Here is a 57,306-nt window from a genome sequence, read left to right on the forward strand (position 1 = left end):
AAAGAACCGTATTAGCCACATTCGCAGGCCGCCATAGATGCGGTCATGAGGGAACTTGAAAAATGGACATCACCGCAACCTTGAGCCTTGGCGACCCACTGGAACCAGCACGCAAGGCCACTGCCGAGATGCTGCAGAATCGCGAACGCACCTATTCGCTGCCGCAGCCTTTCTACAGTGATGACCGACTGTTTGAAATCGACATGCAGGAAATCTTTCACAAAGAATGGCTGATTGCGGGGATGACGTGCGAAATCCCGGCCAAGGGCAACTACCTGACGTTGCAGATCGGCAAGAACCCGATCCTCGTCGTGCGCGCCCCGGACGGCAGCGTAAATGCATTCCACAATGTCTGCCGTCACCGCGGCTCACGCCTGTGTACCGGCGAGAAAGGCAAGGTCGCCAAGCTGGTCTGCCCTTACCACCAGTGGACGTACGAGCTGGACGGACGCCTGCTGTACGCGGGTACCGAGATGGGCGACGACTTCGACATGAAGAACTTCAGCCTCAAGCCCGTGAACGTCAAGACCGCAGGCGGCTATATCTTCATCAGCCTGGCGGAGAATCCACCCGCCATCGATGAGTTCCTCGCCACGCTCAAGCACTACATGGAACCCTACGACATGGAAAACACCAAGGTGGCGGTACAGACCACCTTGATGGAAAAGGCCAACTGGAAGCTGGTGATCGAAAACAACCGCGAGTGCTATCACTGCAACGGCTCACACCCGGAGCTGTTGAAAACCCTGCTGGAATGGGACGACGTCACCGACCCGCGTGCCGATCAGACCTTCAAGGACCATGTGGCCGCCTCCGCCGCAGCCTGGGACGCCGAGAAGATTCCCTACGCACACGCCAGCTTTGGCCTGCGCAACCGCATAGTGCGCATGCCGCTGCTCAAGGGCACCGTGTCCATGACCATGGATGGCAAGGTCGGCTGCAAGAAGCTCATGGGCCGTATCCAGAACCCGGATCTGGGCTCGATGCGCATCCTGCACTTGCCGCACTCCTGGAACCACTGCATGGGCGATCACATCATCGTCTTCACGGTATGGCCGATCAGCGCTCAGGAAACCATGGTCACGACCAAGTGGATCGTCCACAAGGATGCCGTGGAAGGTGTCGATTACGACGTGGAGCGCATGCGCCAGGTCTGGGATGCCACCAACGATCAGGACCGTCGCCTGGCCGAAGAGAACCAGCGCGGTATCAACTCCAGCGCCTACCAGCCAGGCCCGTACTCCAAGACCTATGAGTTCGGCGTGGTCAACTTCATCGACTGGTACAGCTCCCGCGTTCTGGAGAACCTCGGTGCAGAACCGGCTCCATACCTCAAAGGCGTAGCGGTCAACCACGAGTAACCCTGGCGGAGTTGGGTGTTGATCAAAAAACATCCAACTCCCTCGCAGGCCAGCTCTGCCGCCCTCTTCCGGGGTCAGCGAACAACTTATCCACAGAGCAACCCACAGCAATTGTGGGAAAGTCATCTTCCCGGCTCTCGAAAATCCAGAAAAAACCGAGACTTAGTGATTGTTGCAATTGCGGAACAATCTGATCATTTTTTGACCAAACCTTTGAAAGCCTTGTATTCAATGGGCTGTAAAGGAACACGAACACCTTATCCACAGAAGCGCCAACAGACTTTGGGGGCAACTTCGGATCTGGAGGCTATGGACTGTGGAAAACTGCTCAAGACGTGATGCAGCAAGGCTTCAAAGCGAGCTTTATGCCGATTGACGATCAATTGATCATTTTTTATACGAAAGCTTGTAAGCCACGTTTTATATGGCTCTCAGGAGATCACGAACAACTTGTCCACAGAGAGGCCAACAGAGATTGTGGGCAATTGATTGAGTGCGTGATGATCGGTGGATTGTTTATCCACATGGAAAAGTCAGTAAAAACCGCAAGTTAGGTTGATAATTTTTCAACCAGAGGCCTGTAAGGCACGGTTTACATGGGGTTCAGCAACCCGCGAACACGTTATCCACAGGTGGGCGCACAGGGAATGTGTGTAACTGCGGTGGATAACCGCGTAGGAGTGAATTCATTCGCGAATGTGCTATTTCGCGAATGAATTCGCTCCTACGGTTTTTATCGGATGACGCCTTCTTCGACCAACAGCTTGAGGATCGCTGCGGCACCCTCTTGCGGGCTGACGCCCTTGAGGACTTGCCCGGTGCCGCCGCTGGCCTTGGCGGTTGCGGCTTTCATCCGATCGGCGCCGCTCTTGGCCTTGATCACTTTCAGGCGTTTTGGGCGAGGTTTAGCCGGTTGCAGAGCATGAGCTGTGAGTAACTCATCCACAACCACTTCCACCTCCTCCACACCCAGGGCTCCACGCTGCGCCGGGCCATACGCGCTCTGACGTGGCTTGGGCGCTGCGTTATCCACAGTGGCCAGAAACGGCAGGCGAACCTTCAGGCGTCGCCGCTGGCCTCGCGGCAAGGCTTGCAGAACAAGGGCCACGCCGTTGTCCAGCGACTCAACCTGAGCCAGCCCCACCACCAGCGGCCAGCCAAGCCTTTCCGCCAGCAGAAACGGCAGCATGCCCGAACCTTCACCGGTTTCCGCCTGGCTGCCGGTGAGGACAATCTGTACCGCCGAATCGCGGATGTAATCGGTCAGCGCAGGCAATGCATCCGCGCCTTCTGGCTGCTCCAGCACCTGCAACTCATCCAGCCCCATGCCCATATAGGCCCGCAATACCGGTTCCAGAGCATTGCCCGCATGCAACACCTGCAAGTTATCCCCAGCCAGTTGCAGACCCAGTTCCACGGCGCGGGCATCCTGCTCGGCGCGGCGGGCGCGTCCCGAAGCCGGATGGGAGCCGATGGACACCAGGCTCATGACCTGCAATGCGCTCTTGTTCAATGAAGAATTATCCACAGACGAACTCGCTTGCTCAGGCCGCATCACGTTTTGCCTCATTGCGATAAGCCTCGACCGCGTCGATCAAGGCATTGAGGAGTTCTGCGCTCTCACCGATCACCGACAGATCGGCACGTTTGATCATGTCGCAGCCGGCATCCAGATTGATCGCAATCACCTTGTCGCAGGCGCCGATGCCTTGCAGGTGCTGGATCGCGCCCGAGATACCCACAGCCACATAGACCCGTGCCGTGACCCAGGTGCCGCTGGCACCGACCTGACGATCCCGGCTCATGAAGCCGTCGTCCACAGCTACCCTGGATGCGCCCTCGGTCGCGCCCAAGGCAGCCGCTGTGCGATGGAACAGGTCCCAATCCTTGACGCCATTGCCGCCCGAGAAGATGAACTCCGCCTCGGCCATGGGGATAACTGCCGGATCGACCGCGACAGCACCGAGATCTTCAATGCGGGCCAGACTGCGGGCCACAGGTGTGGATAACTCCACTGGCAGCGCTTCATGTCGGGTTTCACTGACAGGTTCGGCGCACTCGGCAGCCGCCAGAATCAGACGGGCCAGCGGGCGGGCCAGATCTTCACGCCCCGCTCCGGCACGCCCGATACATTGCTCATCCTTGACCTGCCAGACACGAGTCGCCGGGCGCTCGCCCAGGCTGGCAGCAAAACGCCGCCCCAACTCCCCGCCGCCGCTGCGGCTGTCAGGCAGCAGCCAGTGCCGAGGGTTGAACTGGTTATCCACAGCCCGCAGCCCTTGCACGCGCTGCTCGGGTGAATAACCGCTGAATTCATCGCCATCAAGCACCAACAGGCGATCGACACCCGCTGTATCGAAAGTGCTTTCCTTGTGCTCACCAAACACCACCGCCAATACAGCGCCATCGACGCCAGCCAGTTGGTGAGCCATTCCCAATAGATCACGGTCGTGACTGCTCAGGCGGCCACCGACCATATCGGGTACAACCGTGATGTAAAAAGCCGGCTCCGGTACTTGATGCAGCGGCAGGCTGACTTCGACGACTGCCGAACGCTTGGCCGTACCGCCCTGCTGTGCGCCACTGCGGTCGATGCGCTTGATGCCGTTGGGGCCGATAAAACCCAGCCCATGCACGTTCTTGCGCACCAGACCGTTGGGCCCCATCCAGCTCGTTTGTACGGGCTGCATCGCCGCATGCAAGGGATGCAGACGGTTACGGGCAATCCATTCTGCACGCGGGTCGCGGCGGATAATGTCGCTCATCAATGCACCTCCGCAGGTTCACGCCTGGCAGGCGCTGGCTTGCTGGCCACCGGCTCTTCAATCAAGGCATCGGCCACAAGCTCGGCAATGTCCTTGATCAACGGACGCGGCTCGACCACACCTTCAAGCATCGCAGTGCATTGTGGGCAACCTACTGCCACCAGTTCGGCATCGGTTTCGCGGATATCTTCCATACGCATGTCGGGAATCCGCTGCTTGCCGGGAATGTCGGTAATGGGCGCGCCGCCACCGCCACCGCAGCAACGGGAGCGGAAGCCGGAGCGCTGCATTTCCTTGACCTCGATGCCCAGGGCGCGCAACACCTCACGCGGCGCTTCGTACTCGCCGTTGTAACGGCCCAGATAGCATGGATCGTGATAGGTCACGCTGGAGCCTTTGTGTTGACCGAGCTTGAGGGCGCCGCCCTGAAGCAGCTCAGCCATGTAAGTGCTGTGATGCTGCACGAGGTAGTCGCCACCAAAAGCGCCGTACTCGTTTTTCAGCACATGGAAGCTGTGCGGGTCGCAGGTAACGATGCGTTTGAAGCTGTACCGGGCCAGTGTCTGGATATTGCGCTTGGCCAGCATCTGGAAAGTCGCTTCATCGCCCAGACGACGGGCCACATCGCCACTGTCGCGTTCTTCAAGGCCCAGCACGGCGAAGTCGACCTTCGCGGCTTTCAGGACTTTGACGAAGGCGCGCAGCGTGCGCTGGTTGCGCATATCGAACGCGCCATCGCCGACCCAGAACAGCACGTCGGTGGTTTTCTTCTCGCTGAGCAGGTCAAGGTTCAGGTCCGCCGCCCAGTTCATCCGCCCGCCCGGAGCGAACCCACCGGGGTTATCGGTGGCGATCAGGTTATCCAGCACTTCGGCGCCCTTGTTGGGGGTCGCGCCTTTTTCCAGGGTCAGGTGACGGCGCATGTCGACGATGGCATCCACGTGCTCGATCATCATCGGGCACTCTTCCACGCACGCTCGACAAGTGGTGCAGGACCATAGCGTCTCGGCATCCACCAGCCCGTTGACGATAGGCTGATGCGGATTGCCGCCATGTTCGCCGATGGGCTTGCCCTTGCCGTCGAGGGATGGATACGGGCTGCCTGCAAATCTGGCATCGGTGCCGCCCGCCAAGCCAACCACCATGTCCTGAATCAGCTTCTTGGGGTTCAAGGGCTGCCCGGCAGCAAACGCCGGACAAGCCGCTTCGCATTTACCGCACTGCACACAGGCGTCAAAACCCAGCAACTGGTTCCAGGTGAAGTCCTTGGGTTTTTCCACACCCAGAGGCGCGCTCGGGTCAGCAAGGTCCAGCGGCTTCAGGCCGGTGGAGCGACCACCACCAAAGCGCTCGGCACGCCGGTGCCAGGCCAGGTGCAAGGCTCCGGCGAAGGCGTGCTTCATCGGCCCGCCCCAGGTCATGCCGAAAAACAGCTCGCTGACGCCCCACAGCACGCCCACACCCAGAATCACGGCCAGCAACCAACCACCGAAGTTCTCGGGCAGAATGCCCGCAACCGGCAAGGTCACCAGAAAGAAGCTGGCAGAAAACGCCATCAGGCTTTTCGGCAGACGCATCCACGGCCCTTTGGACAGACGCGCTGGCGGATTCAGCCGGCGACGATAGACAAACACCGCCCCCACGAACATCACTGCCGACATCAGCAGCAAGGCATAACCCAGGAAGCGGTTATGCAAGCCGAAACCATGCACCAGAATCGCCAGCACGATAGACGCCACCGCCCCACCGGCCGTAGCGACGTGGGTGTTGGCAATGTATTTGTCCCGAGCGACGACATGGTGCAGATCGACCATATAACGCTTGGGCATGGCCAGCAGCCCGCCCAGCAGATCGACCTTGGAAGCCCGACCATTGCGCCACATTTTGACCCGCCGCAAAGCCCCCAGCACCGCAAGGGCCAGGGCAGCGAAGAGCAGGAGGGGGAGAATGGTGCTCAACATCAGAATAACCTCTGGCGAGGTGCAAGCCACAAGCCGTAAGCGACAAGTAAAAGCACAGCAGATCCGCTGCCCTCTCTTGCTGCTTACAGCTTATGGCTTGCAGCTTTCCTCAAAAATCCTTACACAACCGCAATCCGTCATAGATCGCTGCATGGGTATTACGCTGGGCCACGCAGTCGCCGATGCGGAACAGCAGGTAGCCGTCACCTGGTTGGCTCAGCGAAGGTTGTGGCTGGATGGCGAACAGGGCCTCGATGTCGATCTGGCCTTTGTTGCGCGAACCTTCCTTGAGCCCGTAATAGAGCTCTTCGTCCGGACGCACACCGTTTTCGACGACGATCTGGTCGACCACCCGTTCCTCTTTGGCGCCGGTGTATTCGTTCTCCAGCACGGCAACCAGCTTGTCGCCTTCGCGGTAGACCTTTTCCAGCATCATGTCGCCGGTCATGATCACTTCCTTGGGATACATGCTGCGGTAGTAGGTCGGGAACGAGGTGCCGCCAATCGCGACTCCGGGTTTGATGTCATCGGTGACGATCTCGACCTGCGAGCCCTTGTCGGCCAGGAAGTCGGCCACGGACATGCCGGTGAACTCACAGATGGTGTCGTAGACCAGCACGTTCTTGCCCGGCGCGATCTTGCCATCCAGCACGTCCCAACTGCTGACCACCAGCCCTTCGGCCGCGCCCCAGTGCTCGTTCTGCTCCAGAAACGGATGACCGCCCACCGCCAGCACCACGATGTCCGGGCGCAGGTCGAGAATGGTCGCCGCATCGGCAGCGGTGCCCAGACGCAGATCGACTTTCAGGCGCGCCAGCTCCAGCTGGAACCAGCGGGTGATCCCGGCAATCTGGTCACGTTGCGGTGCCTTGGACGCCGTGGTGATCTGCCCGCCGATGAATTCCTTCTTCTCGAACAGCGTGACGTCATGGCCACGTTCGGCAGACACGCGAGCGGCTTCCATGCCAGCAGGACCGGCACCGACAATCACCACCTTGCGCTTCGGCCCGGCGGATTTCTCGATGATGTGCGGCACGCCCATGTACTCACGGGACGTGGCGGCGTTCTGGATGCACAGCACATCCAGCCCTTGGTACTGGCGGTCGATGCAGTAGTTGGCACCGACGCACTGCTTGATCTGATCGACCTGCCCCATCTTGATCTTGGTAATCAGGTGCGGGTCGGCGATATGGGCGCGGGTCATGCCGACCATATCCACATAGCCACCTTCCAGAATCCGGGTGGCCTGATTCGGGTCCTTGATGTTCTGCGCGTGCAGTACAGGCGCCTTGACCACTTCCTTGATACCGGCCGCCAGATGCAGGAACGGCTCCGGTGGATAACTCATGTTGGGGATAACGTTGGCCAGGGTGTTATGGGTGTCGCAGCCCGAACCTACGACGCCGATGAAGTCGATCATGCCGGTGGCGTCGTAGTATTTGGCGATTTCCTTCATGTCCTCATGGCTCAGGCCATCAGGATGAAATTCGTCGCCACAGATACGAATGCCCACACAGAAATCAGGCCCCACTTCCTTGCGTACAGCCTTGATCACTTCCAGGCCAAAACGCATGCGGTTCTCGAAACTGCCGCCCCACTCATCGGTACGCTTGTTGACGCGCGGGCTCCAGAACTGGTCGATCATATGCTGGTGTACGGCGGACAGCTCGACGCCATCCAGGCCACCGGCCTTGGCGCGTGCCGCAGCACTGGCGTAGTTGCCGATTACTCGCCAGATTTCTTCCGGCTCGATGGTCTTGCAGGTCGCACGGTGTACCGGCTCACGAATACCGGACGGCGACATGAGGGTCGGCCAGTGATCGCCGTCCCAGCGCGAACGACGCCCCATGTGGGTAATCTGGATCATGATCTTGGCGCCGTGCTTGTGCATGGCGTCGGCAAGGTTCTGGAAATGCGGGATGATCTTGTCAGTGGCCAGGTTGACCGACTTCCACCAGCCTTGCGGACTGTCGATGGCCACACTGGAAGAACCGCCGCAGATCGCCAGGCCGATGCCGCCCTTGGCTTTCTCTTCGTAGTACTTCACGTAACGGTCGGTGGTCATCCCGCCATCGGTGGCATAGACCTCGGCGTGAGCGGTACTCAGGACGCGGTTGCGGATCGTCAGTTTGCCAATCTGGATCGGCTGGAACATCGCTTCGAAAGCCATAACACGATCCTCGACTTACAACGGTTTGACGACAAACAGACCGTCGTCATGACCTTCTTCCGAACCGCCGTAAACCTGCTCGGCAACGGTACGGATCGAGCTGCCGCTGGCGGCCAGGATCTGATCGATTGCTCCGGCGAACCAGCCAGTGAACATGTAATCGACCTTGCGCCCGACCTTGCCGTACACATACACAAACGCCGAGTGCTCAAGCTTGACGCTGGCGGTGCCTTTTTCCAGATCGATATCCTGAATCTTGAACAGCCCCCAGCCACGCTGCGACAGGCGATTCATGTAGTGCTCGAACACCGCAACGCCTTCAATGCCGTGGCATTCGGCCTCTTTTTCGCACCAGTGCCAGGCAGATTTATAACCGGCCTTGTAGAGAATCTCGGCGTAGGCCTCGGCACCCAGCACCTCTTCAATACCCATATGGTTATTGACGAAGAAATGGCGCGGCACATAGAGCATCGGCAATGCATCGGAGGTCCAGACGCCGGTTTCGCTGTCGACTTCGATAGGCAGTTGCGGGGCGATTTTAGCCATGGGGTCAAACTCCAGAAATTCGGGTTACGCCCACTGCGCACAGGGCAGCGGGGTTATCAATTCAATAAGGTGTGGGTGGCGGTTATTCGCCCCAGACGTCTCGGAGGACGTTGACCCAGTTCTCACCCATGATCTTGCGCACGACACGCTCGCTATGGCCGCGCTTGAGCAGGGTTTCGGTCAGGTTCGGGAATTCGCCTACGGTGCGGATGCCCAGCGGGTTGATGATCTTTCCGAAGCTGGTCAGCCGACGGGCGTAGCCCTTGTCATGAGTCAGGTACTCGAAGAAGTCCTGTCCATGGCCCTGGGTGAAGTCGGTGCCGATGCCGATGGCGTCCTCACCGACGATGTTCATGGTGTATTCGATGGCTTCGGCGTAATCGTCGATGGTCGACTCGATGCCCTTGGCCAGGAACGGCGCAAACATGGTCACGCCGACAAAGCCGCCGTGATCGGCGATGAACTTCAGTTCGGCGTCGGATTTGTTGCGCGGGTGTTCCTTGAGGCCGGACGGCAGGCAGTGGGAGTAGCACACCGGTTTCTTCGACTCGAGGATGACCTCTTCGGAGGTCTTGGAGCCCACATGGGACAGGTCGCACATGACACCCACGCGGTTCATCTCGGCCACGATTTCGCGCCCGAAGCCCGACAGGCCGCCGTCGCGCTCGTAGCAGCCGGTGCCCACCAGATTCTGGGTGTTGTAGCACATCTGCACGATGCCAACGCCCAGTTGCTTGAAGATCTCGACATAGCCGATCTGGTCTTCGTAGGCATGAGCATTCTGGAAGCCGAACAGAATCCCGGTCTTGCCCAGTTCCTTGGCCTTGCGGATGTCGGCGGTGGTATGGACCGGCATCACCAGGTCGCTGTTTTCGCGCATCAGTTTCTGGCTGGTGCAGATGCTGTTGATCGTGGCCTGGAAACCTTCCCACACCGATACCGTGCAGTTGGCCATGGTCAGGCCACCCTTGCGCATGTCTTCAAACAGCTCGCGATTCCATTTGGCGATAATCAGCCCGTCAATGACGATGCTATCGGCGTGCAGTTCGGCTGGGCTCATCAGGCTGTCCCCTTTTTAGGTACTTGCGCGCCGAATCGGCTGTCGGCGCTATTGGGGTCAGCATATGCCGGAGGGTCCGGCGAGCCGGGTGCAAAAACGACAGGGGGTTTGCCGAAAGCGTCAAGATGCGACAAAGGGCAATCGGACGCTGCCAGCCTGCGTCGTAAACCTGTTCTTTGCCTCGCGCTTAGGCCAGAATTCACTGCATCAATGGATCGGAGCCACTCGATGAAAACGATTTTCCTGACCTTGGCCCTTATGGCGACAGCCGTGACGGGCGCACAAGCCGCTCAAGACCCGGACAGCACGCCGTGTGATGGCGTCGACAACGATAACCAGACGCTGGAATGCTCGGTCTACAGCCGGCACACCGCAGAAGAGCTGCTCAAGGAAAACTTTCAGAACCTGCTCAATCGCGTCCAGTCGCAATTTGTCGCCAACAAGTCGCAATACAACGACTTCACCAGCAAACTCAAGACTGCCCAGCAAGCCTGGGAAAAGCTGCGCGACGCCGATTGCGCGGTCGAAGTCTTCCCGTCAGCCGCTGGCAGCAAGGCTTACAACATCAACGAAAACGACTGCATTGCCCGCATGAGCGACGAGCGCTCGGAATATCTGGAATCAATTGCGCAGGAATAACGCCAGCGATGAGATAACCTGTTCCTTTATATGAACCGAAGGCACCAGGCATTCCCATGATTATTTGTGGTGTAGAAATCAAAGGCAGTGAAGCCATCTTCGCCCTGGCCACCCGTCAGAACGGCGGCATCTCGCATTTGCCGCTGGCAACCCGAAAGATCGCGCTGGAGGATGACGACGAGGCCGCCAACGTCAAAGCCTTCGCCGCGCAGATCGCCAGTTTCGTGCGGACCAACGGCATCAGCCATGTCGCGATCAAGAAGCGCAGCAAGAAAGGCGAATTCGCCGGTGGCCCGACCACCTTCAAGATCGAAACCGTCTTCCAGCTTCTGGCCGATTGCGACGTAATCCTCGTATCCCCCCAGACCATCAACGCCCAGAACAAGAAACACGACTTCGCCCTGCACGATACGTTGAACAAGTATCAGCATGAGGCTTACAAGACGGCGTGTGCAATGCTCATGAAATAGGCGCCAACCGGGCGGTGATGCGCTCGCGAGGGGCCTGAAATCTGCGGCCACTCGCCCGAGCGCCAACTCCCTCAGACAAAATGCCCCGCTCGTCTCTATGGCTCATTTCATATTTTTCTGATCACTGAAAACCCACCGAAATGGCGATATGCCACTGCATGAGCTATACATCGCCGACAGCACACGATTAGAAGGAACTATCCATGCGATCCGACCGGCCCTTGCGCTCTAGCCGTTCCGCACTTTCATACGCATGCATACCGTTGGCATTGAGCCTGTTCACAGCAACGCAACCAGCCACAGCCTACGACATGAACCCTATAGATGTGGAATGCTGGGGGCAGTCCGCTTTCTGCTCGGTAACCAAACTGACCGAGGGCTTGAAGTATCCGGTGCATGAAACCATCACCCTCCTGGCCTATGACTACTATCTGGATCCCGAGAACACCGAGGGAGGAAGGGCCAAGACCTCCGCGGAGACACTCAAACAAAGAGGCGTACTCAGAGATCTTGTCCTAGGTAGCCAATGGAACGACGACCCTGATTCATTGCTGCGTCAGAACGTGACCCGGGCTTATCAATGGTACGCACTATTCAAGGACGCCCAACAACAGGCGCAATGCAAGGAAAACAGCGCACTCCCTTCATGTCGTGCAATCACCGTCACTGCCAACCCGATGATGCTGTACAGAAGCCATTTCGGCGATTTCCAGTTCATTCATTCGATGGCCTCATCACAACAGGAAACGGCACTCGATACCCAGGCAAAAATGCTGGCCTGGGCCAAGTTCACCTACACCCTCTCGATATCTTCCAACAACTTGACCAAAGAGCCCATCGACGGCCCGGCCATCACTGCCTTCTCGGATATCGCTAGCTATCTCGGGAAACCAGGCTGGACAGTAGGGGCACTGTTCGACCCCATTCCCGGAGGTGAATGGAAACGTTCATTCAGGCCAGGAAAGTTTGGTACTTACGTCGCATCCGGGAATCCCAGAGTGCAGCATAGCTACAAGAGCCCGTCTGAGGCCGTCAGCGTCAAGCACATGGCTCTCGGCTCGCTGCTGCATATGATCCAGGACTCGTACTCGGACGCACACACGGAACGGAAAGGGAGTTGTAACCCACTGGCCCGGGAGAAAGGCGCAATCATCTCGTTCCGCAACTACGTCTACCAATCCAGCGACGACCATGCCCACGCCGATATCAATCCCAAGTGGCTGGAAAACGGAAAGCTGAAAAAAAACAACCCACTATGGGCTTCTGCCAAGTTGATCCAGTACTCCTTTTCGAAAACGCCTTGGGAAGGAGAGGTTGAGGCATTCCTGAAAAATGAGGTGTTGGCTTTGAGCAACCCAGGTAACGCACCGACCATCGGCGACCTACCCTGCTATTTGGGTACGCAGTGATCACTTCCAAGCATCAGGATTAAAAAGCGAGTCCTGCTCAAAAACGATGCCGAGCTATGGCAGTCGAGATATATGCGTCGGGCAGGTAAAAATTTTTGTGAGATAGCCTCCGCGGATGGGTCCCTCCTTTTGGGGCGCACTTCAGACTGCCGTCGCGGCCAAGGCCCCTCCCACGAAACCTGTGGGAGGGGCCTTGGCCGCGACTTCACAGTTGAAACGCCGCTAACAAAAAACCCGCATCTCTGCGGGTTTTTCATTACCGGATCAACACTCAGTTGATCTTGGCATCCAGCTCGCCTTTGGCGTAACGCTCGAACATGCGATCCAGGGAGATCGGCTTGATCTTCGAGGCGTTGCCAGCGGTGCCGAAGGCTTCGTAACGGGCGATACAGACGTCACGCATCGCGACGACGGTCTTGGCCAGGTATTTGCGCGGGTCGAACTCGCTGCGGTTCTTGGCCATGAATTCACGGATGGCACCAGTGGAGGCCAGACGCAGGTCGGTGTCGATGTTGACCTTGCGCACGCCGTACTTGATGCCTTCAACGATTTCTTCGACCGGCACGCCGTAGGTTTCTTTGATGTCGCCGCCGTACTCGTTGATGATCTTCAGCCATTCCTGAGGAACGGACGAGGAACCGTGCATGACCAGGTGGGTATTGGGAATACGCTTGTGGATTTCCTTGATGCGCTCGATCGCCAGGATGTCGCCGGTAGGCGGCTTGGTGAACTTGTAAGCGCCGTGGCTGGTGCCGATGGCGATTGCCAGGGCATCGACCTGGGTCTTCTTGACGAAGTCAGCGGCTTCTTCAGGGTCGGTCAGCATCTGGCTGTGATCCAGGATGCCTTCTGCGCCAACGCCGTCTTCTTCACCGGCCATACCGGTTTCCAGAGAACCCAGAACGCCCAGCTCGCCTTCCACGGAAACGCCACAGGCGTGAGCAAAAGCCACTACGCGACGGGTTACGTCAACGTTGTATTCGTAGCTGGCAGGCGTTTTGCCGTCTTCAGCCAGGGAGCCGTCCATCATGACCGAGCTGAAGCCCAACTGGATCGATCGCTGGCAGATGTCCGGGCTGGTGCCGTGATCCTGGTGCATGACCACCGGGATGTGCGGGAACTCTTCGACTGCCGCGAGGATCAGGTGACGCAGGAACGGGGCACCGGCGTATTTGCGGGCGCCGGCCGAAGCCTGAACGATCACCGGGGAGTCGGTCTTGTCGGCCGCTTCCATAATGGCGCGCATTTGTTCCAGGTTGTTTACGTTGAAAGCTGGAACGCCGTAACCGAATTCGGCTGCGTGGTCCAACATCTGGCGCATGCTGATAAGTGCCATTGTCTGTATCTCTCCCGGTCGGGTCGTTAATCGTGCAAGCCTGCCGTAGTGGCGACTGCTATTCAAGTTATACGCATTGGCCACAGGGCCATGCGGTGGTGGAACATCGGCTACGACTTATCTGGCCTTGCAGCCGCGTCCGATCAAATCGTTGGTGGCGTCCCAATAAATCAGGCCTTCGCTACCTTTGTTGGCAAACGCCAACACATTGTTACTGTAGAGCGTCCCGCTGGCAGCACCAGGTTCGGCCTTGAGCCTGAAAACCTGATCGCTCTGGTTCAGGCGTACATCCACTTCCTTTTTGGCCGAATCGGCAAAGCGCCAATGAACTTCGGCCTTGCTGTCACACACCCAATGGTTCCAGGAATCACTGGATTGCGGCGCCTTGGTGGTCGCACAACCGCCAAGCACTGCAAATGCCGCAAGGGCAATCAAGCCTTTCATCACGTCTCCTGGCCTGCCCCGGAAAGCCCGGCATGTGCCGCTCGCTTCTGTACTTCAGGGGCAGTTCTGTTCCTGATTACGGTCACTGGCCGGTTCACCCGTTACATGTGCCTCGACCCGCTGACTGTTTTCGGTCGTCGGAACACTCACGGAGGCCGGGCTGAATATTTCACAGGTACGGGCTTTAGAGCCCGGACTGCTGCAACCTGCCAATACAATGCAACTCACAAGAGCCAGGGTGGCGATTTTCATGGCGAAACTCCTTCTCGAAAAAGATCCCACCTTTTAATGACCGCCAAAGCTCGCAGATGTTGCCAGCGAGCTTTCAACCTGACTCAGAGACAGCCCACATCTCCCGTGCGCGGCATGAACTCGTAACGGTCCCATACTTCCTGACCGCCACGCTTGTAGATCACTGGCACGGTTTCAGCCTGCCAACCGGCCTGATAGCAACTCAATTGAAGCAACTGCGCCTGAGGCTCAGGTTCCGAATCGTTTATCTCAGGCTTGCTCGCACAACCGGCCAGCACACCTGCGATAAGCAACAGCGGTAACGTCCTGACCATGAACTACTCCCTTTCCTGAACCGGAAAATCAGGCCTTTGCACGCTGCTCAAGCACTTCAACGGCTGGCAGGACCTTGCCCTCGACGAATTCGAGGAATGCGCCACCACCGGTAGAAATGTAGGAAATCTGCTGTGCAACGCCGTACTTGTCGATGGCCGCCAGCGTATCGCCGCCACCAGCGATGGAGAACGCTGCGCTTTCGGCAATGGCCTTGGCCAGTGTCTTGGTCCCTTCGCCGAACTGATCGAACTCGAATACGCCGACCGGACCGTTCCACAGGATAGTCCCGGAAGATTTCAGCAATTGGGCAAACTGGGCAGCAGTCTGCGGACCGATGTCGAGAATCATGTCGTCATCGGCAACGTCAGCGATGAGCTTGACGGTTGCGGCAGCGCTTTCAGCGAACTCCTTGGCAACAACGACGTCCACCGGCAGTGGCACGCTGACCTTGGCGGCGATGGCACGGGCGGTGTCCAGCAGGTCCGGCTCATACAGCGACTTGCCGACCTTGTGACCGGCTGCTGCCAGGAAGGTGTTGGCGATACCGCCGCCGACGATCAACTGGTCGCAGATTGCGCTCAGGCTGTTGAGTACATCCAGCTTGGTGGAAACCTTGGAGCCGGCAACGATGGCAGCCATTGGCTTGGCCGGAGCGCCCAGCGCCTTGCCCAATGCTTCCAGCTCGGCCGCCAGCAGAGGACCTGCCGCAGCGACCTTGGCAAATTTGGCAACGCCGTGGGTCGAACCTTCGGCGCGGTGTGCAGTGCCGAAAGCGTCCATCACGAATACGTCGCACAGAGCGGCATACTTCTGCGCCAGCTCGTCAGCGTTCTTTTTCTCGCCCTTGTTGAAGCGCACGTTCTCGAACAACACGACATCGCCAGCCTTGACGTCGACGCCATCCAGATAATCGGCAACCAGCGGGACTTCACGGCCCAGCGCCTTGCTCAGGTAGTCGGCAACCGGCTTGAGGCTGTTCTCGGCCGAGAACTCGCCTTCGGTCGGACGGCCCAGGTGCGAGCAGACCAGTACGGCAGCACCCTTTTCCAGCGCCAGCTTGATGGTCGGCAGCGAAGCAAGGATTCGGGCATCGCTACTGACAACGCCGTCCTTGATCGGGACGTTGAGGTCTTCGCGAATCAGCACACGCTTACCTTGCAGATCGAGGTCGGTCATCTTCAACACGGTCATGAGGCGTTCCTGTTTTTTACTGTTGTTGATCAGCGACGCGCAAGAAATGGTCCGCAACGTCGAGCATCCGGTTGGCAAAACCCCACTCGTTATCGAACCAGGCCAGCAGGTTTACCAGCCGGGGGCCGGAAACTCGGGTCTGACTCGCATCGACAATGGCCGAATGAGGGTCATGGTTGAAATCACAACTGGCATGCGGCAACTCGGTGTATGCCAGCAGGCCTTTGAGCGGGCCGCTGGTGGCGGCCTCACGCAAGATACGGTTGATTTCCACAGCATCGGTATCACGTGCCGTTTGCAGCGTGATATCCAGGCACGAGACGTTGACCGTCGGTACGCGAACTGCTTTGGCCTGAATTCGGCCCGCAAGTTCCGGCAGGAGCCGCTCAATTCCGCGTGCCAGACCAGTGGACACCGGAATTATCGACTGAAAAGCCGAGCGCGTACGGCGCAAATCCTCGTGGTGATAAGCATCGATCACCGGCTGATCGTTCATTGCCGAGTGGATGGTGGTGATCGAAATGTATTCAAGGCCCAGCGCATCATCCAGCAGACGCAACAACGGCACGCTGCAGTTGGTGGTGCAGGATGCGTTGGAAACCAGTCGCTCGGTGCCGGTCAGTTTCTGCTGATTGATACCGAACACGATGGTGGCATCCACATCGGACTCGCTGGCCATCGGTTGCGAGAACAGCACCCGCGACGCACCCGCATCGAGAAAGCGCTGGCCATCTTCGCGGGTGTTGTAGACGCCCGAACATTCAAGCACCAGATCCGCACCCAACGCCGCCCAGTCGATACCTTCCGGCGTTGCGCTGCGCAGAACCCTGATCCGGTGGTCGTTGATGTGCAGGTATTCCCCGTCGACCCGCACATCGCCGGGGAAACGGCCATGAGTGGAGTCGAAACGGGTGAGATATTCGAGGCTGGCCATATCGGCCAGATCATTGATCGCGACCACTTCAAAACCTGCCCGGGCACCTCGCTCACAGAGCGCGCGCAAGACACAACGACCGATTCGGCCATAGCCGTTCAGAGCAACTTTGTAAGGGCGGTTTTGGGGCATGGTGGTGCTCGCAAGACAAATCGTACTGCGCATAAACCTGTAGGAGCGGACTTGTCCGCGAAAACACTCAGCCAGACGATACAAAAGTATTGGCTGGGCTGGCCTCTTCGCGGATGAATCCGCTCCTACAAGATTATTGCGACCTTTCTCAGTCTTCCAACAACTCTTCAGCCGTGCTCAGGATGTTCTCCAGAGTGAAGCCGAACTCCTCGAACAACGCTGGTGCAGGTGCGGACTCACCGAAAGTGGTCATGCCGATCACGCGGCCTTCCAGACCGACGTACTTGTACCAGTAGTCAGCGTGGGCAGCTTCGATAGCGATACGAGCGCTGACCTGCAATGGCAGAACGGCTTGCTTGTAGCCTGGGTCCTGAGCTTCGAAGACGCTGGTGCAAGGCATGGAAACCACGCGCACCTTGCGGCCTTGAGCGCTCAGGGCGTCGAACGCCTGCACGGCCAGACCGATTTCCGAACCGGTAGCGATCAGGATCAGCTCAGGCTCGCCCGCGCAGTCGCGCAGTACGTAGCCACCACGGGCGATGTCCGCCAGTTGGGCTTCGTCACGCGCCTGGTGAGGCAGGTTCTGGCGCGAGAAGATCAGCGCCGACGGGCCGTCATTGCGCTCGATGGCGTATTTCCAGGCCACAGCCGATTCCACGGCATCCGCCGGACGCCAGGTGTCCAGGTTCGGCGTGGTACGCAGGCTGGTCAATTGCTCGACCGGCTGGTGAGTCGGGCCGTCTTCGCCCAGACCGATGGAGTCGTGGGTAAACACATGGATCACGCGCTTCTTCATCAGAGCGGCCATGCGCACAGCGTTACGGGCGTATTCCATGAAGATCAGGAAGGTCGCGCCGTAAGGAACGAAACCGCCGTGCAGGGCGATACCGTTCATCATTGCCGCCTGACCGAACTCACGCACACCGTAATGCAGGTAGTTGCCGTTGGCGTCTTCGCCGGTGATGCTCTTGCAACCTTTCCAGATGGTCAGGTTGGAACCGGCCAGGTCAGCCGAACCACCGAGGATCTCAGGCAGCAAAGGACCGAAAGCACCCAGAGCGTTCTGGCTGGCTTTACGGCTGGCAATGGTTTCGCCCTTGGCGTTGACTTCAGCAACATAAGCAGCCGATTTTGCAGCGAAGTCGGCAGGCAGCTCACCGCTCATGCGACGGATGAACTCGTTGGCCAGCTCAGGGAAAGCAGCGGAGTAGGCAGCAAAACGCTGATCCCAGTCAGCTTCGGCAGCCAGGCCTTTTTCCTTGGCATCCCATTGGGCATAGATATCAGCCGGGATCTCGAAAGGACCATGGTTCCATTTCAGCGCAGCGCGGGTCAGAGCGATTTCATCAGCGCCCAGTGGAGCGCCGTGGGACTCTTCCTTGCCTTGCTTGTTAGGTGAACCGAAACCGATGGTGGTCTTGCAGCAGATCAGGGTCGGCTGCTCGCTCTTGCGGGCGGTGTCGATGGCGGTCTTGATTTCGTCGGCATCATGACCGTCGACATTGCGGATGACCTGCCAGCCGTAGGACTCGAAGCGCTTCGGCGTATCGTCGGTGAACCAGCCTTCGACTTCGCCGTCGATGGAGATGCCGTTGTCATCGTAGAAGGCAATCAGCTTGCCCAGGCCCAGAGTACCGGCCAGGGAAGCAACTTCGTGGGAAATACCTTCCATCATGCAGCCATCGCCCATGAACACGTAGGTGTTGTGGTCGACGATGGTGTGGCCTGGACGGTTGAACTGTGCTGCCAGAGTCTTTTCGGCAACGGCAAAGCCGACGGCGTTGGCAAAACCCTGCCCCAGCGGGCCAGTGGTGGTTTCGACGCCCGGGGTGTAGCCGTATTCCGGGTGACCCGGCGTGCGGCTGTGCAGTTGACGGAAGTTCTTCAGGTCGTCGATGGACAGATCGTAGCCGGTCAGATGCAGCAACGAGTAAATCAACATCGAACCGTGGCCGTTGGACAGAATGAAGCGGTCACGGTCGGCGAACGCTGGGTTGGCCGGGTTGTGCTTCAGATAATCGCGCCACAGAACTTCGGCGATATCCGCCATGCCCATGGGGGCACCGGGGTGGCCGCTGTTGGCTTTTTGCACGGCATCCATGCTGAGGGCACGAATGGCGTTGGCACGCTCACGACGGCTTGGCATCGCTGATCTCCTGGAGAATGAAGGAATGGGATCGGAAAAAAGGCGACCATTTTCTCTCAGGCACTGCCTGGGAGCAATGAAAGATAGTCGTTGGCAGGTGTTTTTCCTGCCTTGTCGCCTTATTTACCCTCATTGATGCAGTCTGGCTGCGCCAATAACGTGATGGACATCACGGACAGTTGCCCCATCAACCAATATCAAAACTTTTTGATATTGCTATTGCAGCCTGACCGGTCGCTAACTAGACTGCGACCCCATGAACCTATGCGTACCTGCAATTAGCCATGACGACTGCGACGACCTCTCTGCCTTGTGCAAGGCCGGCGGCGACCCTCTACGGCTGAATGTATTGCGCGCCCTGGCCAACGATTCGTTCGGCGTACTGGAGCTGGCGCAGATATTTGCCATCGGTCAGTCAGGCATGAGTCACCACTTGAAAGTGCTGGCACAGGCCGCTCTGGTAGCGACGCGCCGGGAAGGCAACGCAATTTTTTACCGCCGCGCCCTGCCCCATACCGAACTGACCGGCGGCAGGCTGCACGCTGCCCTGCTCGACGAGGTGGATGCCCTGACCCTGCCGCAGGAAGTCAGCCTGCGCATCGACCTTGTGCATCGTCAGCGCGCCCAGGCCAGTCAGGATTTCTTTGCCCGTACTGCAGAAAAGTTTCGCGCCCAGCAGGATTTGATCGCCGGCCTTGGCCAATACCGTGACAGCCTGCTGAGCCTGCTGGACAAACTGAGCTTCACCGCCCAGGCAACAGCACTGGAAGTCGGCCCCGGCGACGGCGGCTTTCTACCGGAACTGGCCAGGCGCTTCGCCCATGTCACCGCCATGGACAACAGCCCGGCGATGCTGGAGCTGGCCCGCGATGTCTGCGAGCGCGAGAAGCTGGACAATGTCGAGCTGGTACTCGCCGACGCCCTCACGGGCACTAAAGTGAGCGCCGACTGTGTCGTTCTGAACATGGTGCTTCACCATTTGGCAGCACCGGCCGAAGCCTTGAGGCAACTGGCCGATCGATTGCAACCAGGCGGTAGCCTGCTGGTAACAGAGTTGTGTAGTCATGACCAAAGCTGGGCCAGGGAGGCCTGTGGCGATCTTTGGTTAGGTTTCGAACAGGATGATCTGGCCCGTTGGGCCATCGCTGCGGGGCTAGTTCCCGGGGAAAGCCTGTATGTAGGCTTACGTAATGGTTTCCAGATTCAGGTTCGCCATTTTCAGCGACCGGCTGGCAACACTCACCATCGGTAAAATTCAGGAAACCCGTAGAGATGAGCGAATACTCACTTTTCACCTCCGAGTCCGTGTCCGAAGGACATCCAGACAAGATCGCCGACCAGATTTCCGACGCAGTACTGGACGCTATCATTGCCCAGGACAAACACGCTCGCGTAGCAGTGGAAACACTGGTCAAGACTGGCGTTGCAATCGTGGCCGGCGAAGTTACCACCACTGCCTGGGTTGACCTGGAGCAGATCGTTCGTGACGTGATCAGCGACATTGGCTACACCAGCTCCGACGTCGGTTTCGACGGCGCCACCTGCGGCGTGATGAACATCATCGGCAAGCAGTCTCCTGACATCAACCAGGGTGTGGACCGTGCCAAGCCTGAAGATCAGGGCGCCGGCGACCAGGGCCTGATGTTCGGCTACGCCAGCAACGAAACAACTGAACTGATGCCTGCGCCAATCGCGTTCTCTCACCAACTGGTGAAGCGTCAGGCTGAAGCCCGCAAGTCCGGCTTGCTGCCTTGGCTGCGTCCGGATGCCAAGTCCCAGGTGACTTGCAGCTATGAAAACGGCAAGGTCGTGGGCATCGACGCAGTCGTTCTGTCGACCCAGCACAACCCGGAAGTCTCCTACAACGATCTGCGCGAAGGCGTGATGGAACTGATCGTCAAGCACGTGCTGCCAGCCGAACTGCTGCACAAGGACACTCAGTTCCACATCAACCCGACTGGCCAGTTCATCATTGGCGGCCCGGTGGGTGACTGCGGCCTGACCGGTCGCAAGATCATCGTCGACAGCTACGGCGGCATGGCTCGCCACGGCGGCGGCGCGTTCTCCGGTAAAGATCCATCCAAGGTTGACCGTTCCGCTGCCTACGCTGGCCGCTACGTTGCCAAGAACATCGTTGCTGCCGGCCTGGCCGAGCGCTGCGAGATTCAGGTTTCCTACGCTATCGGCGTCGCTCAACCGACCTCGATCTCGCTGAACACCTTCGGCACCGGCAAGATCAGCGATGACAAGATCATCAAGCTGGTTCGTGACATCTTCGACCTGCGTCCCTACGCAATCACCACGATGCTCGACCTGCTGCACCCGATGTACCAGGAAACCGCTGCCTACGGCCACTTCGGTCGCACGCCGCAAACCAAGACCGTGGGTGACGACACCTTCACCACGTTCACCTGGGAAAAAACCGACCGCGCCGACGCCCTGCGCGCTGCTGCCGGCCTGTAATACGCTTTAACGCTTCAACACAAAGCCCCGGACGACCTGATCGTTCGGGGCTTTGTTGTTTCTGACAATTGCGAAAGCCTTGAATCCGCCGATGACCGCAGTTGAGCCTGACGGTATTTTTTCTTACTGCCGAAACTTAGTTTGAAATGTCCAGTCTGTATAGATAATAGCTGAATGCCACATTCGCAATAGTTCAAAAGTAAGAGTCCGCCCTGATGACCCGGCCTTAACGAGGTGTCCCGCACACTAAGCCATTAATGGTTTTCCCGCACCCACCCAATCAATCACTCTCACAGAGTCGAGTGAGGCTGATTACTTTGCCAGTTATTCCTGCACTTATTGTAAGGAACATCATGAAACTCAAGGCTATCCTGCTGGGCTCCATTCTGATTGCGTCGCCGTTCTATCAGGCTTTTGCGGACAATTGCAGAGCCAATATCTTTGGCGGTTATGACTGCCGTTATGACAATGGAACAACCTCAACCAGCAGGTCAAATATCTTCGGTGGGCAAGATACACAATACAGCGACGGCAGAAGTTCAAATAGCCGTTCAAACATATTCGGCGGGCAAGACACCCAAAACAGTGATGGCACCCGTTCAAACAGCCGTGCAAACATCTTTGGCGGACAAGACACACAATACAGCGATGGCAGAAGTTCAAACAGCCGCTCAAACATATTCGGCGGGCAAGACACCCAAAACAGTGATGGCAGCAGCTCAAAAAGCCGTGCAAACATCTTCGGCGGGCAAGATACAACCAATGAGAAATAACCGGGCCTCAAGCCCGCCGCGACACCAATAACACCGAAGCTGCTCCCGCAAGCAACCCGGCGCAAGCGCGATTGAACAAGCGCTTGCCGCTGGGTCGTGCAAACAGACGACGGGCATGCACGCCCATGTAGCCGTAAAGACAGATAGCGACACACTCCAACACAATGAACAGCCCGCCCAGTACCGCGAACTGGCTGGTAACGTGGTTGGTGTCATCGATGAACTGCGGCAGGAAGGCCGTGAACAGGAGAATCGCCTTCGGGTTGCCGATGGCTACCAGAAACTCCTGACGCGCCAGGCTCCACATGCTTGCAGAAGCACCGCTCATATCGCCCTGATCCTGAGGATTGGCTCGCCACAACTGCACTGCCAGGTAAAACAGATAGGCTGCGCCGAAAATCTTGATCACATGAAACAGCCATTCGGACGTATGCAGTACCGCCGCCAGGCCCACTGCGGCCAGCGAGATCATGATCACGAAAGCCAGCAATCGACCCGCGCCACCGACACATGACCTGACAAAGCCATAGCGCGTTGCGTTACTGATCGACAGCAGATTGTTCGGGCCGGGCGCCATGTTGAGAGCAAAACAGGCAGGAATGAAAACGGCGAGAGTTGATATATCCATTGAGCACCCGATCAAGAGCTGGACTGAATGCCTATTCTGCACGCCTGCAATAAAGACTAAAGACACAGCCATCCACGTAAATCACAGACATCTGTACCTGCCGAAAAAACCTGTAACCACCTTGTCCGCCGCAACAACGAACAGTGACTAGCCTCAAGGCCACTCCCTCAAGGCAAGGACGCTTCGATGTTGAACGCTGTACGTTTATTGAGCTGCGCAACCCTGTTTTTCAGTGTGTCGGCAGCCTTTGCCAACCCATGCCCTGACTGGTCACCGGCAAAGGCCAGCAACGAGATTCTGGCCCTGCAACATCAGGTTAGCCAATGGGACGATAGCTATCACCGCCAGGGCGTCTCGCTGATAGAGGACGAACTTTATGACCAGTCACGCCAGCGCCTGAGCTTTCTACAGTCCTGTTTCTCCTCGACCAGACCCTCCACTGACAACCCGCTGAAAACCGCCCGAGGCCCGCTTACTCACCCTATCCCGCATACCGGCGTGAACAAACTGGCAGACGAGCGAGCGGTGCAGGAGTGGTTGAAAGACCGAAAAGGCTTGTGGATACAGCCCAAGGTCGATGGGGTAGCGGTATCGCTGGTGTATGAAAACGGCAGGCTCAGCAAGGCAATCAGTCGCGGTGACGGCCTCAAGGGCCAGGACTGGACACGCCATGCACAAGGGATCTCTGCCATTCCCAAGCAACTTCCCCAGCCGGAAACGCTGGTTCTGCAGGGCGAGCTGTACTGGCGTCTGTCAGGCCATGTTCAGGCCACTTCGGGCAGCATCAATGCTCGCAGCAAGGTCGCGGGGCTGATGGCTCGACAAGACATGAGCGACAAAGAAGCGGCCAGTATCGGGTTATTCGTCTGGGACTGGCCAGCCGGCCCGGCAGACATGAAGGAGCGGATCGCCGGCCTGAAAGCCATGGGCTTCAGCGACAGCGCCATCTATACCCAGCCGCTGGAAAACTTCACCCAGGCCAGTGACTGGCGCAACCACTGGTATCGCACGGCCCTGCCCTTCGCCACTGACGGCGTCATCATGCGTCACGGCGAACGGCCACCTGCGCAGCGCTGGCAAGCCAGGGCACCGTACTGGATCGCTGCCTGGAAATACCCTTACGCTCAGGTGCTGGCCGAAGTGCGCAAGGTCAACTTCAATATCGGACGCAGCGGCAGAATCACGCCCGTGCTGGATCTCAACCCCGTGCGTCTGGATGACCGGACAATCAGCAAGCTCAGCGTCGGTTCCCTACAACGCTGGCAAGCACTGGATATCCGCCCTGGCGATCAGGTTTCCCTGAGCCTGGCGGGCCTTACCATCCCGCGCCTGGACAAGGTAGTTTCACGAAATATCGAACGAATTGAACTGACGGTTCCGCAACAAAGCGATTTTCATGGTCTGAGTTGCTGGCAGCCAACGCCGGGATGTGAAAGTCAGTTCCGGGCCAGGCTGGTCTGGCTCAGCAGCAAGAAGGGGCTGGCACTGCCTGGAGTGGGCCCGGGAAGCTGGGACAAGCTGATCGAGGCCGGAGAAATCAACGGCTTGCTCGATTGGATGACCCTGAATCGTGGGCAGCTTGCTAAAATTCCGGGTTTTGCAGAACGCAGCGGCACTAAACTGTTCGACAGCTTGCAAATAGCGCGTGAAAGATCGTTCCAGACCTGGCTTGTCGCTATCGGCCTGCCCCCGGCAGGCGGGATAAATCCGGGCATGGAATGGCACGAACTGGCTGCACGAAGTATCGAGCAATGGCAAAACGAACCGGGTATAGGCCCAGGAAGGGCCAAAAGACTCTGGGAGTTTTTTCAGGACCCGCAGGTGCAGGCATTGCGCGAGCAGCTACGGGAGCAAGGTATCGCAGGCTTTTAATATCGTTTTTTTCATCGCCCGCGTGCCCGGACGTTATGGTTTTTCAAGGAGTTCACATGAAGTTTCTTTCCACCCTGATTCTGATCGGCAGCTTTACGCTGTCAGCGTCGCCCTTAATGGCTGCCGAACAAGCCCCGCCCGTGTCGGAGTGCCTGGTTAAGAGTCAGGAGATCAATAACAGGATTCAAGAAGCCAAGGCCGAAGGCAACAAACGTGAGCAGGCGGGCCTGGAAAAAGCCCTGAGCGAAGTCAACGCCAACTGCACCGAGACTTCACTGCTCAAGCAACGGGAACAGAAAGTGCTGGATGCCAAGCGCGAAGTGAGCCGCCGCCAGACCGACCTGAACAAGGCCATGGCCAAAGGCGATCCGGAGAAAATCGACAAGCGTAAGGAAAAGCTCGCGGACTCACGCAAGGAATTGCAGGACGCCCAGACCGAGCTTGAAAAAGTCCAGTAGGTGCCTGGTTTCAATGATTCCTGAACTCCCGATGACACGCCTGGCACGCACCCTCGACCTTATCGACCGCTGGTGTCAGGTTACTGGCTGAAAACGGCCTGACGCCAGACACAGCCACCAGTTCGCCTGTCGCCGCTTCGAGCGAGCGGGCCATTTCCTGAAAGCGGGCCTGTTTCTGCCAGACCGCATCCGTCGCACTTGTCTGGTCAGGCTCCTTGATCTGCGGGAAATGTTTCCAGGGCTCATGGGCCAGGCTGTCCAGCCGGATGGCACCCTCGCTGAAACGCTGGCCATCGAAAGCTATGCGTCCGCGCAACATGCCGCCCAGATCCTCGCTGGTCTTGAGCATTTCCTTGAAGATCGCCTTGCGTTGCCCCAAGGGTGAATCGGGGTCGACACCGCCACAGGCGCTCAATAGCAGACAGGACAGCAGGGCAACACACAGTCTTTTCAAATCAATACTCGATACATCAAATGGACAGTGGTGGCCAAGGTCCCTGGCCACCACTGGAAAACACTCAGGCAGCCGGGAAAGCGGAAGCGCCAAACAACCCGACCACAAGACCCAACCCGATCAACCAGACGATGGAACGCATGGTAGCCAGATCGGCAAGGTAGAAGATGATGTAGAGCAAGCGGCTGGTAATGAATAGAACAGCCAGCACGTCGATAGTGACCAACTGCGCATTGCCCGCGATATGGGCAATGATCACGGCCGCCGCGAACGCCGGGGTGATTTCATAGCTGTTCAACTGCGCCGCATGGGCGCGCTTGGGAAAGCCCTCAAGATGATCGAGAAAGTTTCGCGGGTCGTGATTATGTCGAGACGTGAATTTGCCATTCCCGTACTTGGCGATGGCTGAACAAACGATCGGCAGAAAAATCGCGACCAACACACACCAGAATGCAACTGTCATACCTATTTCCTATAGCTGGAACTTCATTAGAAACATGCCGAACAACACCAGCCCGCAAGCCAATAGCCGAGGGCGACCAAAAGGTTCTTTCAGATAACGCATACCAAACAACACCACCAGCACCACGCTGACTTCGCGCAATGCCGCGGCCTCGGCAACCGAGCCCAGTTGCATGGCCCACAGCACCAACGCATAACTGAACAGGACACACAGCCCGACACACAGCCCCAACTGCCATTGCTCACGCCAGAACGACATGAAGGCCGGGCGCTTGTGGCAGACCGCAAGTAACGGAAACGGCCAGGCGCTGATCAACGTCAGCCAGACCAGATAGTCCAGCGGATGCGCACCCAGCCGGATGGCTTGCCCGTCGATCCAGGTGTAGCTACCGATACATACGCCAATCAGGGCCACTACGGGCAACATCGACCAGGGCAGGCGAGCACCGCCACCTCCATGCCAAAGCAGGCAGACCATGCCACAGGGGATCATCACAATCCCGAAGATCTGCTGGGCGTTCAATTGCTCGCCCGCGAACATCAAGGTCAGCCCCAGCACGACCAACGGCGAAAGCCCGCGCATCAGCGGGTAAACCAACCCCAGATCACCTACCCGATAAGCCTTGATCAGCAGATAGCGATAAAGCAGCTCAAGCACTGCCGAAACCACCAGCCATGGCCAGATATGCCGTTCAGGCACCGTGACAAAGCCCAGCGCCAGTACTGCACAAACCAAGGCCACTGCATCCATGCTGGCAATCACAAGCAGTCGTTCGACACTGAACTTGACGAGGGTGTTCCATGTTGCATGCAGTACCGCTGCCATCAACACCAGAGCAGTTGCCAGCACTCTTTCTCTCCTTGAAACAATTTCCGCAACGGCGGGAATGACGCCGAGCATAGTGGATTCAGGGAGCACCCACAGCCTTGCCATGGAGAGAGCTGCTGCGATTGTCGGAGCGATTGGCTAAGATGCCACGACCGCCGCTTGCCGCTGGCGGGTCATGGATGCACAGGAGTAACAATGTCCACCGAAGAGGATATCGCCATCGTTGGCGGTACACCGATGATCCCCGATCAGCGCCGCGAGCTGATGCTTCGTCAATTGCGCAAGCACCAGGTACTCAGCGTGCATCAGTTGATGGAGATGTTCGACTGCTCGCACATGACCATACGCCGCGATATCGCCGTGCTGGAGCAGGAAGGACGTGCCTATTCGGTGACCGGCGGCGCACGTATCGCCAGCCAGGTTCACAGTGAACCCAGCCATCAATCCAAGGCCGTCGTGGAGTTGCCCCACAAGCAAGGCATGGCCAGGCTCGCGGCCGGGCTGCTGCACCCGGACATGACCATTTATCTGGATGCCGGCACCAGCACCCTGGAGATCGTGCCGCATATCGTGGCGCTGTCCGGCATGACGGTAGTCACCAATGATTTCGGCATCGTCAACGCCCTGGCCGATGCCGCCCATGTGGATGTCATCCATACCGGTGGCCTGCTCGACCATCCCAACCGCTCCAGCGTAGGCGGCCTGGCTGCCGCGACGCTACGCCAACTGGCGACCGATGTTGCGTTCCTGTCCACCAGCTCATGGGACCTGCAACGGGGCACCACCACGCCGTCGGCGCTTAAAGTCGAAGTCAAACAGGCAGCCATGCAGTCGGCATCACAAACCGTGTTGATCGCCACCAGCTCCAAATACGGCACGTTCGGCATGTACAAGGTCTCGGCACTTGAGCAGTTCGACACCATCATCACCGATGCCGCGCTGGCAGAGGCCGCTGCCGATGGCATTCGCAAGCATCGTATCGAGCTGTTGCTGGCACCGGTCGGTAACAAGCGCTGACTGATTTCGCGAATGAATTCGCTACCGGGTAATGCCGATCAGTTAAGGCACAAGCAAAGCTTGTGGGAGGCAGCTTGCTGGCGAAAAGGCCTTGAAACCGGCAGATATTCTGCGCCTGCACACTGAAGTCGCCAGCAAGCTGCCTTCCACAAAGTTATTTATGACCTTAACTAACTGGCATTACTCCTACCGGAGTGGTGTGAATTCATTCGCGAACCGCTCATTCCGATAAGCGTCAATTGCCAGCATCCACGCGCTCTGACAGAATCGCGAATAGTTCTCGTTATTTAACACATTCCCATTCGAGGCCATTCGTGTCGTCAGCCCCAAGCACTCATAACGAGATCGTTGGCGTGTTGTATCGCGACCATCGCAGCTGGCTGCTGGCCTGGCTTCGACGCAATGTGGCCTGCCCACAGCGGGCTGAAGACCTGAGCCAGGACACTTTCGTTCGCCTGCTCGGGCGTGATGAACTCAAGGCCCCGAATGAACCCCGTGCTTTTCTGGCAGCCGTCGCCAAAGGCCTGCTGTTCGATTATTTCCGTCGCGCAGCACTGGAACAGGCTTATCTCAACGAGCTGATGCTGATCCCGGAAGCGGAGCACCCTTCCCCGCAGGATCAATTACTGATCCTTGAAGACCTCAAGACCATCGACCGCATGCTGGGCAAACTGTCGAGCAAGGCACGGGCGGCGTTTCTGTATAACCGTCTGGACGGCCTGAGCCATGGTGAAATAGCCGAACGGCTGGGCGTTTCGGTTTCACGGGTCCGGCAATATCTGGCCCAGGCCATGCGCCAGTGCTATGTCGCCCTCTACGGCGAGCCGACATGAAACTCGCAGGCTCCAGACCCGTTTCGGCGCAAGTTCTTGATGCCGCCATTGCCTGGCAACTCTGCCTGGACTCCGGCGACGGGATCGAGCAGGACGAATTCAGCAAATGGCTGGCCGCCAACGAAGAACATGCCAGGGCCTGGAGCCAGTTGGGCATGCTTAACCAGCGCTTCGCCATACCCTCAGGCCCGGCACGCAAGGCACTGCAACAAGCGCCCGGCACCCTTCGCCGTCGCGTGCGCAAGCTGGGCGGCGGGCTGGCCGGGTTGATGTTGAGCTGCGGGCTGGCGCTGTTCATGAGCGAGCGCTATCTGCCGCTGGATTACTGGCTCGCCGATCAGCGCACCGCTACCGGCGAACAACGTGACATTCGTCTGGCAGACAACACGCTGATCCGCCTCAACACCCACAGCGCAATCGATGTGCGTTTCGACGCGAAACAGCGCCGGGTCGTGCTCCAGGACGGCGAAATACTGGTCGAGACCGGCAGCCATGACGACCCGCGCTCCTTTATCGTCGAAACCAGCGACGGCAGGATGCGCGCTCTGGGCACGCGCTTTCTGGTCAGGCGCGAAGCCGATGGTACGCGCCTGAGCGTGCTGCAATCGGCAGTCGCGGCCAATCCGCGTGACAACGGGAACGAACAGGTCTTGCGCGAGGGTCAACAGATCCTGCTGACCCCAGACGGGCTCGGCCCGCTGCTGAGCCTGCCTTCAGGCGCCGATGCCTGGACCCGCGGCATGCTGGTGATGGACAACGCACGCCTGGGCGACATGCTCGACGAACTGAGCCGCTACCGGGTCGGCTACCTGGGAGTATCGCCTCAGGTGGCGGACTTGCGGATTACCGGGAGCTTCCCGTTGGGCAATACCGACCTGGCCCTCAAGGCCTTGTTGCCGACCTTGCCGGTGCAGATCGAACAGCACACGCCATGGTGGGTGAAAGTCCAGGCACGGAGCGAGAAAAACGACAGCGTTGCGCCCGAAAAACCCTGAGTCCGAATTTATTTTCAAACAGCCCTGTCACTTTCTCAGACTCATGCGGCAGAGAGGCAATAGATACCGTTTGCCCTGGAGCCTTGTATGTCTCGCCCGCTTGAAACCCTGATGCGTCCCAGCCTGTTGGCATTGGCAATCGCCCTTGGCGTACCGCTGGTGAGCACTTCACCCATTGCCGCCGAACAGGCTTCAAGCGTTCGCGCCTACAACTTGCCGGCCGCTGCTCTGTCCACCACGTTGAATCAGATTGCCAGTCAGGCTGGATTGGCTCTGGCGATAGACCCGTCACTGGTCAGCGGCCGCACATCGGCACCGGTGCAAGGCCAGTTCGAGGCCACCGCAGCCATGCGTCAGGCATTGCGCGGAACGGGCCTGCAATTGGTACGGAGCACGTCGGGCACTTACAGCCTGGAAGCCGCACCGGAAGGAACCATGGCCTTGCCGGAAACCAACATTCAGGGGTTTCAGGGCGAAACTGAAACGGCATGGGGCCCGGTCGAAGGTTATACAGCGACCCGCACAGCGGCGGGCAGCAAGACGGATACACCCATCGTGGAAGCGCCGCGTTCGATCTCGGTCGTGACCCGCCAGCAGATGGATGACCGCTCGGTGCTCAACCTCAACGACGCCCTGCGCTATACCGCTGGTGTCGTCAGCAGCGGTTATGGCTCCGACTCGCGCAACGACTGGCTGCGCATTCGCGGCTTCGTCCCGACCCAGTTCCTCGATGGCCTGCCGATGCCGGTCGGTTCCTATGCCAACCCCAAACCCGAGCCCTGGAACCTTGAGCGCATCGCAGTCCTGCGCGGCCCATCGTCTTCGGTCTACGGCCAGACACCGCCAGGCGGCATGCTCGACATGGTCAGCCGCCGCCCGCAAGCCGAAAGCAGCAACGAAGTCGGCCTGCAGGTCGGCAACAACGAACACAAGCAGATCAATTTCGACAGCACCGGCAAGATCGACGATGAAGGCCAGTTCCTGTATCGCGTCAGCGGTGTCGTGCGTGACAGCGGCTCGGCCATCGACCACATCCCGGACAAGCGCTACAACATTGCGCCCAGCGTGACCTGGAATATCGATGACGACACGCACCTGACGTTCATCTCGCAGTACACCCGCGACGATACCGGGATCACCGGCCAGTTCCTGCCCTTGCAGGGCACCAAACTGGATTCGGCTGCTGGCAGGATTTCCCATCACAAGAACCTGGGTGATCCGGACTGGGAATTCTATGACCGCACCTATTACGCACTGGGCTATGCCTTCGACCATCGCCTGAACGATGTCTGGCAGTTCCGCCAGAACCTGCGCTATACCAAGAGCGATCTGTCGTTCCAGGCCCTGAGCGTCGCCAATGGCGCGACTGCGGTCGACGCAGACGGCAATATTGGTCGCAGCACCGGTATCGTCAACGAAGACATCAGCCAGTTTGCCGTGGACAACAACTTCCAGGCCGACTTCCAGACCGGTGCGCTGAGCCACACCGTATTGCTGGGCCTGGACCATCAGCGCTCCAATACCAATTACCAGTGGAAGTATGGCTGGGGTAACGTGCCGGGCACCAACGTCAACCGCCCGGTGTACGGCGCGGATTTCTCCAACGTGCTCTACTCGACGCTGTACGACTACAACCAGAAAACCCAGCAGACCGGCCTCTATGCACAGGACCAGATCTCTCTGGACAAGTGGCGCCTGACCCTGGGTGGACGTGAAGACTGGATTCACACCGGCACGAAGTTCTATAACAACAACGACGTGACCAGCACCCAGCGCGACAGCAATTTCAGCACCAACGCTGGCTTGAGCTATGTGTTCGATAACGGCTTCACGCCTTACATTTCCTATACCGAGTCATTCCAGCCAGCCTCCGGCGCAGGCGTCAGTGCGACCGAATCGTTCAAGCCGACCGAGGGCCGTCAGTACGAAGCCGGCCTGAAGTACCAGCCGGTCGGCTCCAAAACCCTGCTGACTGCGGCAGTGTTCGATCTGCGCCAGAAGAACGTGTCGATCACCGAAAACAGCATCACCAGCCAGATTGGCGAGATCAAGGTCCGTGGCCTGGAACTTGAAGCCACTTCGGACGTGACTGATAACCTGAAACTGATCAGTTCCTACACCTACACCGACAGCGAAATCCTCAAGGGCGACGACAAGGGCAGCCGCGTCCCGCAAGTACCGCGTAATCAGGCCACCGCCTGGGCTGACTACACCTGGCACAACGGCACACTCGACGGCTTCGGCGTCGGTGCAGGCGTACGTTATGTCGGTGACACTTACGGCAACCAGAGCAATACCGACCTTGGGCATGTGGGTTCCTACACCGTATATGACGCCTCGGTGCATTACGATCTGGGCCGCCTGGCCAGCAGCCTTAAAGGTGCTTCGATAGCCGTGGATGCCAAGAACATCTTCAACAAGGATTACCTGGCTACCTGCGATGGTTTCTGGTGTTACTACGGCGATCAACGCAACGTCGTCGCCAGCGTCAATTACAAGTGGTGATTCAGCCACGGCATCTCTATTAAAGTGAGAACCAAAGGCCCCTGATTGTCAGCGGGCCTTTTGCTTTTGGAACATGCAATGAAAAGTCAAACCGTGCGCCGCTGGTCCATCGTTCATACCTGGAGCAGCCTGATCTGTACGCTGTTCCTGCTGATGCTGGCGATCACCGGCCTGCCGCTGATCTTTCATCACGAGATCGACCACCTGCTGGGCGACGCGCCGCACTATCGGGAAATGCCCGCCGACACGCCACGCCTGAACCTTGAACAACTGGTCCAGGCCGCAGAAACCCATCGCTCCGGTGAAGTACTGCAATACTTCGGCTGGGACGAAGACGATCCCGACGGGGTCATGGCGATTACGGCGGCGACGGCTGGCACCGAGCCCAATTCGTCCCACACCTTCGCCCTGGATGCACGCACCGGCGAAGCCCAGGAAATGCCTTCGGCCAACGGCGGCTTCATGATGGTCATGCTGCGCCTGCATGTGGATATGTATGCCGAACTGCCGGGCAAACTGTTGCTGGCGTTCATGGGCCTGCTGTTTGTGGTCGCTATTGTCTCCGGGACCGTGTTGTATGCGCCCTTCATGCGCAAGCTTGAATTCGGCACCGTGCGCGCAGGCAAATCCACCCGCACCCGCTGGCTGGACCTGCATAACCTGATTGGCGTCGTAACCCTGACCTGGGCGCTGGTGGTCGGCGTAACCGGGGTTATCAGTGCCTGTGCCGACCTGTTGATTGCCTCATGGCGCAACGACGCGCTGGCCACGATGATCGAGCCATATCGCGATGCGCCGCCGCTGCTCCAGCGAGCGCCTGCCACAAACCTGCTGGAAATCGCCGAAGCCGCCGCGCCGGGAATGAAACCGGACTTCATCGCCTTCCCCGGCACACGCTTTTCCAGCGAGCACCATTACGCCGTGTTTCTCAAGGGCAATACGCACCTGACGGCTCACTTGGCGACACCGGTCTTGATCGATGCGCAAACCCTGAAAGTCACGGCCATCGTCGAACGGCCCTGGTACATGGATGCCCTGGGCATGTCCCAGCCCCTGCATTTCGGGGATTACGGCGGCATGCCGATGAAAATCCTGTGGGCGGTGCTGGATGTGCTGACCATCATCGTGCTGGGCAGCGGTCTTTACCTGTGGTGGGTACGCCGTCGAACGCAGGTGAAAGCATGAAAAAGGGTTCGACCTTTGCCGTGCCCGGTCTGGTTGGCGTACTGACAGGCGCGGGCTTGTTCATGGCTCTGCTGGGAGATGGCTGGTGGGATACCCTGGCCTGGCTCGGGATGGGGATTGCCGCGGGGCTGAGTATTCGGGGGTTGATGAAACGTCGGGGATGACTCTGTGGGAGAGGCCTTGGCCGCGACTTCATTCACAGGCGCTGAAAACTGGAAGCTGATAAAAGAGCATTGGCCTCACCGGCCCCGTCGCGGGCAAGCCCCCTCCCACAAGGAATTCATTCGCGAAAACCGGATTGCAGACCCACAGCCCGCTGACTAGTCTATGAATCTGTACCCGCCGAGGAACATTCATGTCAGCACCTACCATGACGTTGTATTCCAACCCAGCCTCTCCCTTCGCCCGCAAGGTGATTGTCCTGCTGCATGAAACCGGACAGTTCGACAGAGTGAAGTTGCAGACGATATTGCTCACCCCCGTCACGCCCTCTGCCGAACTCAATGATGACAACCCTGCCGGCAAGATCCCGGCATTGCGCCTGGCTGACGGCAATATCATTCATGACAGCCGAGTGATCTTCGACTATCTGGATCACCAGCATGTCGGCAACCCGCTCATTCCCCGCGAAGGCTCGGCGCGCTGGAGGCGCCTGACCCTGGCTTCACTGGCCGATGCGCTCATGGACGCCGCCCTGTTGATTCGCTATGAAACCGCGCTGCGACCCGAGGAAAAGCATTGGGACCAGTGGCTCGATAACCAGCAGGAAAAGATCGAGCGCGCCCTGAGTTATTTCGAGCAGGATGCAATCACCGAACTCAGTTCAGCCTTCGATGTAGCCTCCATCAGCGTGGCCGCCGCCCTGGGTTATCTGGACTTCCGTCAACCGGACCTGCGCTGGCGCAGCAGCTATCCGCGACTGGCTACCTGGTACGCCGATGTCAGCCAGCGGCCATCGATGCTGGCGACCCGACCGTTCGTTTGAGTGATCGACAGCCTGTTCGCCTGACGCACAGCGTCGGGCCGAACCGGCGTTGGCGAACAGGCTCCTGATCCCTTCGATCAAATACCTTGCCTGCACCTGCTCTTCGCGCAGCCCGAGCCAGTTACTCATGGCCGGCCTCCAGAACGGGCTCAGTGGTTTTTACCGACTTGCCCGGCGTGATGCTGTACCAGTCGAGCCTGCGGGTCAGGACCATGAACACACCCAGCAGGCCGAACAAGAGCAGCGCGCCCATCAGCAAGGCGTAGTCTTCAGCACTGAGCAGCCCGTAGAGCAAGCCATACAACGCCGTCAGACCAGCGGCGAACCCCAGGCCATGCAGCACGCCACCCAGCACGTAACAGACATAGAAGCCGATCAGCAACACGCAGGCCACGGCCGATACCAGATAGGCACTGGCAAACCCGATGTGCTCGGACAGTGACAGCAACAGCAGGAAAAACAACGCCAGCGCCGCGCCCACCAGAGCATACTGAACAGGGTGTACCGCCATGCTCTTGAGGACTTCGAAGAGGAAGAAACCGGCGAAGGTCAACGCGATAAACAACAGCGCATATTTGATCGCCCGGTCGCTCTTCAGGTATTGATCGACCGGCTCGATGAAGCTGACACCGAAACTACGGTTCTTGAACTCCTGGCACTTGTTTGCCTGCTGGCAACGGCTCAGCGCGTCTTCCAGGTTGGTGGAGAAGAACGACGTCTGCCAGTTGGCACTGAAGCCTTCGGCGGAAATATCCCGGCGTGCAGGCAGATAGTTGCCGATGAAGCTTGGATGCGGCCAGTCGGCAGCCAGTTTCACCGTGCTGGATTTGCCCACGGGGATGACCTTGAATTGCCCGGTGCCTTGCAGACGCAGATCGAAAGCGAACTCCAGACTGGTCTGCTGTTTGCCATCCTGCATCGGCAGATTGACGCTCACGCCCTCGCCCAGCCAGCCCAACCGTGTACCGGGGACGAAATCCAGAGCCTGGCCTTCCAGTTGTAGTTTCATGGCACTTTCTATACCGCGGACATCGCTGATGCCCACTGCCAGAAAAGGACGATCGAACTCGTAATCGGCCAGGTTCTCGGTGATCCCGAAGTTCTCGGGCAGCACAAAATGGCCACTGACGCGATTGTCTGCATGGTAGAGACGAGCTTCGTAGATGCCCCGCGAACGCAACTCTGTCTGGACCTTGCCATCGAGTTTGAAGCGCTCCGGCAAAAAATACAGGTAACCCTTTTCCTGCGCAGGCTCCAGATAAGACTCGTTGGTCTGCACATTGGTCTTCCAGACCCGCACCGCCTTGCGATAAGGCACCGCCATGACCGGCCCGCTCAGCTGTTGGCTGAGGCTTGAGCTGCTGGCGATATTCTGCAGTACCGAATCGCGTTGCTTCTGCCGCTCCGCGATCAGGTTCCCGATCATCATCAACGGAATCAACAGCAGGATGACCAGCGCCGCGATCATTCCCAGTTTTACAGCCAGACTTCGGTTCATGGGGCTCTCCCTGTTTTCGATAGGGAAAGTCTGGAGGCGCTATGTGGAGCGATGATGGGGAGCGTGTGGAGATTGTGTGTTTGTATCGCGAACGAACCGACTACAGCGACAAGGTCACCAGAACCCCGCCTTCAACATTTCCGACATGCAGTTCGCCGCCATGCAATTGCACGACCTCTTCGACGAAGTTGAGCCCCAGCCCGGTGCTCTTGCGGCCACTGTGCGGTCGGGGCAGTGAATAGAAACGTTCGCAGAGACGCGGCAAGGCGTAATCGGGAATGGGTGCTGCGGTATTGAAGAGAGTGACGCGAATACGCTCACCGATTCGCTCGGCCGCCAGACGCAAGGTCCCGCCCGCCGGCGTGAAATCCAGAGCGTTGTCCAGCAGGTTGGCCAGCGCCTGACGCAACAGGAATCGCTCGCCCAACAGATACAGGTCGGTGCCGATCAGTTGCTCGATCTGTAAACCCTGGCGTTCGGTGCGAACACCGCGCTCGCCCAACAGTTCATCGACCAGCTCTGCCAGCGGCACGGCCACTTTCTCTTCCAGGCCCTGACGCTGCTCGACCATGGCCAGGTTGAGCAAGCGTTCGATCAATTGCTGCATGCGCTCGCTTTCACCCTCGATATTGCTGACGAAGCGCTGGCGCTGCTCGGCGGGCATTTCATCCTGCAATAACTCGGCAGCACCGCGAATCGCTGCCAGCGGGCTTTTCAGCTCGTGGGTCAGCGTATGCACATAACGCTCGACATAGGCCTTGCCTTCCAGTTGGGTGCGCATGTGTTCGACCGCTGTAGATAACTGCTCCAGCTCGCCACCGCGATAATGCGGCAGCTCGGCACGACGCCCTTCACTGACCGCCTGGGCATAGTCGGTCAGGCGGCGTAATGCCGAGCTGAGCCACCAGGAAAACAGCGCGCCCAACAACAGGCCCAGGATGATCAGGCCGATGCCGTACCACAGCAGACGACGCTCGGCCCGGTCCACATAGGGTTGTAGCGAACTGTTGGGCTTGGCCACGGTAACGACGCCGATGATCGTGTCGTTGTCGCGAATCGGCGCTCCGACATACATCACCGACGAGTTGGTGTCCTCGGGATCGCTGCGGGTCGAACGGGCACCGTATTCGCCACGCAAGGTCAGGTAGACATCGTTCCAGCGCGAATAATCCTGCCCCGTCGCTTCGCCGATGGAATCGAACAGCACGATGCCTCTGGCGTCGGTAACGTAGATGCGGTTATTGACCTGAGTCTTGGGCAAACCCCAGATTTTCGCGGCCGGCTGGCGCAGGCCGTAAGCCTTGAGCGCATCGGGAAAACGGCTCTGGTTCAGGGTGCCGTGGCTGACATCGTTCTGGAGTATTTCAGCCAGCAGGTTGGCAGTGTCCACCAGCGTTTCTTCGGTGGACTGACGCACGCCGGGGCGCACTTCTTTCATGACCGTACTGAGCACGAAATAGCCGGTCAAGGCGATGAACACCGCATAGACCAGGAAAATCCGGATACTCAGGGACATCAGCTGTGGCCTGGGCTGTAGCTGTAACCGAGGCCACGATGGGTCTGGATCGGCTCTGCATCGGCGGCAACAAGACGCAGCTTTGCACGCAGGCTTTTGATATGGCTGTCGATGCTGCGCTCATAACCGGCATCGCACGCCACGCCCAGCGCGTCGAGCAATTGCTCGCGGCTGAATACCCGTTCGGGTTGCTCCAGCAGGCACTGCAACAAGCGGAACTCATGCCGGGTCAGGCTCAAGGCCTGGCCACGATAAGTGATCTGTACGCGCTCGCGGTCGACTTGAAACACTTCGTTGTCGCTGCCTGCCGCCGTGGCCGTGCGAGGCAGCATGCGCTTGAGGATAGCCCTGACCCGCGCCGCCACTTCACGAGGGCTGAACGGCTTGACCACATAATCGTCAGCGCCGATTTCCAGGCCTACGACCCGATCGATTTCGCCATCCCGGGCACTGAGGAACATGACCGGGACGTCGCTGAAACGGCGCAATTGCTTGCAGGCCTCAAAGCCGGTGATATCCGGCAAGCCAATGTCGAGAATGATCAGGTCGGCCGGTGTGCCGCGTTGATGCTCGACCGCCGCCTGACCGAGGCCCAGCCAGGTCGTGGTAAAACCCTCGCCTTGCAGCGCATAGACCAGCGTGTCGGCTATCGCGGCCTCGTCTTCGACAATCAAAATATGCGGCATGGCATCCGGGCGCTTGAGATAAGGCCGCAAGGATTCGCGATTTCAGCCCTCGACGTCAATCAGCAATCGGGTTTGTCAGCGGTATAGCGACGCGCCGGGTTTACCGCTGCATCGAACTCGCGCAAGGCCTTGGCGCCGATCAGCAAGGGGTAGTTGAAGTGGCTGCGATCCACCAGATTCACTTCGACAGTGCGCTTCTTGTTGCCCAGGCACAGTTCAAGGTCAACAACAGGACGTTTGGTGGGGTCGATGACTTCATCGTCGTCATCGCCTTCCGAGCGGCCCTTGATCTTGCTGATACGCGAAACCTTGTGCTCATGGACCTTATTGTCCGCGTCCTTGGTGGCCAGACGGAAACGTACCCAGTCCTCGCCATCATGCTGGAACAACTCGATGTCCTTGGCCGACAACGACGCAGTCAGCGCACCGGTGTCCATCTTGGCCTTGAAGGTCTCGCCGATCTCGGGAACCTTGATGTTTTCATAGCGACCATACAGCGTCGGTTCGGCGGCCATGACAGGCAACGCCAGCAGGGACAATAGCGCCAGAATCGGTTTCACGTGGCAGGTTCCTCGCAATGTGCAGCGTCTTATTGACGCCCGGTTTTAGACAGCGAACTTGAAGTTTGTTCGGAGATGATCAGCATAATCGTCAGCGCGTGAAACATTTGTAAGCACCTGTGTAATTGGCGTCACAGATCAGTGTCTCTATCATTGCCAACCTTGAAGAGACTCAAGAGATCCTTATGCGTCGTGTGCTTGCTGGCTGTTTCGTCACACTGCTTCTGCTGATCAATACCCTCGTACTGATTGGCCCGCTACTGGTTTTCGCGCTGCTCAAACTGTTGTTTCAGGGCCACATGCGTGATCACTGCTCAGCGGCAGTGATGTGGATTGCCGAAACCTGGGCCGAGATCAACAAGCTCATCTTTGGCGCATTCACTCCGACCCGGTGGGAAATTCGTGGCCATGAAGGCCTGCGCAGCGATACGTCTTATCTGCTGATCTGCAACCATCAGTCATGGGTCGATATTCCGGCCTTGATCCAGGCGCTCAACCGCCGCACGCCGTTCTTCAAGTTCTTCCTGAAAAAGGAACTGATCTGGGTGCCGTTCCTGGGGCTGGCCTGGTGGGCACTGGATTATCCGTTCATGAAGCGCTACAGCAAGGCGTTCCTGGCAAAGCACCCGAAACTCAAGGGCAAGGATCTGGAAATCACCAAATCCGCCTGCGAGCTGTTCAAGCGCCAGCCGGTGACCATCGTCAATTATCTGGAAGGCACACGTTTCACCAAAGCCAAGCATGCGGCCCAGGCATCGCCCTACCGCAACCTGCTCAAACCCAAGGCCGGAGGTGTGGCGTTCGTGCTGGCTGCCATGGGTGAACAACTGGATGCGATTCTGGATGTGACGGTGGTGTATCCGGGTTCACGGATTCCGGGGTTCTGGGACATGCTGTGCGGGCGAGTGCCCAAGGTGATCGTCGACATCAAGACCCGCGAACTGGACCCGGCCCTGTGGCAGGGCGACTACGAGAGCGATCCGGTGTTTCGCGAGAAGATCCAGAACTGGGTCAACCAGCTCTGGATCGAAAAGGATGCGCACATCAGCGCATTGCGTACCGAATCAGCTACCGGCGCCCCATAGGCCGCTCAGGCTCTGCAATGCGGAGCCGCTGGCACCTTGCTGACCGAGGTATTGCAGGATCACCGGCACAAACTGGCTGACCATGCTGCTGTCCATACCCAGCGCCTTGAAGGCATTGTTCACGTCGCCCATGCTTTGCACGTTGCCGAGTGCGCTGTTGAGCACCGAATTGCTCCCGGATTTATCGCCACCACCCAGCAGGCTGCCAAGCCCGCTGCCACCCAGACTGTCCAGGGCCGAAACGCCCGATAGTTGATTCAAACCCGGAACGGATTGGGTCAGTTGCGAGTAATCGGCACCGGTCAGTTTGTTCTTCGCCAGCCCAAGCAAGGCGCCCGTGCCGCCAACGGCCTGTTCCGGGGTAACGTTCAGTTGTGTGCCAAGGGCATTGAGCAGGCCTGCGGCTTCAGGTGCCGCAGTGGCTTTCTGATTACCGCCTGTGGCGTTGGAAACCGCATTCGCTGCGTCATTCAGATTGAACGCAAAAGCCGGGCTTGCCGCCAGGGCCATCAATGTAGCAAGTGCCATACCGCGAGCAGTATTCATTACAGTCAACCTCTAACCGAAACCATCCAGTGGTGGATGATAAAACAGACGGTTTGACTGGAGGATGGAGGGCTTGTTCCCGGATGTAACGGCTGAAGGGTGGTTCTTTCCCATGAAGACGTGCCGTCTGTGATGATGCCGTCGCGGCCAAGCCCCTCCCTCGGGGGCATTGGCCGCGACAGGGCTCAGGCGGCGCTGAACAGTTTGTGCGGATCGATCACGAATTTCTTCGGCACGCCCGCATCGAACTCGCCGTAGCCACGTGGCGCGTCATCCAGGCTGATGACTTCGACACCCACCACATCGGCGATCTTGATGCGATCCCACATGATGGCCTGCATCAATTGACGGTTGTACTTCATGACCGGCGTCTGGCCGGTATGGAAGCTGTGGGACTTGGCCCAGCCCAGACCGAAGCGGATGCTCAGGCTGCCCATTTTCGCGGCAGCATCCACAGCGCCCGGATCCTCGGTAACGTACAGGCCGGGAATACCGATCTTGCCGGCAACCCGCACCACGCCCATCAACGAGTTGAGAACCGTGGCCGGTGCTTCGGACTGCGCACCTGCATGACCATGGCCACGCGCTTCAAAGCCCACGGCATCGATGGCGCAATCCACTTCAGGCTCGCCCAGCAGCGCGGCGATCTGCTCATGGAGCGGCGTATCCAGCGACAGGTCGGCAATCTCGAAACCCTGAGCCTTGGCATGAACCAGTCGCGTCGGATTCACATCCCCCACAATCACCACCGCAGCGCCCAGCAAGCGTGCCGAAGCGGCAGCCGCCAGACCAACAGGCCCGGCACCGGCGACATATACGGTGCTGCCAGGGCCGACACCGGCCGTGACGGCGCCGTGATAACCGGTTGGCAAAATGTCGGAGAGGCATGTCAGGTCGCGAATCTTTTCCATGGCCGCATCGCGGTCAGGCAGCTTCAGCAGGTTGAAATCGGCATAAGGCACCAGTACGTATTCAGCCTGGCCACCGACCCAGTCTCCCATATCGACATAACCATACGCCCCACCAGCACGCGCCGGGTTGACGGTCAGGCAGACGCCGGTGTGCTGCTCCTTGCAACTGCGGCAACGACCGCACGCCACGTTGAACGGCACGGATACCAGATCGCCGACCTTTAGATTTTCGACATCGCGCCCGGCTTCGAGCACTTCGCCAGTGATTTCATGACCGAGCACCAGCCCGGTATGGGCAGTGGTACGACCGCGAACCATATGCTGGTCCGAGCCGCAGATGTTGGTGGAAACAACGCGCAGAATGACTCCGTGTTCGATGCGCTTGCCTCTTGGATCCTGCATTTTCGGGAAAGGAATTGTTTGCACCTCGACCTTGCCAGCGCCTAGATACACCACACCGCGATTACCAGACATGCTTTCACCTCTGTATTTTGTTGTTGGAAAAAAGAGGGGTTAGCTGCAAGTGGCAAGCTTCAAGCGGCAAGAGGATCTCGCCAGCCTTCAGCTTGCTGCTTGTAGCTTTTCGCTTTTCACTTGCAGCTTAAAACTTGCAGCTTGCAGCTTCAGAGCACTACCGTCCTGTTCGCATTCAAGAACACCCGCCGCTCAATGTGATACCCGACGGCGCGTGCCAGTGTCAGTCCTTCGATATCCCGGCCTTTGGCAATCAGGTCTTCGGGATAATGGCTGTGGTCTACCACTTCGACTCCCTGGGCAATGATCGGACCTTCGTCCAGGTCGTTGTTGATGTAATGCGCCGTGGCGCCAACCAGTTTCACGCCCTTGTTGTAGGCCTGATGGTAAGGCTTGGCCCCCTTGAAGCCCGGCAGCAGCGAGTGATGAATGTTGATCGCCTTGCCGTCGAGCTTGCGGCACAGGTCCGGTGACAGCACCTGCATGTAACGGGCAAGGATCACCAGTTCCGCGCCGGACTCTTCAATGACCTGCCAGACCCTGGCCTCTTGAGAAGGCTTATCGTTCGGGTCGAGTGGGAAATGGTAGTACGGAATTCCGTGCCAGCCAGCCAGAGGCTCAAGATCGGGGTGATTGGAGACCACCGCGACCACATCCATGGACAGTTGATTGATGCGCTGGCGGTAGAGAAGATCATTCAGGCAGTGATCGGCCTTGGAGACCATGATGACGACTTTTGGCCGGTAGTTCGGGGCAGTCAGCTCGAAGATCATGCCAAACGCTTCGCCGCGCTCGGTCAGGCCAGAGCGAAATGCAGCCTCATCGAAACCGTCAGGCTGGCGGAACTCGACGCGAATGAAAAAACGTCCCGACAACCGATCATCGAACGAATGGTGCTCGGTGACATAGCAGTCCTGCTCGAACAGATAGCGGGTCACCGCATCCACCGTCCCCAGCACGCTGGGGCAATCGGCAGTCAGAATCCATGTATCGGGGGCGCGACTCATATAAAAGAGACTCCTGCCTCATCAATTGTGATCTGTGGGAGGGAGCTTGCTCGCGACAGCGGTTTTCCAGACAACAAAAATATGTCTATGGCCCGCTATCGCGACTAAAACGGATCGCCGCTCGGCCGCTCCTACGCCTTGATGCTCAACCCATATTCGGCACTGGCATCCTGCAACCACAGCCACCAGTAATCCGAGAAGCTGCGACGGATCAACAACTCCCAGCTTTCTTCGCCCGTGCGGCGGATCACCAATTGCGACTTGGCGAACACAGTGCCGACGGCCTTGCCTACCGGGAAGTTGTCGGGGTGTACGTCATAGCTGGTGGACTTCATCAGCACTTCACGGACCTTGGGACCGGTCAGTTCCAGGATGGATTGGCCACCGCTGACATTCACCACCGAGATATGCAGCCCCGCCAGCGCTTCGCGCAGACGCTGCTCGGTCGCGAACTCCTCGCCTGTGGGCACGATCAGCAGCCACTCATCCGGGCCGAGCCATTGCAGCGAGCTTTCGCCACTGCTTACCAATGTGAGCGCGGCAGGCAGTTCCATGCCCAGAGCCTTGTGAACTCCGGCAGCAAACGCCGGATCACGGGCGTCGCCACGAAGGGTCAGATGGCCGAGCAGTTTCTTCTCGCGCAGCGTGACGCCGGGATTGGCGCGGCCTTTGCCGACCAGACTGCCGAGGTCGGCGTGGAACAGCGGCGATTCAGCCTTTACGCCCGCTTCGGGGCGCTGTTGGTATACGTTGACTGTGGTCATGGGACACCTGTCATGAATTCTGTTTTGTACTTGTAGGAGCGAATCGGGCGGCGCTCCGCTTATTCGCGAATGAATTCGCTCCCACGGTGTTATCAAGACCGCGTTTTACTCAACGTTCTGCTGATCGCCTTTCGGGTCGAAGAACACCGAAGAAACGATTTCGGCTTCGATCACGCTGCCATCGGCCAGCGGTGCAAAGACCCGCTCGCCCATACGTTGCAAGCCGCCCTTGACCACACCCAGCGCGAACGAATAACCCAGTGAGTTGTGGGCATAGCTGGAAGTGACGTGGCCGACCATCGTCATCGGAATCGTCTGTTGGGTGTCGAAGACCAGTTGCGCGCCTTCCGGCAGCCATTTGGTCGGATCGACCGGTTTGAGGCCCACCAGTTGCTTGCGTTGTTCACGCACACAATCTTCGCGATTCATGCCGCGCCAGCCGATCCAGGAGAACGGTTTGGTACGGCCCACGCACCAGCCCATGTTCAGGTCGTCCGGGGTCATCGAGCCGTCGGTATCCTGACCAACGATGATGAAACCCTTCTCGGCCCGCAGCACGTGCATGGTCTCGGTGCCGTAAGGCGTCAGGTTGTACTTCTTGCCGGCCTCGACGATCTTTTCCAGAACGCCCATGGCGTAATCAGCCTGGATGTTGACCTCGTAGGACAGCTCACCGGTAAAGGAAATACGGAACACCCGCGCCGGCACGCCAGCAACGAGGCCTTCCTTCCAGGTCATGAACGGAAACGCTTCACGGCCCAGATCGATATCGGTCACTTCACTGAGCAGCTTGCGGCTGTTGGGGCCGGACAGCGTCAGGGTCGCGTAATGGTCGGTAACCGAGGTGAAATACACCTTCAGGTCCGGCCATTCGGTCTGCTGATAGATTTCCAGCCATTGCAGAACGCGAGCAGCGCCGCCCGTGGTGGTGGTCATGATGAAGTGGTTGTCAGCGACGCAGGCTGTAACACCATCGTCGAAGACCATGCCGTCTTCCTTGCACATCAGGCCGTAGCGCGCCTTGCCCACATCCAGTTTGGTCCAGGCGTTGGTGTAGACGCGGTTGAGGAACTCCCGGGCATCCGGGCCTTGAATGTCGATCTTGCCCAGGGTCGAGGCATCCAGCAGGCCGACACTTTCGCGCACAGCCTTGCATTCACGGGCGACGGCGGCATGCATGTCTTCGCCGTTTTTCGGGAAGTACCAAGGACGTTTCCACTGGCCGACATCTTCAAATTCGGCACCGTTCTTGAGGTGCCAGGCATGCAGAGCGGTAAAGCGCACGGGCTCGAAGATATGCCCGCAATGGCGACCGGCCACAGCACCGAAGGTCACCGGCGTGTAGTTCGGGCGGAACATGGTGGTGCCCATCTCGGGGATGGAAACCTTCAGCGAATGGGCAGCAATGGCCAGACCATTGACGTTGCCAAGCTTGCCCTGATCGGTGCCGAAACCCAGTGCGGTGTAGCGTTTGACGTGTTCGACCGACTCGAAGCCCTCGCGGGTCGCCAGTTCGATGGCTGCGGCGGTGACATCGTTCTGCAGATCCACGAACTGCTTGGGCGCACGGGCCGTGCCTTTTTCGTGAGGTACATGGAACAGCGCCAGCGCAGGCTCTTCTGCGCGGCTCAAAGCCTTCGGCATGATGCCTTCCACGGCCTTGAAGCCTGCTTCGCTGGCAGCACGAGCACCGCCTTCAAAGCCGTCGGCCAGCGTATCGGCCAGACTGTAAACACCGTTCACACCGCCGACGCACACACGTTTCTGCGGCGCTTCGCCCGGAACGAAACCGAGGATGTCTTCACGCCAGACCGGCTTGCCACCCAGATGCGAAGCCAGGTGTACGATCGGGCTGTAACCACCGGAGCTGGCAACCAGATCACATTCCAGCCATTCGCCGGGGCTGGTGACGCTCAGTGTCTTGACGTCGATGGCGGCAACACGGGCAGCAGACACCCGCTTGCTGCCACGGGCTTCGATCACGGCGCTGGACGTCAGGATACGAATACCCTTGGCCCGCGCCTCTTCGACCAGCGGGCCACGCGGGTTGTGGCGCGCATCGGCAATCGCCACCACTTGCAGGCTGGCGTCGATCCAGTCCAGAGCAACGCGGTAGGCGTGGTCGTTGTTGGTGGACAGCACCAGCTTGCGGCCCGGAGCCACGCCATAACGACGAACATAAGTGGAAACCGCACCGGCCAGCATGTTGCCCGGCACATCGTTGTTGCCGTAAACCAGTGGCCGCTCATGAGTACCACTGGCCAGCACGACACGCTTGGCGCGTACGCGATGCATGCGCTGACGTACCATGCCGAGTGGCGCACGATCACCCAGGTGATCGGTCAGGCGCTCATGAATGGTCAGAAAGTTGTGGTCGTGATAGCCGTTGACCGTGGCGCGAGGCAGCAGGGTCACGTTCTTCAGGCCCTTGAGCTCGTCGATAACAGTAGCGACCCATTCAGCAGCCGGTTTACCGTCAAGGCTCTCGCGGCTGTCGAGCAGGCTGCCGCCGAACTCTTCCTGCTCATCGGCCAGAATCACCCGTGCGCCACTGCGCGCAGCAGCCAGGGCAGCAGCCAGACCGGCAGGCCCGGCACCGACGATCAGCACGTCGCAGTGCTGGTTCATCGCATCGTAAGTGTCCGGATCGTTCTCGGTCGGCGAACGGCCAAGGCCGGCTGCCTTGCGGATGTACTTCTCGTAAGTCATCCAGAACGATTGCGGGTACATGAAGGTTTTGTAGTAGAAGCCCGGTGGCATCAGCTTGCCGCCGACCTTGCCGAGAATCCCCATCACGTCATTGTTCACACTCGGCCAGCCGTTGGTGCTGGTCGCAACCAACCCTGAATACAACGCCTGCTGCGTGGCACGCACGTTGGGTATCTGGGTCGCTTCGGTCGCGCCGATCTGCAATACCGCGTTCGGCTCTTCGGAGCCAGCCGCAAAAATGCCGCGAGGCCGGGAATACTTGAAGCTGCGGCCGATGATATCCACACCGTTGGCCAGCAGCGCAGCGGCCAGGGTATCCCCCTCGAAACCCTGATAAGACTGACCGTTGAAGGTGAAATTCAGCACCTTGCTACGGTCGATACGGCCACCGTGGGGCAGTCGGTTTGTCTGGCTCATGCCTTGTCTCCCTTGGCCGTGAACTGTGGCTTGGTGCCAATCGGATAGGTTTCCAGAATCTCGTAGGTCACGGTGTCGCGGGTGGCATTGAAGTACTGGCGGCAACCGGCAGCGTGAATCCACAGTTCGTGGTGCAGGCCACGTGGGTTGTCACGGAAGAACATGTAGTCGCCCCACTCTTCATCAGTGCAGGCGTTCGGGTCCAGCGGACGCGGGATATGCGCCTGACCGGAGCCGTGGAATTCCTCTTCGGAGCGCAGTTCGCCACAGTGAGGACAGAAGATATGCAACATGAAAAGCTCTCCTTCTTAAAACCTCGTGAGAACGTAGCGAGCGAAGGTAATACAAGGCAAAAACAGGCGAGAAAGCGGAGTTTAGAATTCTAAATGAGCATTTCTCGCCTGTTTTTAACGCCGTATTACCGAGCGCAGTAGTTCTCACGTGGTTTTTGTTAGTGGGCGACCGCGGCAGCACCGTGCTCATCAATGAGAGCGCCATTGTGGAAACGCTCGATGGAGAAAGGCTTGGCCAATGGGTGCATTTCGCCCTTGGCAAGGCTGGCGGCAAACACGTTGCCTGAGCCGGGAGTTGCCTTGAATCCACCGGTGCCCCAACCGCAGTTGAAGAACATGTTCGGTACGGGAGTCTTGGAAATGATCGGGCAGGCGTCCGGCGTGGTATCGACGATGCCACCCCACTGGCGGTTCATGCGCACTCGCGACAGCACCGGGAACATTTCGACGATGGCCTGGATGGTGTGCTCGATCACCGGGTACGAACCGCGCTGGCCGTAGCCGACCCAGCCGTCGATACCGGCACCGATCACCAGGTCGCCCTTGTCGGACTGACTGATATAACCGTGAACGGCGTTGGACATGATCACGCTGTCGATGATGGGCTTGATTGGCTCGGAAACCAGCGCCTGCAACGGATGGGATTCAACCGGCAGACGGAAGCCTGCCAGTTTCGCCATGTGCCCGGAGTTACCGGCCGTCACCACGCCGACACGCTTGGCGCCGATGAAGCCCTTGTTGGTTTCTACACCGATGCAGACACCGTTTTCCTTGCGGAAACCGATCACTTCGGTCTGCTGGATCAGGTCCACGCCCAAGGCATCGGCGGCACGGGCAAAACCCCAGGCCACGGCATCGTGACGGGCAACGCCGCCACGGCGCTGGACCGTTGCGCCGATGATCGGATAACGGGTGTTCTTCGAGCAGTCCAGGTACGGAATCTCTTCGGCAACCTGTTTGCCATTAAGCAGTTCGCCGTCCACACCGTTCAGGCGGTTGGCGCTGACCCGACGCTCCGAGTCGCGCATGTCTTGCAGCGTGTGGCACAGGTTGTACACGCCACGCTGGGAAAACATGACGTTGTAGTTCAGGTCCTGAGACAGGCCTTCCCACAGCTTCATTGCATGCTCATAGAGATGAGCCGACTCGTCCCACAGGTAGTTGGAACGCACGATGGTGGTATTGCGCGCCGTGTTACCGCCGCCCAGCCAGCCTTTCTCGACCACGGCCACGTTCTTGATGCCGTGCTCTTTGGCCAGGTAATAGGCCGTCGCCAGACCATGACCGCCACCGCCGACGATCACGACGTCGTAGACTTTCTTGGGCGTCGGCGTGCGCCACATGCGCTGCCAGTTTTCATGATGGCTGAGGGAGTGTTTGAAAAGGCCGAAGCCTGAGTAATGCTGCATGAAAGGCTACTCCTGACTCAGCGATAAACCGGGAAATCGGCGCACAGTGCTGCGACCTGACTGGCGACATTGGCCTCGACATCGGCATCGCCGAGGTTGTCGAGAATGTCGCAGATCCAGCCTGCCAGCTCGATACACTGGGTCACTTTGAAACCGCGACTGGTGACGGCCGGAGTGCCGATCCGCAGGCCCGAAGTCACGAACGGCGACTGCGGATCGTTCGGTACAGAGTTCTTGTTGACGGTGATGTGCGCACGGCCCAGAGCAGCGTCCGCATCCTTGCCGGTCAGGCCCTGACGGATCAGGCTGACCAGGAACAGGTGATTGTCGGTTCCACCCGATACCACATCGTAACCACGGTCCACGAATACCTGCGCCATGGCCTGGGCGTTATCGATCACTTGCTGCTGATAGGCCTTGAAGCCTGGCTCCAGCGCTTCCTTGAAGCAAACGGCCTTGGCGGCGATGACGTGCATCAACGGGCCGCCCTGCCCACCGGGGAATACGGCGGAGTTGAGTTTTTTCTCGAGTTCTTCGTTGGCCCTGGCCAGGATCAGGCCACCACGCGGACCACGCAGGGTCTTATGGGTGGTGGTGGTCACCACATCGGCGTATGGCAGCGGGTTCGGGTACAAGCCAGCCGCCACCAGACCGGCAACGTGGGCCATGTCGACGAACAGGTAAGCGCCCACCTTGTCGGCAATTTCGCGGAAACGCGGGAAATCCAGGGTTTTCGAGTAAGCCGAGAAACCGGCAATGATCATCTTTGGCTTGGTTTCCAGGGCAATACGCTCGACTTCGTCGTAATCGATCAGCCCGGTATTGGTGTCGATGCCGTACTGCACAGCGTTATAAAGACGACCGGAAAAACTGACCTTGGCACCGTGGGTCAGGTGACCGCCGTGGGCCAGGCTCATGCCCAGAACGGTATCGCCAGCTTGTAGCAAGGCCAGATAGACAGCGGCGTTGGCCTGACTGCCGGAGTGCGGTTGAACGTTGGCGTAATCGGCACCGAACAATTGCCTGGCCCGCTCGATTGCCAGTTGCTCGACCTTGTCGACATGCTCGCAGCCACCGTAATAACGCTTGCCCGGATAGCCTTCGGCATATTTGTTGGTCAGCCCGCTGCCCTGAGCCTGCATCACACGCTTGCTGGTGTAGTTTTCGGAGGCGATCAGCTCGATATGGTCTTCCTGGCGCTGCTCCTCGGCATTGATCGCAGCCAACAGTGCATCGTCATATCCCTGAATCTGGTCTTGCTTGCTGAACATCGCGGTTCTCCCAGCGGCGGCGTTGCGCCTGGCTTGTCGGCAGGGCGTTGAGCTGCCCTTTGGATGCGATGGTAGGGCCGACGCAAACCGGCCAAATGCCTATGGACGCCACACAAAGGTGCGTTTACGACATGGCTTGGCGGGGAGAGACAAATCGATTGGCGGGAGCACCTGCCGGTAGGAGCGGATTCATCCGCGAGGCGTCATTGAGGGCGATGTATTTGCTTTGACTGTACGGTGTTTTTTGCGAATGAGCGGAGCGCCGCCCGATTCGCTCCCACGGAGATGCGTGGGAGCGGGTTCACTGATTAAAACTCAGGCAGGCTTGTCAGCGCGGAACATGGTGCGAATGCCACGCACGGCCTGACGGATGCGATCCTGGTTTTCAATCAGGGCGAAACGCACATGATCGTCGCCATATTCGCCAAAACCGATACCCGGCGACACACAGACCTTGGCTTCGGCCAGCAGCTTCTTGGCGAACTCCAGCGAGCCGAGGTGCGCGTAGGCGGGAGGAATCTTGGCCCAGACATACATCGACGCCTTGGGATTTTCCACCATCCAGCCCAGTTCATGCAGGCCTTTGACCAGCACATTACGGCGCTGACGATACTGCTCGGCAATATCCAGCACGCATTGCTGGTCGCCTTCGAGTGCAGCAATCGCGGCCACCTGCAAGGGCGTGAAGGTGCCGTAGTCGTGATAGCTCTTGATCCGCGCCAGAGCACTGACCAGTTCCGGGTTACCGACCATGAAACCGATACGCCAGCCCGCCATGTTGTAGCTCTTGGACAGGGTGAAGAACTCGACCGCGATGTCCTTGGCACCCGGGACCTGCATGATCGATGGAGCCTTCCAGCCGTCATAGACGATGTCGGCATAGGCCAGATCGTGAATCACCAGCACGTCGTATTGCTTGGCCAGTGCGACCACGCGCTCGAAGAAATCCAGCTCCACGCACTGGGCGGTGGGGTTGGATGGAAAGCCCAGGATCATCATCTTCGGCTTGGGGATCGAGCCACGAATGGCCTTTTCCAGCTCGGCAAAGAAGTCCACACCTGGCACCAGCGGTACCGAACGCACCTGGGCGCCGGCAATCACGGCACCGTAGATGTGGATCGGATAACTGGGGTTGGGCACCAGCACCGTGTCGCCCTGATCGAGGGTGGCGAGCATCAGGTGCGCCAGGCCTTCCTTTGAGCCGATGGTGACAATGGCTTCGCTTTCCGGGTCGATATCGACCTCGTAGCGCTTCTTGTACCAGTTGGAAATGGCCCGACGCAGGCGAGGAATACCCCGTGAAGTCGAATAGCCATGGGTGTCTTCGCGCTGGGCAACGGTGACCAGTTTTTCGACGATATGCGGTGGCGTCGCCCCATCGGGGTTGCCCATGCTCAAGTCGATAATGTCTTCACCACGACGACGAGCAGCCATTTTCAGCTCGGCAGTGATGTTGAACACGTAAGGGGGGAGTCGATCTATGCGCGCAAAGCGGCGCGGCAAACCTTGGTCAGCCATGAGTATCTCGCAGACGTAAGCGCCCGGAACCGTCCGAGCGACGTTGGCCACATGAGGCGGCCTGCGGCGAAGATAAGTGCAGTCATGGCAATTTGTCTACAGATATCTGCAGGACCGAATTCATTCGGGAAAGCATCAGTGGGTCAGATACAGATGTTGCGCCTGGACTGGCCTCTTCCCGAATGAATTCGGTCCTACGGGGTTGAGGGTGTAGTAGGAGCGAATTCATTCGCGAAGGCGTCAATGGGTCAGATACAAATGTTGCGCCTGGACTGGCCCCTTCCCGAATGAATTCGGTCCTACGGGGTGAGGGTGTAGTAGGAGCGAATTCATTCGCGAAGGCGTCAATGGATCAGATACAAATGTTGCGCCTGAACTGGCCCCTTCCCGAATGAATTCGGTCCTACGGGGTTGAGGGTGTAGTAGGAGCGAATTCATTCGCGAAGGCGTCAGTGGGTCAGATACAGATGTTGCGCCTGGACTGGCCCCTTCCCGAATGAATTCGGTCCTACGGGGTTTGGTTAGAGAGCCAATAACTCCCGAAGCCCCAGCAGAACCAGAAAGTGTCCGGGATAGATCGCATAAGCCCAGCGCCGCATCGGCATGACCGAAAAAACCGGTTTCATACGCAGCAGTGCAATCCCCATCACTGGCGCGATCAGGCAGGCGATGATTGAGCCGATGGAAATCGGGTCGCCCCACGACGCGCCGGCAAACATATCGGGCCAGGCATTGCCTGCGACACAGAGCACCGCTGGAAAAACCGCGTACCAGAGCGGTTTCTGCAAGACCAGCAGCAACACCAGCGGCAGCAGCACACCAGCAAATCCAAACATCAGGTGTTGCTGAAATATCGCGGAAAACAGCAAGGCGGTGATGGCCATGAGTCGGGTCGTGACATTGCGATGTCGCCAGCCCTGCGCAACCAGAAGCCCCAGCAACAAGGTCGGCATCACATTCAGGGTCGTGGCGTCGACCATGAACAGTCGATAGGGAATTTCCGACAGCACCGAGAACGCCAGCACCCATCCCAGATAACGCCATTGCACACGTGGCGTCACCAGTGCCGCGCTACGGCGCGCCAGGTTGACGGCAATCGCCAAACAAAACCATGGAAAGGCCAGGCGCCCCGGCACGTAGAGAACATTCACCGCCCAGCCCACATAGCGCAGGTGATCGAGCACCATGCTCAGCATCGCCAGCCATTTGAGCAGATCCAGCGCCTTGTCGCGTCCCGGTAGAAAAGGCGGGTTTGAAAGATCCATATCGCTCCCGAAAATAAAAGCATTTCAACCATTAACAATGGCATGACCCGACGCCACATTGTTCGCTAAAGTGCGCACCATAAACGACCACAAGGAATCGGCCATGACAGACCAAAGCCAACAGTTCGCCAGCGATAACTATTCCGGCATCTGCCCCGAAGCCTGGGCGGCCATGGAGCAGGCGAACAAAGGGCATCAGCGTGCCTATGGCGATGACCAGTGGACTGCCCGCGCTTCCGACGATTTCCGTCGACTGTTCGAGACCGATTGCGAAGTGTTCTTTGCCTTCAACGGCACAGCGGCCAACTCGTTGGCACTGTCGTCGCTGTGCCAGAGTTATCACAGTGTCATCTGTTCGGAAACTGCCCACGTCGAAACAGACGAATGCGGCGCACCGGAGTTCTTCTCCAACGGCTCGAAACTGCTCACGGCCCCCAGCGCCGGCGGCAAGCTGACTCCCGAATCGATCCGCGAAGTGGCGCTCAAGCGCCAGGACATTCACTACCCAAAACCCCGCGTCGTGACCCTGACTCAGGCGACCGAAGTCGGCGGCGTCTATCTGCCGGAAGAACTCCGGGCGATCAGCGCCACCTGCAAGGAACTGGGCCTGCACCTGCATATGGACGGAGCCCGCTTCTCCAATGCCTGTGCTTATCTGAACTGCTCACCCGCCGAACTGACCTGGAAATCGGGCGTCGATGTGCTGTGCTTTGGCGGCACCAAAAACGGTATGGCGGTGGGCGAAGCCATTCTGTTCTTCAATCGGGATCTGGCCGAAGACTTCGACTATCGCTGCAAACAGGCCGGGCAACTGGCCTCGAAAATGCGCTTCCTGTCTGCACCGTGGGTCGGCCTGCTGGAAAACGACGCCTGGCTCAAGCATGCCCGCCACGCCAACCATTGCGCGCAATTGCTGGCTGAGCTGGTCAAGGATATTCCAGGCGTGGAACTGATGTTCCCGGTACAGGCCAACGGCGTGTTCCTGCAACTCTCGGAACCGGCCATTGCCGCACTGACCGCCAAGGGCTGGCGTTTCTACACCTTCATCGGCAAAGGCGGCGCACGCTTCATGTGCTCCTGGGATACCGAAGAGGCACGGGTACGGGAACTGGCGGCGGATATTCGATTGGTGATGCAGGGTTAAGAGTTATCGCCTTGTGCAGAATGTGTGGGAGCGAAAGCTTCGCGGATAAATCCGCTCCCACAACCTTTAACACTCAACCCTGTGAAATCGTCTTGGAAATCACATCAACCGTGGCGCTGACCTGTTCCTGATAGCGTGCCAGTTCGACCTTGTGTTGCTGCTCAAGCTCGATCTGCTGCGAACACAGATTCAACGCTGCCAGCACCAGCAGGCGGTCGCCGATCAGGGTCGGGTATTTGCGCTTGGTGTCGGCCAGGGAAGTCTTGAGCATCGCTGCCGCTTGCAGAAGCGTCTGATCCTCGCCTGCCGGAGCCTTGACCGAATATTCGTTACCCAGAATAGAAAGGACGGTTACCCCGTTTCTGTCGTGGTTCATGCGCTGACAGCACTGGCGCTGGTAGCACGCTCAACCAGCGCTTGAATACGCGCCGCGGTGCTGCCTTGCTTCTCTTCTTGCTCCATCAAGCTCAACTGCAGGCTGTCGTTCTCATCCTTGGCTTTGGCAAGTTCGGCGCTCAATTGCGCATTTGTGTCTTGCAGTTGCTGGTTCTGTTGCACCAGGTCACCGACAAGTTGTTCCAATTGGCTAAGGGAGGCTTCCAACATTCTGATTTCTCGAGCAAATTTCAACGGGCGCACACGATAAAGAAAAGTCACTGCGCATGCTAGGGCCTGAACAACTCTATAAAGCAACGGTTCAGGCGCAATGTGACTACGTTTAAGGCATCGGGTTCCTGCTGTTCGTCAGAACGCCGTCGCTGCGACAAAAGCGCACAGCAAAATACCCGACAACAACACCCGGAAAACGCTCCACCCATTGATTTCAAAGACTTGCAGGGTTTTTTCAATTTTTCCGGAAAAGCGCCATAAATTGATTCCCGTCAAAACACGTGCCCTCGCCTCAAGACTTTCGTCGTAGAACCGATAGGCAAACATCACGTATTTGCCTTTGCTTTTATACGACGCATGGAACGCGCCTTACTTATGGGAACTTCCATGTCACTACGTAATATGAACATCGCGCCGCGCGCGTTCCTCGGGTTTGCCGTGATCGGCACCCTCATGTTGATTCTCGGCATTTTCGCGCTTTCGCAGATGAGCAAGATCCGCGTGGCGACAGAAACCCTGGCCGAGAACAGTGTGCCCAGCATCAAGAGCCTGGACCGGTTTGCAGAGGTGAGTATCCGCCTGCGGGTTCTTTCCTATCGCCTGCTGGTCAACCGCGAACCTGATATTCAACAGAAAACCATCGACCTGCTGGCCATGCGCAACAAGCAGATCAGCGAAGCCCAGGTCATCTATGAAAAGCTGATTGGCGATCCCAAGGAGCAAGCACTCTATAACCAGTATGTGCAGTTGCTCGGTCAATACCGTCAGCTCGAAGAGCGTATGAAAATCCTGACCCGTGCCAACAGGATCGATGAGCTGCAAGACCTGCTCAATAACGAAATGCTCAGTAACTCCGACCAGATGAACGTGGTACTCGGCAAGCTGGTGGACATCAACACGGAACAGTTGAATGACACCAAGCGTGAAGCCGCTCAGGAATATACTTCGGCCTTCAATCTGGTTATCGGCATGCTGGTCGTCGCCACGCTGCTGACCATTCTGTTCGCCTGGCTGCTGACCAAAAGCATTACCAGCCCGATTTCAGCAGCATTGCATGCGGCCGAAACCATTGCCGAAGGTAATCTGACACGTCCGATCAAGGTTGATGGCACCGACGAAGCCGGTCGTTTGCTGCTGGCCATGGAAACCATGCAAGGCAAGCTGCGCGACACCCTGCAACGTATTTCCGGTTCTGCGACTCAACTGGCCTCAGCGGCAGAAGAACTGAATGCGGTGACCGACGAAAGTGCTCGCGGCCTGGCACAACAGAACAACGAAATCGAACAGGCAGCTACTGCAGTCAACGAAATGACCAGCGCCGTCGAAGAAGTTGCCCGCAACGCAACCAGCACGTCCGAAGCCTCGAAGAATGCCACCTCGTCGGCGGGTGATGGCCGTGATCTGGTCGTGGAAACCGTCAATGCCATCGAACGCATGAGCGGCGACGTGCAAAGCACGGCCGAACTCATCAGCAACCTGGCTAATGAGTCCCGCGATATCGGCAAGGTGCTGGATGTGATTCGCGGTCTGGCCGACCAGACCAACCTGCTGGCCCTCAACGCCGCCATCGAAGCTGCCCGCGCAGGTGAAGCCGGACGTGGTTTTGCGGTAGTGGCCGATGAAGTCCGCGCCCTGGCGCACCGCACCCAGCAATCGACCAGCGAAATCGAACGCATGATCGGCAGCATCCAGGGCGGCACCGAACAGGCCGTGAACTCGATGCGCAACAGCACCGAACGCGCGGAGTCCACCCTGAGCATCGCCAAAGGCGCCGGACTGGCACTGGAGACCATCCATACGGCGGTAGAGGAAATCAACGAACGCAACCTGGTCATCGCCAGCGCCGCCGAAGAGCAGGCTCAAGTTGCCCGTGAAGTCGACCGCAACCTGGTGAACATCCGCGACCTGTCAGCCCAGTCGACGACAGGTGCCAACCAGACCACAGCAGCCAGCAACGAACTGTCGCGCCTGGCAGTCGACCTGAACAGCATGGTTTCGCGGTTTAGCTTGTAATGCCTCGCGAATGAATTCGCTCTCATCAAACATAAACGCAACATGATGAATTAAAGGGTTTTTCTGTAGGAGCGGACTTGTCTTGGGCGGCATTCCGACGATCGAGTGCGAAGCGCTCGCAAATCTACGACTGCTACGCAGCCGATCGCGGACAAGTCCGCTCCTACATCGCCCTCTGTTTGCTGCGCGACAGCACGGCGCCAAGGTGCACAACCCGTAGGAGCGAATTCATTCGCGAAAATACCGCCCGAAATATCCTGCCAGATATTAGATAAGCACTGCTCTGTCATCCAGCTAGATTCGGTATCTCTGAATCATTAGCCAAGGATGGCAAAAGATGTCAAAACATGCGCAGGCCTGCCGTCTTAGACTCGGTCGATACTCTCAAACCGGGCAAATTTATCTAGTCACATCGGTAGTGCAAGAGCGCACTCCAATATTCAATGATTTTCGCCTGGGGCGACTTGTGGTCGAAGAGTTCAGGCGTGCTCAGATTTGTGGCCAAGCCAAGTCATTGGCCTGGGTCATAATGCCTGATCACTTTCATTGGTTGTTGGAGTTAGGCAATTGCTCCCTTGATCAACTTATGAAGCAGGTCAAGGCATGCAGCTCTCTGTCCATCAACAGAGCAACTCAAAAAGAGGGACAGTTATGGCAGAAAGGCTTCCATGACAGGGCGATCCGACGTGAAGAAAATCTGCAAAACGTGGCACGTTATGTTGTTGCCAACCCCCTTCGTACAGGTTTGGTAACACGACTTGGAGACTACTCGCTATGGGATGCCATTTGGGTTTAAGCCTTCGCGAATGAATTCGCTCCTACGCGCGCGGATGAAGTAGGAGCGAATTAATTCGCGAAAGGCCTTACAACCTCACGCTCGCAAATGTCGATTCGTTACGCGCCTGACTCAATGCCGACATGGGGCCAGACAGCGGGGCCAGTACCAGGGCTTGCGGTATTGGCATCATGGCGACTTGCTGGGTGGTGTTTGAACCCACACGTTCGTCACGTGGCGGGATGC

At 58.4% G+C, this 57,306-nt stretch carries 56 protein-coding genes and 1 pseudogene (1 of these 57 running past the window's edge); 22 read left to right on the forward strand and 35 right to left on the reverse strand.

Features of this window, described 5'->3' with window-relative positions; genetic code table 11:
* Window positions 1-62 precede the first annotated feature (62 nt).
* Both gbcA and JL015_RS09140 read left to right on the forward strand, forming a co-directional pair.
* Window positions 63-1,361: a glycine-betaine demethylase subunit GbcA gene (gene gbcA / locus JL015_RS09135; RefSeq protein WP_201018232.1), complete on the forward strand. Its 1,299-nt coding sequence runs from the start codon at window positions 63-65 to the stop codon at window positions 1,359-1,361.
* 18 nt (window positions 1,362-1,379) lie between these two features.
* Entirely contained in the window at window positions 1,380-1,700 is a 321-nt protein-coding gene (locus tag JL015_RS09140) for a hypothetical protein (protein ID WP_201018233.1), read from the forward strand.
* Between the two features lie 394 nt (window positions 1,701-2,094).
* Here the strand turns inward: JL015_RS09140 and etfB are convergent, their stop codons facing one another.
* From etfB to JL015_RS09170, 6 genes are all read right to left on the reverse strand, one after another.
* Window positions 2,095-2,916 (reverse strand): electron transfer flavoprotein subunit beta, encoded by an 822-nt coding sequence (etfB, locus tag JL015_RS09145; RefSeq protein WP_201018234.1) that lies wholly within the window; start codon window positions 2,914-2,916, stop codon window positions 2,095-2,097.
* Entirely contained in the window at window positions 2,906-4,126 is a 1,221-nt protein-coding gene (gene etfA / locus JL015_RS09150; RefSeq protein WP_201018235.1) for an electron transfer flavoprotein subunit alpha, read from the reverse strand. The genes etfB and etfA overlap by 11 nt, the downstream gene beginning before the upstream one ends.
* On the reverse strand, window positions 4,126-6,087 hold the full coding sequence (gene dgcB, locus JL015_RS09155; RefSeq protein ID WP_201018236.1) for a dimethylglycine demethylation protein DgcB: 1,962 nt from the start codon (window positions 6,085-6,087) through the stop codon (window positions 4,126-4,128). The genes etfA and dgcB overlap by 1 nt, the downstream gene beginning before the upstream one ends.
* A 109-nt stretch (window positions 6,088-6,196) precedes the next feature.
* On the reverse strand, window positions 6,197-8,257 hold the full coding sequence (gene dgcA / locus JL015_RS09160; RefSeq protein ID WP_201018237.1) for a dimethylglycine demethylation protein DgcA: 2,061 nt from the start codon (window positions 8,255-8,257) through the stop codon (window positions 6,197-6,199).
* Between the two features lie 15 nt (window positions 8,258-8,272).
* Window positions 8,273-8,803, reverse strand: coding sequence for a DUF5943 domain-containing protein (locus JL015_RS09165; protein WP_201001684.1), 531 nt, complete (start codon window positions 8,801-8,803; stop codon window positions 8,273-8,275).
* An 82-nt stretch (window positions 8,804-8,885) separates the two neighbouring features.
* Complete coding sequence (locus JL015_RS09170) at window positions 8,886-9,863, reverse strand: dipeptidase (RefSeq protein WP_025258233.1); 978 nt, start codon at window positions 9,861-9,863, stop codon at window positions 8,886-8,888.
* Window positions 9,864-10,091: 228 nt separating this feature from the next.
* Here JL015_RS09170 and JL015_RS09175 point away from each other — a divergent pair, with 228 nt between their 5' ends.
* From JL015_RS09175 to JL015_RS09185, 3 genes are all read left to right on the forward strand, one after another.
* Window positions 10,092-10,502: a lysozyme inhibitor LprI family protein gene (locus JL015_RS09175; protein WP_201018238.1), complete on the forward strand. Its 411-nt coding sequence runs from the start codon at window positions 10,092-10,094 to the stop codon at window positions 10,500-10,502.
* 56 nt (window positions 10,503-10,558) lie between these two features.
* On the forward strand, window positions 10,559-10,972 hold the full coding sequence (locus JL015_RS09180; protein ID WP_201018239.1) for a DUF3010 family protein: 414 nt from the start codon (window positions 10,559-10,561) through the stop codon (window positions 10,970-10,972).
* A 203-nt stretch (window positions 10,973-11,175) separates the two neighbouring features.
* The gene (locus tag JL015_RS09185; RefSeq protein ID WP_201018240.1) at window positions 11,176-12,381 is read left to right on the forward strand and encodes a hypothetical protein; all 1,206 of its coding nucleotides are present in this window, start codon (window positions 11,176-11,178) and stop codon (window positions 12,379-12,381) included.
* Window positions 12,382-12,652: 271 nt separating this feature from the next.
* On the opposite strand, the gene fba is transcribed toward JL015_RS09185, so the two are convergent.
* The 7 genes from fba to tkt all read right to left on the reverse strand — a co-directional run bounded on the left by fba (window position 12,653) and on the right by tkt (window position 19,131).
* Complete coding sequence (fba, locus tag JL015_RS09190; RefSeq protein WP_025258230.1) at window positions 12,653-13,717, reverse strand: class II fructose-bisphosphate aldolase; 1,065 nt, start codon at window positions 13,715-13,717, stop codon at window positions 12,653-12,655.
* A gap of 117 nt (window positions 13,718-13,834) precedes the next feature.
* The gene (locus tag JL015_RS09195; protein WP_201001681.1) at window positions 13,835-14,161 is read right to left on the reverse strand and encodes an MliC family protein; all 327 of its coding nucleotides are present in this window, start codon (window positions 14,159-14,161) and stop codon (window positions 13,835-13,837) included.
* A gap of 54 nt (window positions 14,162-14,215) precedes the next feature.
* Window positions 14,216-14,413: a hypothetical protein gene (locus JL015_RS09200; RefSeq protein ID WP_201001680.1), complete on the reverse strand. Its 198-nt coding sequence runs from the start codon at window positions 14,411-14,413 to the stop codon at window positions 14,216-14,218.
* Between the two features lie 83 nt (window positions 14,414-14,496).
* Entirely contained in the window at window positions 14,497-14,727 is a 231-nt protein-coding gene (locus JL015_RS09205) for a hypothetical protein (protein ID WP_201001679.1), read from the reverse strand.
* A gap of 28 nt (window positions 14,728-14,755) precedes the next feature.
* Window positions 14,756-15,919 carry a phosphoglycerate kinase gene (locus tag JL015_RS09210; RefSeq protein ID WP_201018241.1) on the reverse strand — a complete coding sequence of 388 codons (1,164 nt, stop codon included), beginning with the start codon at window positions 15,917-15,919 and terminating at the stop codon, window positions 14,756-14,758.
* Window positions 15,920-15,935: 16 nt separating this feature from the next.
* Entirely contained in the window at window positions 15,936-16,985 is a 1,050-nt protein-coding gene (epd, locus tag JL015_RS09215; RefSeq protein ID WP_201018242.1) for an erythrose-4-phosphate dehydrogenase, read from the reverse strand.
* Between the two features lie 148 nt (window positions 16,986-17,133).
* Entirely contained in the window at window positions 17,134-19,131 is a 1,998-nt protein-coding gene (tkt, locus tag JL015_RS09220; RefSeq protein ID WP_201018243.1) for a transketolase, read from the reverse strand.
* A gap of 256 nt (window positions 19,132-19,387) precedes the next feature.
* Between tkt and JL015_RS09225 the strand changes: the two genes are divergently transcribed.
* The 3 genes from JL015_RS09225 to JL015_RS09235 all read left to right on the forward strand — a co-directional run bounded on the left by JL015_RS09225 (window position 19,388) and on the right by JL015_RS09235 (window position 22,367).
* Window positions 19,388-20,383: an ArsR/SmtB family transcription factor gene (locus JL015_RS09225; protein ID WP_201001673.1), complete on the forward strand. Its 996-nt coding sequence runs from the start codon at window positions 19,388-19,390 to the stop codon at window positions 20,381-20,383.
* 20 nt (window positions 20,384-20,403) lie between these two features.
* Window positions 20,404-21,594 (forward strand): methionine adenosyltransferase, encoded by a 1,191-nt coding sequence (gene metK, locus JL015_RS09230; protein WP_201001671.1) that lies wholly within the window; start codon window positions 20,404-20,406, stop codon window positions 21,592-21,594.
* Between the two features lie 353 nt (window positions 21,595-21,947).
* Entirely contained in the window at window positions 21,948-22,367 is a 420-nt protein-coding gene (locus JL015_RS09235; RefSeq protein ID WP_201018244.1) for a hypothetical protein, read from the forward strand.
* 7 nt (window positions 22,368-22,374) lie between these two features.
* Here JL015_RS09235 and JL015_RS09240 read toward each other — a convergent pair whose 3' ends face one another.
* Window positions 22,375-22,995 (reverse strand): LysE family translocator, encoded by a 621-nt coding sequence (locus JL015_RS09240; RefSeq protein ID WP_201018245.1) that lies wholly within the window; start codon window positions 22,993-22,995, stop codon window positions 22,375-22,377.
* A 186-nt stretch (window positions 22,996-23,181) separates the two neighbouring features.
* Between JL015_RS09240 and ligB the strand changes: the two genes are divergently transcribed.
* Entirely contained in the window at window positions 23,182-24,867 is a 1,686-nt protein-coding gene (gene ligB, locus JL015_RS09245) for an NAD-dependent DNA ligase LigB (RefSeq protein WP_201018246.1), read from the forward strand.
* Window positions 24,868-24,923: 56 nt separating this feature from the next.
* Complete coding sequence (locus JL015_RS09250; protein WP_201018247.1) at window positions 24,924-25,325, forward strand: DUF1090 domain-containing protein; 402 nt, start codon at window positions 24,924-24,926, stop codon at window positions 25,323-25,325.
* Window positions 25,326-25,335: 10 nt separating this feature from the next.
* On the opposite strand, the gene JL015_RS09255 is transcribed toward JL015_RS09250, so the two are convergent.
* The 3 genes from JL015_RS09255 to JL015_RS09265 are packed head-to-tail and all read right to left on the reverse strand — an operon-like array spanning window position 25,336 to window position 27,091.
* The gene (locus JL015_RS09255) at window positions 25,336-25,785 is read right to left on the reverse strand and encodes a c-type cytochrome (protein WP_201018369.1); all 450 of its coding nucleotides are present in this window, start codon (window positions 25,783-25,785) and stop codon (window positions 25,336-25,338) included.
* 58 nt (window positions 25,786-25,843) lie between these two features.
* On the reverse strand, window positions 25,844-26,242 hold the full coding sequence (locus JL015_RS09260; RefSeq protein ID WP_201018248.1) for an MAPEG family protein: 399 nt from the start codon (window positions 26,240-26,242) through the stop codon (window positions 25,844-25,846).
* 9 nt (window positions 26,243-26,251) lie between these two features.
* Window positions 26,252-27,091, reverse strand: coding sequence for a DMT family transporter (locus JL015_RS09265; protein WP_201018249.1), 840 nt, complete (start codon window positions 27,089-27,091; stop codon window positions 26,252-26,254).
* 174 nt (window positions 27,092-27,265) lie between these two features.
* Between JL015_RS09265 and JL015_RS09270 the strand changes: the two genes are divergently transcribed.
* The 7 genes from JL015_RS09270 (at window position 27,266) to JL015_RS09300 (ending at window position 34,590) form a co-directional block, all read left to right on the forward strand.
* Window positions 27,266-28,087 carry a DeoR/GlpR family DNA-binding transcription regulator gene (locus JL015_RS09270; RefSeq protein ID WP_201018250.1) on the forward strand — a complete coding sequence of 274 codons (822 nt, stop codon included), beginning with the start codon at window positions 27,266-27,268 and terminating at the stop codon, window positions 28,085-28,087.
* A gap of 314 nt (window positions 28,088-28,401) precedes the next feature.
* Complete coding sequence (locus JL015_RS09275) at window positions 28,402-28,920, forward strand: RNA polymerase sigma factor (protein WP_201001662.1); 519 nt, start codon at window positions 28,402-28,404, stop codon at window positions 28,918-28,920.
* Window positions 28,917-29,915, forward strand: a complete 999-nt coding sequence (locus JL015_RS09280; protein ID WP_201018251.1) for a FecR domain-containing protein — start codon at window positions 28,917-28,919, stop codon at window positions 29,913-29,915. The genes JL015_RS09275 and JL015_RS09280 overlap by 4 nt, the downstream gene beginning before the upstream one ends.
* Before the next feature lie 87 nt (window positions 29,916-30,002).
* A complete protein-coding gene (locus tag JL015_RS09285) occupies window positions 30,003-32,420 on the forward strand; it encodes a TonB-dependent siderophore receptor (protein WP_201018252.1) in 2,418 nt (805 codons plus the stop codon).
* A 78-nt stretch (window positions 32,421-32,498) separates the two neighbouring features.
* Window positions 32,499-33,605, forward strand: coding sequence for a PepSY-associated TM helix domain-containing protein (locus JL015_RS09290; RefSeq protein ID WP_201018253.1), 1,107 nt, complete (start codon window positions 32,499-32,501; stop codon window positions 33,603-33,605).
* On the forward strand, window positions 33,602-33,769 hold the full coding sequence (locus JL015_RS09295) for a hypothetical protein (protein ID WP_201018254.1): 168 nt from the start codon (window positions 33,602-33,604) through the stop codon (window positions 33,767-33,769). The genes JL015_RS09290 and JL015_RS09295 overlap by 4 nt, the downstream gene beginning before the upstream one ends.
* Window positions 33,770-33,960: 191 nt before the next feature.
* A complete protein-coding gene (locus tag JL015_RS09300; protein ID WP_201018255.1) occupies window positions 33,961-34,590 on the forward strand; it encodes a glutathione S-transferase family protein in 630 nt (209 codons plus the stop codon).
* A gap of 121 nt (window positions 34,591-34,711) precedes the next feature.
* On the opposite strand, the gene creD is transcribed toward JL015_RS09300, so the two are convergent.
* The 4 genes from creD to rloA2 form a co-directional block, all read right to left on the reverse strand.
* Window positions 34,712-36,088, reverse strand: a complete 1,377-nt coding sequence (gene creD / locus JL015_RS09305) for a cell envelope integrity protein CreD (RefSeq protein WP_201018256.1) — start codon at window positions 36,086-36,088, stop codon at window positions 34,712-34,714.
* Between the two features lie 100 nt (window positions 36,089-36,188).
* Window positions 36,189-37,604: a two-component system sensor histidine kinase CreC gene (creC, locus tag JL015_RS09310; protein ID WP_201018257.1), complete on the reverse strand. Its 1,416-nt coding sequence runs from the start codon at window positions 37,602-37,604 to the stop codon at window positions 36,189-36,191.
* A complete protein-coding gene (gene creB, locus JL015_RS09315; RefSeq protein WP_201001648.1) occupies window positions 37,604-38,290 on the reverse strand; it encodes a two-component system response regulator CreB in 687 nt (228 codons plus the stop codon). Before creB ends, creC begins: the two co-directional genes overlap by 1 nt.
* 59 nt (window positions 38,291-38,349) lie before the next feature.
* On the reverse strand, window positions 38,350-38,850 hold the full coding sequence (rloA2, locus tag JL015_RS09320; protein WP_201018258.1) for a retropepsin-like aspartic peptidase RloA2: 501 nt from the start codon (window positions 38,848-38,850) through the stop codon (window positions 38,350-38,352).
* A 185-nt stretch (window positions 38,851-39,035) separates the two neighbouring features.
* On the opposite strand from rloA2, the gene JL015_RS09325 reads away from it, so the two are divergent.
* Window positions 39,036-39,935, forward strand: coding sequence for an acyltransferase (locus JL015_RS09325; protein ID WP_201018259.1), 900 nt, complete (start codon window positions 39,036-39,038; stop codon window positions 39,933-39,935).
* Here JL015_RS09325 and JL015_RS09330 read toward each other — a convergent pair.
* The 10 genes from JL015_RS09330 to JL015_RS09375 all read right to left on the reverse strand — a co-directional run bounded on the left by JL015_RS09330 (window position 39,915) and on the right by JL015_RS09375 (window position 52,519).
* Window positions 39,915-40,481, reverse strand: coding sequence for a DUF2780 domain-containing protein (locus JL015_RS09330; RefSeq protein ID WP_201001645.1), 567 nt, complete (start codon window positions 40,479-40,481; stop codon window positions 39,915-39,917). The genes JL015_RS09325 and JL015_RS09330 overlap by 21 nt on opposite strands.
* A gap of 185 nt (window positions 40,482-40,666) precedes the next feature.
* On the reverse strand, window positions 40,667-41,866 hold the full coding sequence (fdhA, locus tag JL015_RS09335; protein ID WP_201018260.1) for a formaldehyde dehydrogenase, glutathione-independent: 1,200 nt from the start codon (window positions 41,864-41,866) through the stop codon (window positions 40,667-40,669).
* A 149-nt stretch (window positions 41,867-42,015) separates the two neighbouring features.
* Window positions 42,016-42,873, reverse strand: coding sequence for a formyltetrahydrofolate deformylase (purU, locus tag JL015_RS09340; RefSeq protein ID WP_201018261.1), 858 nt, complete (start codon window positions 42,871-42,873; stop codon window positions 42,016-42,018).
* Between the two features lie 131 nt (window positions 42,874-43,004).
* A complete protein-coding gene (locus tag JL015_RS09345) occupies window positions 43,005-43,637 on the reverse strand; it encodes a sarcosine oxidase subunit gamma (RefSeq protein WP_201018262.1) in 633 nt (210 codons plus the stop codon).
* A 105-nt stretch (window positions 43,638-43,742) separates the two neighbouring features.
* Entirely contained in the window at window positions 43,743-46,763 is a 3,021-nt protein-coding gene (locus tag JL015_RS09350; protein WP_201018263.1) for a sarcosine oxidase subunit alpha, read from the reverse strand.
* Complete coding sequence (locus tag JL015_RS09355; protein WP_201001638.1) at window positions 46,760-47,056, reverse strand: sarcosine oxidase subunit delta; 297 nt, start codon at window positions 47,054-47,056, stop codon at window positions 46,760-46,762. Before JL015_RS09355 ends, JL015_RS09350 begins: the two co-directional genes overlap by 4 nt.
* Window positions 47,057-47,214: 158 nt before the next feature.
* Entirely contained in the window at window positions 47,215-48,465 is a 1,251-nt protein-coding gene (locus tag JL015_RS09360; protein ID WP_201018264.1) for a sarcosine oxidase subunit beta family protein, read from the reverse strand.
* A gap of 17 nt (window positions 48,466-48,482) precedes the next feature.
* Complete coding sequence (glyA, locus tag JL015_RS09365) at window positions 48,483-49,736, reverse strand: serine hydroxymethyltransferase (protein WP_201018265.1); 1,254 nt, start codon at window positions 49,734-49,736, stop codon at window positions 48,483-48,485.
* Between the two features lie 315 nt (window positions 49,737-50,051).
* Window positions 50,052-51,254, reverse strand: a complete 1,203-nt coding sequence (gene alaC / locus JL015_RS09370) for an alanine transaminase (protein WP_025258199.1) — start codon at window positions 51,252-51,254, stop codon at window positions 50,052-50,054.
* 521 nt (window positions 51,255-51,775) lie between these two features.
* On the reverse strand, window positions 51,776-52,519 hold the full coding sequence (locus JL015_RS09375; protein WP_201018266.1) for a TraX family protein: 744 nt from the start codon (window positions 52,517-52,519) through the stop codon (window positions 51,776-51,778).
* 103 nt (window positions 52,520-52,622) lie between these two features.
* Here JL015_RS09375 and JL015_RS09380 point away from each other — a divergent pair, with 103 nt between their 5' ends.
* Window positions 52,623-53,663: a threonine aldolase family protein gene (locus tag JL015_RS09380; RefSeq protein WP_201018267.1), complete on the forward strand. Its 1,041-nt coding sequence runs from the start codon at window positions 52,623-52,625 to the stop codon at window positions 53,661-53,663.
* Between the two features lie 73 nt (window positions 53,664-53,736).
* On the opposite strand, the gene JL015_RS09385 is transcribed toward JL015_RS09380, so the two are convergent.
* The 3 genes from JL015_RS09385 to JL015_RS09395 all read right to left on the reverse strand — a co-directional run bounded on the left by JL015_RS09385 (window position 53,737) and on the right by JL015_RS09395 (window position 54,602).
* Window positions 53,737-54,039 (reverse strand): cell division protein ZapA, encoded by a 303-nt coding sequence (locus JL015_RS09385; RefSeq protein WP_201001633.1) that lies wholly within the window; start codon window positions 54,037-54,039, stop codon window positions 53,737-53,739.
* The gene (locus JL015_RS09390; protein WP_201001860.1) at window positions 54,036-54,269 is read right to left on the reverse strand and encodes a hypothetical protein; all 234 of its coding nucleotides are present in this window, start codon (window positions 54,267-54,269) and stop codon (window positions 54,036-54,038) included. Before JL015_RS09390 ends, JL015_RS09385 begins: the two co-directional genes overlap by 4 nt.
* Window positions 54,270-54,407: 138 nt before the next feature.
* The gene (locus JL015_RS09395) at window positions 54,408-54,602 is read right to left on the reverse strand and encodes a hypothetical protein (protein ID WP_201018268.1); all 195 of its coding nucleotides are present in this window, start codon (window positions 54,600-54,602) and stop codon (window positions 54,408-54,410) included.
* A 72-nt stretch (window positions 54,603-54,674) separates the two neighbouring features.
* On the opposite strand from JL015_RS09395, the pseudogene JL015_RS28230 reads away from it, so the two are divergent.
* The 3 genes and pseudogenes from JL015_RS28230 to JL015_RS09405 all read left to right on the forward strand — a co-directional run.
* Window positions 54,675-55,430: pseudogene (locus tag JL015_RS28230) on the forward strand (MCP four helix bundle domain-containing protein); the annotation flags it as partial.
* Complete coding sequence (locus tag JL015_RS28235) at window positions 55,422-56,285, forward strand: methyl-accepting chemotaxis protein (protein ID WP_405046139.1); 864 nt, start codon at window positions 55,422-55,424, stop codon at window positions 56,283-56,285. The pseudogene JL015_RS28230 and the gene JL015_RS28235, both read left to right, overlap by 9 nt.
* 337 nt (window positions 56,286-56,622) lie before the next feature.
* Window positions 56,623-57,081 carry an REP-associated tyrosine transposase gene (locus JL015_RS09405; RefSeq protein ID WP_201018270.1) on the forward strand — a complete coding sequence of 153 codons (459 nt, stop codon included), beginning with the start codon at window positions 56,623-56,625 and terminating at the stop codon, window positions 57,079-57,081.
* Window positions 57,082-57,148: 67 nt separating this feature from the next.
* Here the strand turns inward: JL015_RS09405 and JL015_RS09410 are convergent, their stop codons facing one another.
* On the reverse strand, window positions 57,149-57,306 hold the final stretch of the coding sequence (locus tag JL015_RS09410) for a GlxA family transcriptional regulator (RefSeq protein WP_201001626.1). 946 nt of this gene lie beyond the right edge of the window; only the last 158 of its 1,104 coding nucleotides appear in the window; the start codon falls outside the window, past its right edge; the stop codon is at window positions 57,149-57,151.

Origin of the sequence: Pseudomonas cichorii (genome assembly GCF_015471405.1) — a bacterium.
In the GTDB taxonomy this organism is placed as follows: domain Bacteria; phylum Pseudomonadota; class Gammaproteobacteria; order Pseudomonadales; family Pseudomonadaceae; genus Aquipseudomonas; species Aquipseudomonas serbiensis.

Coding starts and splice junctions, on each gene's coding strand:
- JL015_RS09270 (WP_201018250.1), top strand. CDS start 27,266: ATGTCCACCGAAGAGGATATCGCCATCGTTGGCGGTACACCGATGATC.
- creC (WP_201018257.1), bottom strand. CDS start 37,604: ATGTCCCTGAGTATCCGGATTTTCCTGGTCTATGCGGTGTTCATCGCC.
- alaC (WP_025258199.1), bottom strand. CDS start 51,254: ATGGCTGACCAAGGTTTGCCGCGCCGCTTTGCGCGCATAGATCGACTC.
- JL015_RS09210 (WP_201018241.1), bottom strand. CDS start 15,919: ATGACCGTGTTGAAGATGACCGACCTCGATCTGCAAGGTAAGCGTGTG.
- JL015_RS09350 (WP_201018263.1), bottom strand. CDS start 46,763: ATGAGCCAGACAAACCGACTGCCCCACGGTGGCCGTATCGACCGTAGC.
- JL015_RS09250 (WP_201018247.1), top strand. CDS start 24,924: ATGAAGTTTCTTTCCACCCTGATTCTGATCGGCAGCTTTACGCTGTCA.
- JL015_RS09170 (WP_025258233.1), bottom strand. CDS start 9,863: ATGAGCCCAGCCGAACTGCACGCCGATAGCATCGTCATTGACGGGCTG.
- fba (WP_025258230.1), bottom strand. CDS start 13,717: ATGGCACTTATCAGCATGCGCCAGATGTTGGACCACGCAGCCGAATTC.
- JL015_RS09355 (WP_201001638.1), bottom strand. CDS start 47,056: ATGTTGCATATCTTCTGTCCTCACTGTGGCGAACTGCGCTCCGAAGAG.
- JL015_RS09195 (WP_201001681.1), bottom strand. CDS start 14,161: ATGAAAGGCTTGATTGCCCTTGCGGCATTTGCAGTGCTTGGCGGTTGT.
- etfB (WP_201018234.1), bottom strand. CDS start 2,916: ATGCGGCCTGAGCAAGCGAGTTCGTCTGTGGATAATTCTTCATTGAAC.
- JL015_RS09345 (WP_201018262.1), bottom strand. CDS start 43,637: ATGACCACAGTCAACGTATACCAACAGCGCCCCGAAGCGGGCGTAAAG.
- tkt (WP_201018243.1), bottom strand. CDS start 19,131: ATGCCAAGCCGTCGTGAGCGTGCCAACGCCATTCGTGCCCTCAGCATG.
- JL015_RS09390 (WP_201001860.1), bottom strand. CDS start 54,269: ATGTTGGAAGCCTCCCTTAGCCAATTGGAACAACTTGTCGGTGACCTG.
- dgcA (WP_201018237.1), bottom strand. CDS start 8,257: ATGGCTTTCGAAGCGATGTTCCAGCCGATCCAGATTGGCAAACTGACG.
- etfA (WP_201018235.1), bottom strand. CDS start 4,126: ATGAGCGACATTATCCGCCGCGACCCGCGTGCAGAATGGATTGCCCGT.
- purU (WP_201018261.1), bottom strand. CDS start 42,873: ATGAGTCGCGCCCCCGATACATGGATTCTGACTGCCGATTGCCCCAGC.
- fdhA (WP_201018260.1), bottom strand. CDS start 41,866: ATGTCTGGTAATCGCGGTGTGGTGTATCTAGGCGCTGGCAAGGTCGAG.
- JL015_RS09295 (WP_201018254.1), top strand. CDS start 33,602: ATGAAAAAGGGTTCGACCTTTGCCGTGCCCGGTCTGGTTGGCGTACTG.
- JL015_RS09385 (WP_201001633.1), bottom strand. CDS start 54,039: ATGAACCACGACAGAAACGGGGTAACCGTCCTTTCTATTCTGGGTAAC.
- JL015_RS09325 (WP_201018259.1), top strand. CDS start 39,036: ATGCGTCGTGTGCTTGCTGGCTGTTTCGTCACACTGCTTCTGCTGATC.
- JL015_RS09300 (WP_201018255.1), top strand. CDS start 33,961: ATGTCAGCACCTACCATGACGTTGTATTCCAACCCAGCCTCTCCCTTC.
- JL015_RS09285 (WP_201018252.1), top strand. CDS start 30,003: ATGTCTCGCCCGCTTGAAACCCTGATGCGTCCCAGCCTGTTGGCATTG.
- JL015_RS09240 (WP_201018245.1), bottom strand. CDS start 22,995: ATGGATATATCAACTCTCGCCGTTTTCATTCCTGCCTGTTTTGCTCTC.
- creB (WP_201001648.1), bottom strand. CDS start 38,290: ATGCCGCATATTTTGATTGTCGAAGACGAGGCCGCGATAGCCGACACG.
- JL015_RS09225 (WP_201001673.1), top strand. CDS start 19,388: ATGAACCTATGCGTACCTGCAATTAGCCATGACGACTGCGACGACCTC.
- JL015_RS09375 (WP_201018266.1), bottom strand. CDS start 52,519: ATGGATCTTTCAAACCCGCCTTTTCTACCGGGACGCGACAAGGCGCTG.
- JL015_RS09405 (WP_201018270.1), top strand. CDS start 56,623: ATGTCAAAACATGCGCAGGCCTGCCGTCTTAGACTCGGTCGATACTCT.
- JL015_RS09260 (WP_201018248.1), bottom strand. CDS start 26,242: ATGACAGTTGCATTCTGGTGTGTGTTGGTCGCGATTTTTCTGCCGATC.
- JL015_RS09360 (WP_201018264.1), bottom strand. CDS start 48,465: ATGCAGCATTACTCAGGCTTCGGCCTTTTCAAACACTCCCTCAGCCAT.
- gbcA (WP_201018232.1), top strand. CDS start 63: ATGGACATCACCGCAACCTTGAGCCTTGGCGACCCACTGGAACCAGCA.
- metK (WP_201001671.1), top strand. CDS start 20,404: ATGAGCGAATACTCACTTTTCACCTCCGAGTCCGTGTCCGAAGGACAT.
- JL015_RS09180 (WP_201018239.1), top strand. CDS start 10,559: ATGATTATTTGTGGTGTAGAAATCAAAGGCAGTGAAGCCATCTTCGCC.
- ligB (WP_201018246.1), top strand. CDS start 23,182: ATGTTGAACGCTGTACGTTTATTGAGCTGCGCAACCCTGTTTTTCAGT.
- JL015_RS09235 (WP_201018244.1), top strand. CDS start 21,948: ATGAAACTCAAGGCTATCCTGCTGGGCTCCATTCTGATTGCGTCGCCG.
- JL015_RS09185 (WP_201018240.1), top strand. CDS start 11,176: ATGCGATCCGACCGGCCCTTGCGCTCTAGCCGTTCCGCACTTTCATAC.
- JL015_RS09205 (WP_201001679.1), bottom strand. CDS start 14,727: ATGGTCAGGACGTTACCGCTGTTGCTTATCGCAGGTGTGCTGGCCGGT.
- glyA (WP_201018265.1), bottom strand. CDS start 49,736: ATGTTCAGCAAGCAAGACCAGATTCAGGGATATGACGATGCACTGTTG.
- dgcB (WP_201018236.1), bottom strand. CDS start 6,087: ATGTTGAGCACCATTCTCCCCCTCCTGCTCTTCGCTGCCCTGGCCCTT.
- creD (WP_201018256.1), bottom strand. CDS start 36,088: ATGAACCGAAGTCTGGCTGTAAAACTGGGAATGATCGCGGCGCTGGTC.
- JL015_RS09290 (WP_201018253.1), top strand. CDS start 32,499: ATGAAAAGTCAAACCGTGCGCCGCTGGTCCATCGTTCATACCTGGAGC.
- epd (WP_201018242.1), bottom strand. CDS start 16,985: ATGCCCCAAAACCGCCCTTACAAAGTTGCTCTGAACGGCTATGGCCGA.
- JL015_RS09280 (WP_201018251.1), top strand. CDS start 28,917: ATGAAACTCGCAGGCTCCAGACCCGTTTCGGCGCAAGTTCTTGATGCC.
- JL015_RS09175 (WP_201018238.1), top strand. CDS start 10,092: ATGAAAACGATTTTCCTGACCTTGGCCCTTATGGCGACAGCCGTGACG.
- JL015_RS09330 (WP_201001645.1), bottom strand. CDS start 40,481: ATGAATACTGCTCGCGGTATGGCACTTGCTACATTGATGGCCCTGGCG.
- JL015_RS09200 (WP_201001680.1), bottom strand. CDS start 14,413: ATGAAAATCGCCACCCTGGCTCTTGTGAGTTGCATTGTATTGGCAGGT.
- JL015_RS09380 (WP_201018267.1), top strand. CDS start 52,623: ATGACAGACCAAAGCCAACAGTTCGCCAGCGATAACTATTCCGGCATC.
- JL015_RS09165 (WP_201001684.1), bottom strand. CDS start 8,803: ATGGCTAAAATCGCCCCGCAACTGCCTATCGAAGTCGACAGCGAAACC.
- JL015_RS28235 (WP_405046139.1), top strand. CDS start 55,422: ATGCAAGGCAAGCTGCGCGACACCCTGCAACGTATTTCCGGTTCTGCG.